54 protein-coding genes (1 of these 54 cut by a window edge) are annotated in these 56374 nt (G+C 65.9%); 20 read left to right on the forward strand and 34 right to left on the reverse strand.

The genetic code is table 11. The features are described 5' to 3' along the window. Positions 1 to 300, reverse strand: a 300-nt coding sequence (locus ACREE8_RS10305; RefSeq protein WP_431572902.1) for an ATP-binding cassette domain-containing protein, incomplete at its 3' end; no start/stop codon positions are given. An 88-nt stretch (positions 301 to 388) separates the two neighbouring features. Next, positions 389 to 1594, reverse strand: a complete 1206-nt coding sequence (locus ACREE8_RS10310) for an ABC transporter substrate-binding protein (RefSeq protein ID WP_431572903.1) — start codon at positions 1592 to 1594, stop codon at positions 389 to 391. 246 nt (positions 1595 to 1840) lie between these two features. Between ACREE8_RS10310 and ACREE8_RS10315 the strand changes: the two genes are divergently transcribed. From ACREE8_RS10315 to ACREE8_RS10330, 4 genes are all read left to right on the forward strand, one after another. Further along, on the forward strand, positions 1841 to 2608 hold the full coding sequence (locus tag ACREE8_RS10315; RefSeq protein ID WP_431572904.1) for a DeoR/GlpR family DNA-binding transcription regulator: 768 nt from the start codon (positions 1841 to 1843) through the stop codon (positions 2606 to 2608). A 66-nt stretch (positions 2609 to 2674) separates the two neighbouring features. Next, positions 2675 to 3337 (forward strand): class II aldolase/adducin family protein, encoded by a 663-nt coding sequence (locus ACREE8_RS10320; RefSeq protein ID WP_431572905.1) that lies wholly within the window; start codon positions 2675 to 2677, stop codon positions 3335 to 3337. A 7-nt stretch (positions 3338 to 3344) separates the two neighbouring features. Further along, entirely contained in the window at positions 3345 to 4808 is a 1464-nt protein-coding gene (locus ACREE8_RS10325; RefSeq protein ID WP_431572906.1) for a xylulokinase, read from the forward strand. A 22-nt stretch (positions 4809 to 4830) separates the two neighbouring features. Continuing rightward, on the forward strand, positions 4831 to 6132 hold the full coding sequence (locus ACREE8_RS10330; RefSeq protein WP_431572907.1) for a sn-glycerol-1-phosphate dehydrogenase: 1302 nt from the start codon (positions 4831 to 4833) through the stop codon (positions 6130 to 6132). Between the two features lie 116 nt (positions 6133 to 6248). On the opposite strand, the gene ACREE8_RS10335 is transcribed toward ACREE8_RS10330, so the two are convergent. The 3 genes from ACREE8_RS10335 to ACREE8_RS10345 all read right to left on the reverse strand — a co-directional run bounded on the left by ACREE8_RS10335 (position 6249) and on the right by ACREE8_RS10345 (position 10110). Beyond that, positions 6249 to 7169, reverse strand: a complete 921-nt coding sequence (locus tag ACREE8_RS10335; protein WP_431572908.1) for an NAD(P)-dependent oxidoreductase — start codon at positions 7167 to 7169, stop codon at positions 6249 to 6251. Positions 7170 to 7182: 13 nt separating this feature from the next. Further along, a complete protein-coding gene (locus ACREE8_RS10340; protein ID WP_431572909.1) occupies positions 7183 to 8400 on the reverse strand; it encodes a mandelate racemase/muconate lactonizing enzyme family protein in 1218 nt (405 codons plus the stop codon). Positions 8401 to 8526: 126 nt separating this feature from the next. Next, a complete protein-coding gene (locus tag ACREE8_RS10345; protein WP_431572910.1) occupies positions 8527 to 10110 on the reverse strand; it encodes an ABC transporter substrate-binding protein in 1584 nt (527 codons plus the stop codon). A 180-nt stretch (positions 10111 to 10290) separates the two neighbouring features. Here ACREE8_RS10345 and ACREE8_RS10350 point away from each other — a divergent pair, with 180 nt between their 5' ends. Continuing rightward, complete coding sequence (locus ACREE8_RS10350) at positions 10291 to 11169, forward strand: LysR substrate-binding domain-containing protein (protein ID WP_431572911.1); 879 nt, start codon at positions 10291 to 10293, stop codon at positions 11167 to 11169. Between the two features lie 37 nt (positions 11170 to 11206). On the opposite strand, the gene ACREE8_RS10355 is transcribed toward ACREE8_RS10350, so the two are convergent. Beyond that, a complete protein-coding gene (locus ACREE8_RS10355; RefSeq protein ID WP_431572912.1) occupies positions 11207 to 11515 on the reverse strand; it encodes a hypothetical protein in 309 nt (102 codons plus the stop codon). A gap of 259 nt (positions 11516 to 11774) precedes the next feature. Between ACREE8_RS10355 and ACREE8_RS10360 the strand changes: the two genes are divergently transcribed. Then, positions 11775 to 12896: a phosphatase PAP2 family protein gene (locus tag ACREE8_RS10360; protein ID WP_431572913.1), complete on the forward strand. Its 1122-nt coding sequence runs from the start codon at positions 11775 to 11777 to the stop codon at positions 12894 to 12896. 3 nt (positions 12897 to 12899) lie between these two features. Here ACREE8_RS10360 and ACREE8_RS10365 read toward each other — a convergent pair whose 3' ends face one another. From ACREE8_RS10365 to betI, 10 genes are all read right to left on the reverse strand, one after another. Continuing rightward, positions 12900 to 13778 carry a PfkB family carbohydrate kinase gene (locus ACREE8_RS10365; protein ID WP_431572914.1) on the reverse strand — a complete coding sequence of 293 codons (879 nt, stop codon included), beginning with the start codon at positions 13776 to 13778 and terminating at the stop codon, positions 12900 to 12902. Continuing rightward, a complete protein-coding gene (locus ACREE8_RS10370; protein ID WP_431572915.1) occupies positions 13775 to 14572 on the reverse strand; it encodes a BtpA/SgcQ family protein in 798 nt (265 codons plus the stop codon). The genes ACREE8_RS10365 and ACREE8_RS10370 overlap by 4 nt, the downstream gene beginning before the upstream one ends. After that, positions 14569 to 15576: an oligopeptide/dipeptide ABC transporter ATP-binding protein gene (locus tag ACREE8_RS10375; protein WP_431572916.1), complete on the reverse strand. Its 1008-nt coding sequence runs from the start codon at positions 15574 to 15576 to the stop codon at positions 14569 to 14571. The genes ACREE8_RS10370 and ACREE8_RS10375 overlap by 4 nt, the downstream gene beginning before the upstream one ends. Beyond that, positions 15569 to 16594: an ABC transporter ATP-binding protein gene (locus ACREE8_RS10380; protein WP_431572917.1), complete on the reverse strand. Its 1026-nt coding sequence runs from the start codon at positions 16592 to 16594 to the stop codon at positions 15569 to 15571. The genes ACREE8_RS10375 and ACREE8_RS10380 overlap by 8 nt, the downstream gene beginning before the upstream one ends. Before the next feature lie 2 nt (positions 16595 to 16596). After that, positions 16597 to 17448, reverse strand: a complete 852-nt coding sequence (locus ACREE8_RS10385; protein WP_431572918.1) for an ABC transporter permease — start codon at positions 17446 to 17448, stop codon at positions 16597 to 16599. A 22-nt stretch (positions 17449 to 17470) separates the two neighbouring features. Beyond that, positions 17471 to 18415, reverse strand: coding sequence for an ABC transporter permease (locus ACREE8_RS10390; RefSeq protein ID WP_431572919.1), 945 nt, complete (start codon positions 18413 to 18415; stop codon positions 17471 to 17473). A 165-nt stretch (positions 18416 to 18580) separates the two neighbouring features. Beyond that, complete coding sequence (locus ACREE8_RS10395; protein ID WP_431572920.1) at positions 18581 to 20137, reverse strand: ABC transporter substrate-binding protein; 1557 nt, start codon at positions 20135 to 20137, stop codon at positions 18581 to 18583. Between the two features lie 272 nt (positions 20138 to 20409). Further along, positions 20410 to 22440 carry a CocE/NonD family hydrolase gene (locus ACREE8_RS10400; protein ID WP_431572921.1) on the reverse strand — a complete coding sequence of 677 codons (2031 nt, stop codon included), beginning with the start codon at positions 22438 to 22440 and terminating at the stop codon, positions 20410 to 20412. A gap of 28 nt (positions 22441 to 22468) precedes the next feature. Then, positions 22469 to 24499 (reverse strand): CocE/NonD family hydrolase, encoded by a 2031-nt coding sequence (locus ACREE8_RS10405; RefSeq protein WP_431572922.1) that lies wholly within the window; start codon positions 24497 to 24499, stop codon positions 22469 to 22471. Then, a complete protein-coding gene (gene betI, locus ACREE8_RS10410; protein ID WP_431572923.1) occupies positions 24496 to 25158 on the reverse strand; it encodes a transcriptional regulator BetI in 663 nt (220 codons plus the stop codon). Before betI ends, ACREE8_RS10405 begins: the two co-directional genes overlap by 4 nt. Positions 25159 to 25293: 135 nt before the next feature. On the opposite strand from betI, the gene ACREE8_RS10415 reads away from it, so the two are divergent. The 6 genes from ACREE8_RS10415 to ACREE8_RS10440 all read left to right on the forward strand — a co-directional run bounded on the left by ACREE8_RS10415 (position 25294) and on the right by ACREE8_RS10440 (position 33159). Continuing rightward, positions 25294 to 26463 carry an iron-containing alcohol dehydrogenase gene (locus ACREE8_RS10415; protein ID WP_431572924.1) on the forward strand — a complete coding sequence of 390 codons (1170 nt, stop codon included), beginning with the start codon at positions 25294 to 25296 and terminating at the stop codon, positions 26461 to 26463. A 61-nt stretch (positions 26464 to 26524) separates the two neighbouring features. Next, positions 26525 to 28564 (forward strand): CocE/NonD family hydrolase, encoded by a 2040-nt coding sequence (locus ACREE8_RS10420; RefSeq protein ID WP_431572925.1) that lies wholly within the window; start codon positions 26525 to 26527, stop codon positions 28562 to 28564. Positions 28565 to 29032: 468 nt separating this feature from the next. Beyond that, complete coding sequence (locus ACREE8_RS10425) at positions 29033 to 29938, forward strand: ABC transporter permease (protein ID WP_431572926.1); 906 nt, start codon at positions 29033 to 29035, stop codon at positions 29936 to 29938. Next, entirely contained in the window at positions 29935 to 30783 is an 849-nt protein-coding gene (locus ACREE8_RS10430; protein ID WP_431572927.1) for an ABC transporter permease, read from the forward strand. The genes ACREE8_RS10425 and ACREE8_RS10430 overlap by 4 nt, the downstream gene beginning before the upstream one ends. Positions 30784 to 30823: 40 nt before the next feature. Next, positions 30824 to 31975 carry an ABC transporter ATP-binding protein gene (locus ACREE8_RS10435; protein ID WP_431572928.1) on the forward strand — a complete coding sequence of 384 codons (1152 nt, stop codon included), beginning with the start codon at positions 30824 to 30826 and terminating at the stop codon, positions 31973 to 31975. Beyond that, the gene (locus tag ACREE8_RS10440) at positions 31972 to 33159 is read left to right on the forward strand and encodes an ABC transporter substrate-binding protein (protein ID WP_431572929.1); all 1188 of its coding nucleotides are present in this window, start codon (positions 31972 to 31974) and stop codon (positions 33157 to 33159) included. Before ACREE8_RS10435 ends, ACREE8_RS10440 begins: the two co-directional genes overlap by 4 nt. Before the next feature lie 72 nt (positions 33160 to 33231). On the opposite strand, the gene ACREE8_RS10445 is transcribed toward ACREE8_RS10440, so the two are convergent. The 3 genes from ACREE8_RS10445 to ACREE8_RS10455 all read right to left on the reverse strand — a co-directional run bounded on the left by ACREE8_RS10445 (position 33232) and on the right by ACREE8_RS10455 (position 38070). After that, positions 33232 to 35016, reverse strand: a complete 1785-nt coding sequence (locus ACREE8_RS10445) for a hydantoinase B/oxoprolinase family protein (RefSeq protein ID WP_431572930.1) — start codon at positions 35014 to 35016, stop codon at positions 33232 to 33234. Then, positions 35013 to 37103 carry a hydantoinase/oxoprolinase family protein gene (locus tag ACREE8_RS10450; RefSeq protein WP_431572931.1) on the reverse strand — a complete coding sequence of 697 codons (2091 nt, stop codon included), beginning with the start codon at positions 37101 to 37103 and terminating at the stop codon, positions 35013 to 35015. The genes ACREE8_RS10445 and ACREE8_RS10450 overlap by 4 nt, the downstream gene beginning before the upstream one ends. An 82-nt stretch (positions 37104 to 37185) precedes the next feature. Beyond that, on the reverse strand, positions 37186 to 38070 hold the full coding sequence (locus ACREE8_RS10455) for a hypothetical protein (RefSeq protein ID WP_431572932.1): 885 nt from the start codon (positions 38068 to 38070) through the stop codon (positions 37186 to 37188). Positions 38071 to 38201: 131 nt separating this feature from the next. On the opposite strand from ACREE8_RS10455, the gene ACREE8_RS10460 reads away from it, so the two are divergent. Beyond that, entirely contained in the window at positions 38202 to 39131 is a 930-nt protein-coding gene (locus tag ACREE8_RS10460) for a LysR family transcriptional regulator (RefSeq protein ID WP_431572933.1), read from the forward strand. A 31-nt stretch (positions 39132 to 39162) separates the two neighbouring features. Here ACREE8_RS10460 and ACREE8_RS10465 read toward each other — a convergent pair whose 3' ends face one another. From ACREE8_RS10465 to ACREE8_RS10525, 13 genes are all read right to left on the reverse strand, one after another. Beyond that, on the reverse strand, positions 39163 to 39750 hold the full coding sequence (locus tag ACREE8_RS10465; protein ID WP_431572934.1) for a hypothetical protein: 588 nt from the start codon (positions 39748 to 39750) through the stop codon (positions 39163 to 39165). 28 nt (positions 39751 to 39778) lie between these two features. Further along, entirely contained in the window at positions 39779 to 40348 is a 570-nt protein-coding gene (locus ACREE8_RS10470; protein WP_431572935.1) for a hypothetical protein, read from the reverse strand. Positions 40349 to 40439: 91 nt separating this feature from the next. Further along, positions 40440 to 40865: a hypothetical protein gene (locus ACREE8_RS10475; RefSeq protein WP_431572936.1), complete on the reverse strand. Its 426-nt coding sequence runs from the start codon at positions 40863 to 40865 to the stop codon at positions 40440 to 40442. Between the two features lie 13 nt (positions 40866 to 40878). Continuing rightward, positions 40879 to 41079 carry a hypothetical protein gene (locus ACREE8_RS10480; RefSeq protein WP_431572937.1) on the reverse strand — a complete coding sequence of 67 codons (201 nt, stop codon included), beginning with the start codon at positions 41077 to 41079 and terminating at the stop codon, positions 40879 to 40881. A 16-nt stretch (positions 41080 to 41095) separates the two neighbouring features. Next, a complete protein-coding gene (locus ACREE8_RS10485) occupies positions 41096 to 42598 on the reverse strand; it encodes a geranylgeranyl reductase family protein (RefSeq protein WP_431572938.1) in 1503 nt (500 codons plus the stop codon). A 13-nt stretch (positions 42599 to 42611) separates the two neighbouring features. Then, the gene (locus ACREE8_RS10490; RefSeq protein WP_431572939.1) at positions 42612 to 43241 is read right to left on the reverse strand and encodes a hypothetical protein; all 630 of its coding nucleotides are present in this window, start codon (positions 43239 to 43241) and stop codon (positions 42612 to 42614) included. Positions 43242 to 43252: 11 nt separating this feature from the next. Continuing rightward, complete coding sequence (locus tag ACREE8_RS10495) at positions 43253 to 43492, reverse strand: hypothetical protein (protein ID WP_431572940.1); 240 nt, start codon at positions 43490 to 43492, stop codon at positions 43253 to 43255. A 3-nt stretch (positions 43493 to 43495) separates the two neighbouring features. Further along, positions 43496 to 44227, reverse strand: coding sequence for a hypothetical protein (locus tag ACREE8_RS10500; protein WP_431572941.1), 732 nt, complete (start codon positions 44225 to 44227; stop codon positions 43496 to 43498). A 21-nt stretch (positions 44228 to 44248) separates the two neighbouring features. After that, positions 44249 to 44962, reverse strand: a complete 714-nt coding sequence (locus ACREE8_RS10505) for a hypothetical protein (protein WP_431572942.1) — start codon at positions 44960 to 44962, stop codon at positions 44249 to 44251. 8 nt (positions 44963 to 44970) lie between these two features. After that, positions 44971 to 45387 carry a hypothetical protein gene (locus ACREE8_RS10510; RefSeq protein WP_431572943.1) on the reverse strand — a complete coding sequence of 139 codons (417 nt, stop codon included), beginning with the start codon at positions 45385 to 45387 and terminating at the stop codon, positions 44971 to 44973. Continuing rightward, positions 45384 to 45602, reverse strand: a complete 219-nt coding sequence (locus ACREE8_RS10515) for a hypothetical protein (protein ID WP_151175471.1) — start codon at positions 45600 to 45602, stop codon at positions 45384 to 45386. The genes ACREE8_RS10510 and ACREE8_RS10515 overlap by 4 nt, the downstream gene beginning before the upstream one ends. Positions 45603 to 45636: 34 nt before the next feature. Further along, the gene (locus ACREE8_RS10520) at positions 45637 to 46359 is read right to left on the reverse strand and encodes a hypothetical protein (RefSeq protein WP_431572944.1); all 723 of its coding nucleotides are present in this window, start codon (positions 46357 to 46359) and stop codon (positions 45637 to 45639) included. Further along, entirely contained in the window at positions 46352 to 47302 is a 951-nt protein-coding gene (locus ACREE8_RS10525; protein ID WP_431572945.1) for a hypothetical protein, read from the reverse strand. Before ACREE8_RS10525 ends, ACREE8_RS10520 begins: the two co-directional genes overlap by 8 nt. 614 nt (positions 47303 to 47916) lie before the next feature. Here ACREE8_RS10525 and ACREE8_RS10530 point away from each other — a divergent pair. After that, positions 47917 to 49215 (forward strand): LLM class flavin-dependent oxidoreductase, encoded by a 1299-nt coding sequence (locus tag ACREE8_RS10530; RefSeq protein WP_431572946.1) that lies wholly within the window; start codon positions 47917 to 47919, stop codon positions 49213 to 49215. A 132-nt stretch (positions 49216 to 49347) separates the two neighbouring features. Here ACREE8_RS10530 and ACREE8_RS10535 read toward each other — a convergent pair whose 3' ends face one another. Together ACREE8_RS10535 and ACREE8_RS10540 are read right to left on the reverse strand one after the other, a co-directional pair. Further along, positions 49348 to 49548, reverse strand: a complete 201-nt coding sequence (locus ACREE8_RS10535; protein ID WP_431572947.1) for a dodecin family protein — start codon at positions 49546 to 49548, stop codon at positions 49348 to 49350. A 237-nt stretch (positions 49549 to 49785) separates the two neighbouring features. Further along, on the reverse strand, positions 49786 to 50439 hold the full coding sequence (locus ACREE8_RS10540; RefSeq protein ID WP_431572948.1) for a helix-turn-helix domain-containing protein: 654 nt from the start codon (positions 50437 to 50439) through the stop codon (positions 49786 to 49788). Between the two features lie 264 nt (positions 50440 to 50703). On the opposite strand from ACREE8_RS10540, the gene ACREE8_RS10545 reads away from it, so the two are divergent. From ACREE8_RS10545 to ACREE8_RS10570, 6 genes are all read left to right on the forward strand, one after another. After that, complete coding sequence (locus ACREE8_RS10545) at positions 50704 to 52296, forward strand: sensor histidine kinase (protein WP_431572949.1); 1593 nt, start codon at positions 50704 to 50706, stop codon at positions 52294 to 52296. Continuing rightward, complete coding sequence (locus ACREE8_RS10550; protein ID WP_431572950.1) at positions 52293 to 52958, forward strand: response regulator transcription factor; 666 nt, start codon at positions 52293 to 52295, stop codon at positions 52956 to 52958. Before ACREE8_RS10545 ends, ACREE8_RS10550 begins: the two co-directional genes overlap by 4 nt. Positions 52959 to 53130: 172 nt before the next feature. After that, a complete protein-coding gene (locus ACREE8_RS10555) occupies positions 53131 to 53913 on the forward strand; it encodes an alpha/beta hydrolase (RefSeq protein WP_431572951.1) in 783 nt (260 codons plus the stop codon). Between the two features lie 137 nt (positions 53914 to 54050). After that, on the forward strand, positions 54051 to 54566 hold the full coding sequence (locus tag ACREE8_RS10560; RefSeq protein WP_431572952.1) for a hypothetical protein: 516 nt from the start codon (positions 54051 to 54053) through the stop codon (positions 54564 to 54566). Between the two features lie 108 nt (positions 54567 to 54674). Continuing rightward, positions 54675 to 56066, forward strand: a complete 1392-nt coding sequence (locus ACREE8_RS10565) for a phospholipase D-like domain-containing protein (protein WP_431572953.1) — start codon at positions 54675 to 54677, stop codon at positions 56064 to 56066. 32 nt (positions 56067 to 56098) lie between these two features. Further along, positions 56099 to 56374 carry the 5' portion of a DUF1348 family protein gene (locus ACREE8_RS10570; RefSeq protein ID WP_431572954.1) on the forward strand. 189 nt of this gene lie beyond the right edge of the window, so 276 of the gene's 465 nt are visible here — the first part of the coding sequence; its start codon is at positions 56099 to 56101; its stop codon lies off the right edge, out of view.

Here is a 56374-nt window from a genome sequence, read left to right on the forward strand (position 1 = left end):
GAAGACGATGTTCTCGGCGACGGTCTTGTGCGGGAACAGCAGGAAGTTCTGGAACACCATGCCGATATTGCGGCCATAGGGCGGCAGATCGGTCACATCGCGCCCGGCGATCAGCACGCGTCCGGTATCGGGCGGCTCGAGCCCGGCGATGATCCGCAGCAGCGTCGTCTTGCCCGAGCCGCTGGGCCCCAGCAGCGTGAAGAACTCGCCGCGATCGATCGTCAGGTCTATGCCGTCGACGGCCGTGATCGGGCCGAAGCGCTTGCCGACGGACTCAAGCTTCAGCGTTGCGTTTGGCACAGCTCTCCCACTCGCCTCGACTGACCGATCCAGAATATTGGAGCCGCCCCTTGGCGGGGCGGCCCGGCTCCGTGAACGTCCCCCGACGTTACGATGCCTCGACGTCGGACCAGATCCGCTCCCACTTCTCGGGCGAGGAGGGCTGATCGAACATATGCAGCTGGCTAGCCTCGCTGCTGCGATTCTGGAAGTAAAGTTCGATCTCGTTGGGCGAAAGCAGGTCGCGCAGATCGACGGTACCGCCATAGCCGGTGCTGCGCACCACGCGGACGTAATTGTCCTTCTTGAGGAAGCTGTCCATCCAGTGATGGGCGAGCTCCACCCGCTCGGAATCGGCGCCCGAGCTGATCATCCAGGTATCGACCCAGCCCAGCCCGCCCTCCTTCGGCTTCAGGACGTGCTGGATATCGAAATCGAGCTTGCCGTCCTGCTTCAGCACGGTCAGATGACGATAGGTCTCGGCGAACTCGGGCGCGGCCCAGACCGCTCCACCGCGCATCAGGCGGTCGAGCGCGTCATAGTCCTGATAGCGCGTGAGCAGCAGCTTCTTCTGCTGGATCAGGAGCTTCTTGGTCTCCTCCAGCTCGGCATCGGTGAGATTGTAGGGATTGAAGGGATTGCCGTCGGGCCGGGGCCCCGAGATGGTGCCGAGATTGGTCGCGGCGAGGATGCCGATCAGCGCGATGTTCTCCTCGAAGCGCGAGTTGGTCGACATCTTGCCTTTGTACTTCTCGTTCAGCAGCAGGCTGATCGAGCCGATATCGCCCGCGGCGACCTGGCTCGAATTGACCGTGATGCCGTAGCCGCCCCAGCAATTGGGCGCCGCCACCTTATGCTCGCCCGACGGGTCGGCGAGCAGCGGGAATTTCGGCGGCAGGAAATCGGGGAACACGTTCGCCATGCTCCCGATCTTGCCGTAATCGACCGCCTGGGTGAGACCCTGGCGGAAATAGAGCCGCGGCCAGAAGCCGTCGCCCTGGACGATGTCGAAATCCTTGGTGCCGCCAACCTTCATCTTGTTGAAGGCCTCGGAGTTGCCGTCGAAGAAGGTGGGCGCGAACTTCGCGCCGAACTTCGATTCGAACTCGGCGATGGTCTCGTTGATGGCGTAGGGCTGCCACATCAGCAGCCGCAAGGTCGGTGTCGCCGCCTCGGCATTGCTGATGAAAGGCGCCATCGGACGGAAAGCCAATCCCGCGCCGGCGATCGCGGCGCCTTTGAGCAGTGCCCGGCGGGTGGTGCCGGCGCGGCGCGCCGACGAAGCAATGCGCAGTCTCGTATGAGAAATCGACATGGCGTTCTCTCCCTGTGGGGTGCCGGCAGGCCGGCCGATGGCGTTCGCCATCTTCTTGACCGCCACAGATTGCAACACAATTGCTACTAAATGCAATATAGTGCTAAAAATGCCTCATCGAGGGGCGGCGGTGCCCATTCCCTGGGCGCCGGACCGGCAGAAATCCTCGAAGGGGCACGCACCCGAATCGCCGGCGCCGGCTATAGAGACAGGCGGGGGCGACGGGACGGACGAGAGGAAACAAGCGTGTTAGCCGAGGAACGGCAAAACCAGATTCTGTCGATGGTGAACTCGCGCGGGTCGGTCTCGATCACCGAGATCCAGCGCAAGCTCAAGGTGTCGCGCGAGACCGTGCGCCGCGACCTGCTGCTGCTCGCCGAGCGCAACCGGCTGCGCAAGACCCATGGCGGCGCGCTCTCGCTCGAGCGCAACGAGCCCGAGATCGAGGTGCGCCAGGTCACCAATGTCGAGGGCAAGCGCGCCATGGGACGACTCGCGGCCAGCCTCGTTCCCGACGGCGCCTCGGTGATCCTCGCCAGCGGGACCACCATGCAGAGCGTGGCCGATGCGCTGCTGACGCGCGAGGGCCTGACCATCTTCACGAACAACATTTCCAGCTGCAGCAAGCTCGTCGGACACAACAAGAACCGCGTCTATATGCTGGGCGGCGAGGTGCAGCCCGCCAACGGCGCCACGCTGGGCCGCGACGCCACCACCATGCTGACGCATTACTTCGCCGATTTCGTCTTCATCGGCGCCGGCGCCATCTCGCCCGCAGGCTGGCTCATGGACTACACCCGCGAGGAAGGCGAGCTGCACAGCCTGATGCTGCAATCCGCGCGCACGCCGGTCGTGGTCGCCGACCACACCAAGTTCAACCGCTACGCCCCGGTCCGCGTCGACAATTTCGACAAGGTCACGCATCTGGTGACCGACCGGCGGCCCGACCCCGCCACCGCCGCCACACTTGCCAATCTGCCGCTCGAGCTGCTCGTGGTCGGCAGCGAGGACTGATGAGACCCGCTGTCCGCGACCGGTTCCGGACCGCCACGCCACCGCTTTTCTGATTGGAGATGAACGATGAAGCATGAAGCCCTGCGGCGGGAGATCGTCGCCGCCTGCATCAACATGAACGCCCGCGGCATCAACCAGGGCACGTCCGGCAATATCAGCGTGCGCGTGCCCGAAGGTTTCCTGATCACGCCCTCGGGCATGACCTATGAGGAGACCAAGCCCGGCGACATCGTGGTGATGCATCTCGACGGCACCCATGAAGGCAAGCGCAAACCCTCCAGCGAATGGCGGTTCCATCGCGACCTGATGAAGACGCGGCCCGAGGTCGGCGCCGTGGTCCATACCCATTCGATGTTCGCGGCGACGCTCTCCTGCCTGCATCTCGACATCCCCGCGGTGCATTACATGATCGCCGCGACCGGCGGGAGCAAGATCCGCTGCGCGCCCTATGCGACCTATGGCACGCAGGAGACCGCGGACAATGCGCTGAAGGCGCTCAAAGGAAGCCTCGCCTGCCTGCTCGCCAATCATGGCATGATCGTGCTGGGGCCCAATCTCAAGAAGGCGATGTGGCTCGCGGTCGAGGTCGAGACCCTGGCGGCGCAATATTGGCGGGCACTGCAGATCGGCAAGCCGAAGATCTTGCCTGATGCCGAGATCCAGAGGGTGATCGAGAAATTCCGCGGCTACGGCCAGACGAAAGAGACTACCGTCACGGGATGCTGCTGAGAGCCTCATGATCGTCGGCGTCGATGTCGGCACGCAAAGCCTCAAGGCGGTGGTCGCTGACTCCGCATTGAAGCTCCGTGGCCGCGCCGCGGAGGCCTATAAGCCGAGCTTCCCGCAGCCCGGTTGGGCCGAGCAGCATCCGGGCTTGTGGGAACGCGCGCTGGGACCGGCGATCGCGGCCGCCCTGGCGCAGGCGGGCGTTGGACCGGGCCAGATCGAGGCGCTGGGCATCTGCGGCCAGCTCGACGGTTGCGTGCCGGTCAATGACAAGGGGCAGGCTGCCGGCAACTGTCTGATCTGGATCGACCGCCGCGCCGAGGCCCAAACCGCCTCGATCCCGGCCGGGACCGTGCGCGCCACCGGCGGGCTGGTGCTGGACGCCAGCCATATGGCGGCAAAGATCCGCTGGCTCAAGCAGCAGGGCGATCCTTCGATCTGCCGTTTCCACCAGCCGGTCTCCTATCTGGTCGAACGCTTGACCGGCCGCGCGGTCATGGATCACGCGCTGGCCTCGACCAGCATGGTCTATTCGCTGAAGGATCGCCGTTACGATCCCGCCCTGCTCGGCCTCTTCGGGATCGAGGAGCATGAATTGCCGCCGCTGGCCGAAGCCGCGGACGCTGCCGGCAGCTTGACGTCGCAAGGCGCGGCTCTCACCGGATTGCCCGCCGGCATTCCCGTGGCCGTCGGCACCGGCGACGATTTCTCGACGACGCTGGGTGCCGGTGTCGTCGATCCGGGTCCGGTCGTGGTGGTGCTGGGCACGGGCGAAGTGGTGGGTGCCATCCACCCTCAACCCACGATCGACCAGGAAAGCCTGGTCGAGACGCACGCCTATCCGGGTGGCGCCTATCTGATCGAGAATCCGGGCTGGCTCTGCGGCGGCGCCCTGGTCTGGCTCAAGGAGCTGTTGGGCACCGCCAGCTTCGCGGCGCTCGATGAGCTGGCGGCCGAAGCGCCGCCCGGTGCCGACGGATTGCTGTTCCTGCCGGCGCTCACCGGCGCCATGGCGCCCGAATGGGTTCCGGCGGCGCGCGGCTGCTTCTACGGGCTGACACCGTCGCATGGCCGCGCCCATTGGGCCCGTGCGGTTCTCGAAGGCTGCGCCTTCGCCATGCGCGACGTCACCGACCGGCTGGCGCAGATGGGGCTCCGGACCGATTCGCTGCTGCTGCTGGGCGGCGGCGCGCGAAGCCGCATCTGGGGCCAGATCCGCGCCGACCTGACGGGCCTGCCGGTGCAAGTGCCGCCGGAGATCGACGGCTCGCCGGTCGGCGCCGCGATGCTCGCGGCCGTCGCTGCCGGACGCATCGCCGATCTCCGGCAAGCGGCGGCGCTGGTCAGCGGCGCGCGCCAGACCTTGCAGCCCGTGCCCGGCCACAAGGCCGTCTATGACGACGCCTATGATCGCTATCGCCGCCTGTTCGCGGCGCTCAAACCCCTCTACGAACCGGCCCTGCCGGCGCGATGACTGGCTTCAGGAGTTGGACGCGGTGACACAGGATATCCTCGCGCAGATCGTCTCGGGTACTTATCCCGATCCCGATGGCGGCGCCCCGCTTCGGGTGGCGACGCGATCGGTCGTGATGGCGCGATCGCTCGCCGGCGTCGAGGGCGAGCTGGTGGCTCCGCTGGGGCTGGGGAATCGCCTGGCCGTCGTGAGCGACCGCACCACCCATGAGATCCTGGGCGCGCGGGTCGAGCGCGCGCTCGCCGCCAAGGGCGAGGTGGTGAGCGTGATCCTGCCGAACCGTCCCCATCCCGACGGCGAAACCGTCGCGACGATCCGCGAGGCGACGGCGAGCGCCGATGCGCTGGTCGCCGTGGGATCGGGCTCGATCAACGATCTCTGCAAATATGCGAGTGCCCAGGACCGCAAGCCCTATGTCGTGTTCGGCACCGCGCCCTCGATGAACGGCTATACCTCCGTCAATGCGGCGATCACCGTTCATGGCCACAAGAAATCCCTGACGGCCCAAGCGCCGGTCGGCGCCTTCATGGATCTCTCGGTCATGGCGGCGGCGCCCGTGCGCATGATCCGCTCGGGGCTCGGCGATTCGCTTTGCCGCCCGACCGCCCAGGCCGACTGGCTCCTGGCTCATCTGCTGTTCGACCAGCCCTATCGCAACATGCCCTTCGTCCTGCTGGCGGCGGACGAGCTGCCGATGCTGGAGGAGACCGACGCGCTGGTCGCGGGCGATATCGGCGCCATGGAGCGGCTGGTGCGCACACTCCTGCTCTCAGGCTTCGGCACCGCGATCCATGGCAACAGCCAGCCGGCGAGCCAGGGCGAGCATCTCATCAGCCATTACGCCGATATGCTGGGCGATCACGGCTGGCCCGCTTCGTTCCATGGCGAGCAGATCGGCGTCACCACCCTCAGCATGGCGCGGCTGCAGGAAGCGATGCTCGAAGGGCCGCCGCCCGAGCTGGCACCCGATCGCAACAGCGAGGCCGACTTCGTCGAACGCTTTGGCGAGGCCATCGGCAAATCCTGCTGGGCCGAGTTCGCGCAGAAGCGGCTCGACGCCCCCCGCGCGGCTGCCCTCAACCAGCGCATCGCCGAGCGCTGGCAGCGCATCCGCGCCACCATCGCCGAGGTGATCTATCCGGTGTCGCTGCTGGAAAAGGCGCTCGCCCGCGCCAAGGCGCCGATGAAGCCGCAGGATATCGGCTGGCCCGAGCCCTTCTATCGGACGGCGCTGCGCCACGCGCGCGAGATCCGCAACCGCTACACCTTCCTCGATCTCGCGGCCGACAGCGGCCGGCTTGAGAAGCTGGCCGACCGGATCTGAACCCGAGAGCTGATGAAAGTCTGTCCCCTCCCCCGGGAACGGGGGGCCAGGGAGGGGGAAGACGCGATACCGAGTCATCCCCCTCCCTAACCCTCCCCCACAAGGGGGAGGGGAATCTAAATGGTGCTCTCACCGAGCCGCGCGGGGAATCCGGGGGCGCGCAGATCGGTCTTGAGCGCGTCTTCCAGGAGCTTCACCACTTGCGTCGACCAGGCGTTGCCGCCATAGGTCTGCTGCGCCTGCTTGAAGAGCTGCTGGGTCAGGCCGGCGAGCGCCAGCGGCACGCGGAACTCCTCGCCGAACTTCATCGCGAAGCCCAGATCCTTCAGCGCCAGATCCATGGTGAAACCGATATCGTAGCTGCCATTGAGGATGAGCTGGCTCTCGGTCTCATGCACGAAGCTGTTGCCGGAGCTGGCCTTGATGGCATGAAACGCCTTCGCCAGATCGAGACCGCCGCGCTTCGCCAGCATCAACGCCTCGCCGGCCGCCACCAGATGGATGAAGGCCAGCATGTTGGTGATGACCTTGATGATCGAGGCCGATCCCAGCGGGCCCATATGGAAGATCTCGCCGCCCATCGCCTGCAGCGCCGGCCGGTGCTGCTCGAAGAGGTCCTTCTCGCCGCCGCCGAGGATGGTGATGTCGCCGGTCGCGGCGCGATGGACGCCGCCGGTCACGGGCGCCTCCAGCACCGAGATGCCGCGGGGTGCCGCCAGCGCCGCCAGGGTCATGATGTCGTCGCGGCAGAGCGTGCTCATCTCGATCCAGGTCCCGCCGGGCCGCAAGCCCTCGAGAATGCCGCCGGGGCCCGCCAGCACCTTGCGCGACTCCGCCGGCGAAGGCAGACAGGTCAAGACCGCATCGCAGCCGTCGGCCAGTTCGCGGGGGCTCTCGGCCCAGGCGGCACCCATGGCCAGATGGCGATGCCCTCGCGAGCGGTCGATGTCATAAACGGTGACCGCAAAGCCCGCCTTGAGCAGGCTCGCCGCCAGATGGCCACCCAGATGGCCGAGCCCGATATAGCCGTAACGCATGATGATGCTCCGCCTATTGCCGGCCGTAGCCGTCGATCGGCCGATAGGTCGGCACGAGATGAAGATCGGAGCCCTTCCAGGGATGGGCGAGCGCCACGGCCTCGTCGAGCTCGATGCCGAGGCCCGGCTCGGTCGGCGGGATCACATAGCCCTCCTCCCAGCGGATGCCCTTCTTCAGGATCTTCGCGTGGAAGCCGTCCCAGCGCTCGATGCTCTCGAGCACGAGGAAATTCGGGATCGCGGCGGAGAGATGGACGTTGGCGGCACCCTCGACCGGCCCGCAATAGAGATGCGGCGCCACCTGCGCGTAGAAGGTTTCGGCCATGCCGGCGATCTTCTTCGCTTCCAGCAGCCCGCCGACGCGACCCAGCGCCATCTGCAGGATCGAGGCAGCACCCAGCTCCAGCACGCGCTTGAACTCGTATTTGGTGGTGAGCCGTTCGCCGGTCGCGATGGGGATCGTCGTCTGGCGCGCGACCTTGGCCATCTCTTCCGGCATCTCCGGCGGCGTCGGCTCCTCGAACCACAAGGGATCGTAGGGCTCGATCGCGCGCGCCAGGCGGATGGCGCCCGAGCTGGTGAACTGCCCGTGGGTCCCGAACAGCAGATCGGCCTTGGTGCCGACCGCCTCGCGCAGCCGCTTGCAGAAGAGAGCCGAGCGCTCGATCGCCTCGAGGTTGGGCTGGCGCGGATCGAAGGTCGAATAGGCGCCGGCGGGATCGAACTTCAGCGCGGTGAAGCCCATCGCGAGGTATTCAAGGGCGCGCGCGGCGGCCGCATCCGGATCGCTATAGACCGGCGAGTTGGAATAGGCGCCGCCATCCTCGGGGCGCGGATAGATATAGGTGTAGCTCCGGAGCCGCTCATGCACCTTGCCGCCCAAGAGCTCATAGACCGGCTTGCCGAGCGCCTTGCCGTTGATGTCCCAGAGCGCCGTCTCGAGGCCCGACAGCACGCCCATCAGCGAGATGTCGGGGCGCATCGAATAGCCGCGGCCATGGACATTGCGCCAGAGCGTCTCGATCCGGAACGTGTCCATGCCCAGCACATGGCGCTCGAACACGTCCTTGATCATCTCGACGATGACCTCGGGCTTGAAGGTCGCGTTATAGACCTCGCCGATGCCTTCGATGCCGTTGTCGGTGACGAGCTTGACGAAGATGAAATAGCGGCCGCCCGCCAGCGGCGGCGGGTTGCCGACCACGAAAGTCTTCAGATCGGTGATCTTCATGACATGTCTCTTTCGGCGCAAGGATGGAGCGTTCGCCGCGATCCGATGACGCAGCGCCAGGGTGAGGGCCGGTTCCCAAAGGCGATCTTGCCGGGGAACCGGACCCCGATTGCGGTCAATCCGCGCCTAGGCGAACCACCAGCGTTGAGTGATCTTCAGACCGTCCACATCCCAATTGCGCGCGAGCTTGTCGGGATGAGCGACATTCTTCGCGTGGGCGCCGACATAGTTGTAGAACATCAGCACCATGGCGCCGCCGTCGTCATGCACGATCTGCTGCATCTCGCGATACATATCGGCACGCTTGGCCTGGTCGAGCTCGGAACGCGCCGTGCCCAGCAGCTCGTTGAAGCGGGCATTCTTCCAGAAGGTCTCGTTCCAGGCGGCGCCTTCCGCGTAAGCCGTCGTGAACATGAGATCCGCCGTCGGACGGCCGCTCCAGTAACCCAGGCACCAGGGCTTCTTCATCCAGACCGCATCCCAATAACCGTCGTTGGGCTCGCGGATCACGTTGATATCGATGCCGGCCTTGGCAGCGGATTCCCTCATGATCTGCGCCGCGTCGACCGCGCCGGCGAAAGCCGCGTCGGCTGCCGACAAATCGACCTTGAGCGAGCTCAAGCCCGCCTTCTTGAGGTATGACTTGGCCATGTCCGGGTCGTAGCCGTGCTTCGGCGACGGATCGGCATAGAAGGGCATGCCCGGTGCGATCGGGCTGTCATTGCCGACCGAGCCATGCCCCAGCAGCACCTTCTTCACGATCTGCTCGCGGTCGATCGCGTATTTGAGCGCGAGGCGCACATTGACGTCGTCGAACGGCGCCACGTTGGTGATCATCGGCGCGATGTAGTGCGCAAAACCGCTGACCTCGGCGATGCCGATCTTGTCGTTGCGCTGCAGCAGGCTCATCGTCTTGAGATCGACGCGGTCGATATAGTCGACCTCGCCGGTGACGAGCGCGTTGGTGCGCGCATTCACGTCGAGGATGGGCAGCACGACGATCTCGTCGAACCAGGTGTCGCGGAAGTAGTTCGGATTCCGGGCGCCCTCGGCGCGCACGCCGGGTTCGAACGTCTTCATCTTGTAGGGACCCGTGCCGTCCCCGGACTGCCAGTCGGCCTTGCCGTCCTTCGCCGGCATCAGCGGGATGTGATAGTCGGACGCGATATAGGGGAAGTCCGCATTGCCGGCCGAGAGCGTGATGATGACCGTGTCCTTGCCGTCTGCCTTGACGTCGGTGACCGACGTCAGCAGCGACTTGGCGGCGGATTTCGAATCGGCGCTGCGATGATGATTGATCGAGACGACAACGTCGTCGGCGTCGAGCGTCTTGCCGCCATGAAACTGAATGCCCTTGCGCAGCTTGAACACCCACTCCGTGGCGCCCTTCGACGCCTCGAACGTCTCCGCCGCGTCGCCGGTGATGCTGCCGTCCGCCTGGACCTCGGTCAGGCTCGAGCGGAGCGAGGCCCAGCCCCAGATGCCGTTGAAGGTGTCGGGATAGAGAGCCGGATCGAGCGTGTCGGTGGTGGCGCCGCTGCCGACCGCGATACGGAACCGGCCGCCCTTCTTGGGCTCGGCGCGGGCCGCGGAAACGAAGGCGGTGTTGGCGGCGGCAACGGTGAGGCCGGTCGCGACCGAGAGCTGAATGAAGTCGCGGCGCGACATGCGTCCCTGCGCGACGAGCCGCTTCATCAGGTTCAAATCCATGCTGATCCCCCTTGTCCGGTTCATTGCACCCGAGTTCAGGCGACGTCGGCCTCCGGGGGCCTAACGCCGCCATTTGGTCGATCTGAGCCTAAAGGGATGGGATTGCACAAATCAAATGAAGGTTTATCGTAATAAGACCCTGTTTTATTTTTGGATTTGTATGGCTACAGGAGTCGCTCGATGGCCTATCGGCTGCCTTCCATGGTCTGGCTCAGGGCTTTCGAGGCCGCGGCGCGCCATGCCAGCTTCACGGCGGCCGCGGAGGAGTTGGGGCTGACCCAGGCGGCCATCAGCCATCAGGTCCGCTCGCTGGAGAAGCAGCTGGGCTATCCGCTGTTCGAGCGGCTGCCGCGCCATCTGAAACTCACGGAGATGGGCCGCGCCTATCTGACACCGGTCCGCAAGGCCTTCGACGAGCTCTCCGCCTCGACCACGGGATTGTTCGGTCCGATCGGGGAGACGGTGCTGAACCTGCGCGTTCCCGTTTCCTTTGCGGTGCTCTGGCTGGCGCCCCGGCTGCCCGAATTCTGCCGCGCCTATCCGGACATCCGCCTGCGGCTCCACTCCGCCATCTGGGCGGATGCCTTGCCCGCGGACCGTATCGATGTCGATATCCGCTATGGCCATGGCAGCTGGGCGGGGTTCAGGTCAGAGCTGTTGTTTCGCGTTCCCTCGGTGCCGGTGAGCCCGATCGGATCGCGCGTCACGCGCCCCGCCGACATCCAGGAGGAGAACCTGATCCTCATCATGGGGCTCGAGGATTACTGGCTGCGGCTGTTCGAGCTGACGGGACTGGAAATCCCGATGCATCGTCAGCTGGTGACGGTCGATACCTCCATGGCGGCGCTCGAGCTGGTCGAGGCGGGGATGGGTCACACCATCGTGCTGCGCTGCTTCGCCGAACGCTTCATCACCGCCAATCGCGTGCAGCGCTCCTTCGACATGGAGCTGCCGCAGGACAATGCCCATTATTTCCTGTTTCGCGAGGACGAGAAGGCGCTGAAGCCCGAGGTGCGGCTGTTCCGCGACTGGATCATGGAGCAGGCGGCGAGCGCCTGATCGTTCCGGCAGGGGGGAAAGATGTTCCGCACGCAGATCAAAGCGAAGGTTCGCGCCTTCCGTTCTGGAAATCCTTGTCGATATCCTTGATCCAGCGCTCGAGATTTTCGGACAGACCGTCCCAATCGGCATGCAGACTGGCCTTGATGTCGTCCCAAGGCACCGATTTCGCCTCGATGAGTCGCTGGCGCAGCAGGCTGGATTTGAGCCGCAGCACTTCGACCTGGCGCTGATGATTCGCCGTCGCGGCACCGCCCTCCAGGATGCGATCGGCAGCCGCGGCCAGGTTCTGATCCAGGGCCGCCAGACGGCGATGCAGTTCATCCAACGTGAAACCGGCATTCATGGCTGGACCCTCTCCCGCATGAGTTCCGCCGGCGCCAGGGGCTGGCGCCCGCCTCCTTTGAGAACGAGTGACTTCCGCCGCCGGTTCCGACGTCGCCTCCGATGCCCGCGATCTAAAAATGCTATTTATATCAAATACCTAGAGAGATGTTGGGGGAAAGCATGGGCCGAAGCCCAAAGGGAAGCTAACCGCGGGTTGACGGGAAATTGACGATTTCCCGCCGATTCTCTGGTTTCGCAATCCAGGGAAAGCGTCGTCGATGAGCAGCATATTTCCGGCCAAGGTCGAGCTGTTGGCCCGTTCCTCCGCTTCGTCCTGGCTGGCGCGATTCACGCGCGAGCTTCCGCGCTCTTTTCGCAGCAGCGCTCCCATCCTCGCCCTGGTTTTCGCTTTCCTCATCGGCGGCATCGTCCTGGCGAATCTCGCGGGCATAGAAGGCTTCGCCTCGCTCTACTTCAATGTGCCGACCTATGTCGTGTTCGTGCCGAACATGATCGTCTATCTGATCATCTGCCATGTGATCCGCGTGATCGTGACCGAGCGCCCCAAACGACCTCTGGCCCGGTTCAAGCAGGATTTCCGCACCATCCTGGCGACACCGGAACGGATCGCCTCGGCTCTGCCGATCCTGCTCTGCCTCCCGCTCTTCGGCGGGACCTTCACCCTCGTCAAATCCACCATTCCCTTGCTCAATCCCTTCAGCTGGGATCGGACCTTCGAGCAATGGGATCGCTGGCTGCTGGGCGGCGTTGCCCCCTGGGAACTGCTGCATCCGGTACTGGGGCAACCCCTCATCACGGCGGCCATCTCCTGGGCCTATGCGCTGTGGTTCCTGATTCTCGCCTTCGTCATGGCGTGGCAGGCCTTCGCGTTGCAGGACCACCGTTTGCGCGTGCAGTATTTCTACGCAACCTTCCTCACCTGGATTCTTCTGGGCAGCGTCGGCGCGATTCTCCTCTCGTCGGCGGGTCCGTGTTATTTCGGACGCGTGGTCGAGGGCCCGGATCCCTATGGACCGCTCATGACCTATCTGCGTGAAGCGGACCAGCAGTTTTCCGTTCTGTCGGTCGCGACGCAGGAACTGCTGTGGATCGTCCATTCGCAGCGGGATCTGATGCTGGGCTCCGGCATCTCGGCGATGCCGAGCCTCCATGTCGCCATGGCAATGCTCTTCGCACTGGTCGGCTGGCGCCACTCCCGCCCGGTCGGGATCTTCTTTACCGGCTTCTTCATCCTGATCGCGCTCGGATCGGTGCATCTCGGCTGGCACTATGCTGTCGACGGGCTCGCGGCGATCGCCGGCGCCTTCTTGATCTGGAAGGCCAGCGGCTGGCTCGCCCGTCGCACCGTCGCTGCCGCGCCAAAACCCAAACCGGCTTGATCCCTATCGCGACCGCTTGAGCGCCGTCCATTCGGCGGGAGCATCCGCGGGCCAGGGCACGAGCGGGGCCGGAAAGGCACCGATCTGGCCGATCGTCCGCGCCGCGGCTTCCGCGCCGCGAGCGAGCGAGGCCTCCAGTTCCCGGCTGCGCGCATAATGACTGAGGAACCCGGCGGCGAAGCTGTCGCCGGCACCGGTGGTATCGACCACCTTGCGCACCGAAACGGCAGGCACTGCGATCCGCTGCTTCTCCCCGAGCGCGAGGCTGCCCTCGACCCCCAGGGTCACGATGAAGACGCGTCCCGCCCGCCGTGCGATCGCGTCGAGCTCGTCGATCAGCGCCCCTTGCGTCGCCGAGAGGCCGAAGAAGCCCAGATCGAAGCGCTCGGCATAGCGGTGCACATAGCGCAAGGGATCCTCGGGCGTGCCCAGATTGCAGTAATCGAGCGCGCGCAATCCGCCGGAGGGCGCATCCGCGACCGTCTCGAAGAAATCGGTGATCTGGGTGAAGACCGTGGCGATCATGACGTCGCCCTGGCGCAGGATCTCCCGCTCCGGACCGGTCAGGCGATGCTGCGCCAGGACGCCCGCCTCGTAGCGCACGAAGACGCGCTCGCCCGTCGCATCATGGTCGATATATTGAACCGGGGTGACGCCGGGACCCTTGGCGATGAAGGCGCCCACACCCAGCCTTGCGATCGTTCCCTCGACGACCGCCGCCTCGCGATCCTGGCCCAGCGCCGTTAGCACGCTGATGCGATCGCCGGCCTCGAACCAGATTTTGGCGTTGGCGGCGAAATTGAGCGAGATGCCGCCGGGCCGGTCCGCGCGCAGATCGACATAGCGGTCGATCCCGCAATCGCCGACCGCCGTGATCTTCACCGCGCCAGGCTCCGCGCCGCCGCGACCAGCGCCTTCACCTTGTCGAGCGAGATGTAGTCGCCCTGCTTCAGGCTGGTGCCGACGATGGCGCCGTCCGCGATCGACAACAGCTCGGCCGCGTTGGCGAGATCGGTGCCGCTGCCGAGCAGAATCGGCATGGCGCCGGCGCCGCGCTTGGCGAGCGCCACCTCGGCCGCACCCGGCGGCTCGGCCGTGGCATTGCCGCTGACGATAGCGGCCGCGGCATGATGCTGGCGCGCCAGTCGCGCCGATTCATCGAGACCCCGCGCCACCGTCATGCGCGCATATTTGACCTGGATGTCGGCCAGCACCAGCACGTCATCCGCGCCGATGCGGTGGCGATAGGCCATCACACCCTCGGGATCGATATGCATGGCGCCGCCATGCTCCGGCCGCTCCATCGGATCGACGAAGTAGTCGGTGCGGATGAATTTGGCGCCCGACGCCTTGGCGACGGCGAGCGAGGCCGCCGGGTCGTTCAGCAAAATCTCGATGCCGATGACGCAGCGCCGGGCGGCGGCCACCACCTCGCGCGTGATACGCGTCATCGCGGCCGTGGTCTCGGGCGCCGACAGGACCACATGCGGCCGGTCATCCTCGTTCTCGATAAGCACGCCGTCGGCGCCCCCCGCCTCCAGCGCCGCCAGGTCGGCCAGCGCCTTCGCGACCGCATGGTCGATGCCCTTGGATTGCGGATATCCCGGCAGCGCCGGCAGATGAATCACGCCGATGATCGGCTTGGGTCTGGGAAAGAGATCGGTGAACTGGGTCATGACAGCGGAAAATGGCAGCGATGGGTGTGATGGCTGCCCATGTCATGGACGGCGGGCCGTTCGCGGCGGCAGAGATCCTGGGCAAAGGGGCAGCGGGTATGGAACTCGCAGCCGACCGGGCGGCGCGCCAGGCTCGGCACCTCGCCCTTGAGCGCCACCTCGGCGCGCCGCTTGTCGGGATCGGGCTGCGGCTGGGCCGCGATCAGCCCGTCGGTATAGGGATGGGCGGCGCGGGCGAAGATCTCCTGCGTCGGGCCATATTCGACGAAGCGGCCCATATACATGATCGCCATCTCGTCGCTGATATGCCGGACCACCGCGAGATTATGGGTGATGACGAGATAGGTCAGCCCCAGCTCGCGCTGCAGGCGCGTCATCAGATTGAGGATCTCGCCCTGGACCGACACGTCGAGGCCGGCGGTCGGCTCGTCGGCGACGATAAGCTTGGGCGAGAGCGCCACGGCCCGCGCGACGCCGACGCGGCGAGCCTGGCCGCCCGAGAGCTGATGCGGATAGCGGTCGGCGAAATCCTTCGGCAACCCCACCAGCGCCAGCAGCCGCCTGGCCTCGGCGTGCAAATCGCGATCGCTCAAGCCATGGACGACAAAGGGCTCGGTGATCAGCGACTTGACCGAGCGGCGCGGGCTCAGACTCGAGATCGGGTCCTGGAACATCATCGCCACATGGCGCAGATAGCCCGAGGAGGGCTTGCCGGTCTTGAGCGGCTCCTCGCCCTCGAACCGCACCGTGCCGTTGGCGATCGGGACCAGACCCAGGATGGCGCGGCCGAGCGTACTCTTGCCCGAACCGCTCTCGCCCACCAGCGCCATGGTCGTGCCCGGCTGGACCCGGAAGGAGACATCCAGCACCGCGTCGAGGAAGCGGTTCTGGACCTGGAACACCGAGGCCTTGATCGGCCCCATCAGCGGAAAGCGGACATGCAGCCGCTCGATCTCGAGCAGCGGGGCCGTTTCGGTCGCCAGCCGGCGCGCCGCGTCAGCCATGGGCGGCTCCGTCCAGCAAATGGCAGCGCGTCACATGGCCATGGCTCACGGTCCAGTCGCCCGGCGCCTCGACCCGGCAGCGGTCGAACACCTTGGGACAGCGCGGCGCGAAGACGCAGCCCGGCGGCACATGCAGCAGGTTCGGCACGTCGCCCGGAATCGTCGGCAGGTCGCGGCTGATCAGGTCGATCCGCGCCGGATCGCATTCGAGCAGCGCCTGGGTATAGGGATGTTGGGGGCGATGGAAGATCTCCCTCACCGGCCCCTGCTCCACCACCTCGCCGGCATAGAGCACGACGACGATGTCGCAGAGCTCGGCGATGACGCCGAGATTGTGCGAGATGAACAGGATCGAGCCGCCGAATTCCTGCCGCAGCTCGCGCAGCAGATGGATGATCTGCGCCTCGAGCGTGACGTCGAGGGCCGTGGTCGGCTCGTCGGCGATGAGGAGTTCCGGCTTCTCCAGGAGGCCCATCGCGATGGCGATGCGCTGGCGCATGCCGCCGGAGAACTCATGCGGATGGCGCTTGAGCTGGCGCTCGGGATCGGGAATGCCGACGCGCTTCAGCATCTCGATCGCCTTGCGCCGGCGCTGGCCCATCCCGGCCGAGCGGTCGCGATACTGGATGTCCATCATCTGCAGGCCGATCGAGCGGACCGGATTGAGCGAGGTCATCGGATCCTGGAACACCATCGAGATCCGCTTGCCGCGAATGGCCCGCCAGGCGTCGGGCGTGAGCTTGCGCAGATTCATCCCGGAGAATTGCAGGCTGCCATTCGTGATCTGGGCATTGCCCTGCATCAACCCCATGGCCGCGAGCGCCAGGGTCGATTTGCCCGAGCCGCTTTCGCCGACCAGCCCGACGATGCTGCCGCGCGGCACCGCGAGGCTGACATGGCGCAGCGCATGAACCGAGCCCTTGGGCGTGCGGAAGTCGATGCTCAAATCGCGGATATCGAGAACGTTGTCGGCCTCGCCCACCGGCGCCAGGAAGGCCTGAACATTCGCGGAGGTCATGGTCAGACGATCCTCCGCAGCCGCGGATCGAGCAGATCGCGCAGCGACTCGCCGAGGAAGGTGAAGCCCAGCGTGGTGAGGATCAGCGGGAAGCCGCCGGCCACGACGATCCAGGGCGCGTCGCGAATGGCGGTGAAGCCCTCCTGCAGGATGCGGCCCCAGCTCGGCGCCGGTGGCGGGATGCCCATACCGAGATAGGTCAGCCCCGCCTCGAGCGCGATCACCGAGGGAATGTCCATGCTGGCGATGATGAAGAGCGGTCCGATGATGTTGGGCAGGATATGAACCACCAGGACGCGCACCGGCGAGGTGCCGAGCGAGCGGATCGCCAACACATATTCGGTGTTCTTGGCCGCGAGCGTCGCGGTGCGGATCAGGCGCGCATAGGCCGGCGTCTGGATCATCACCACGACGAACATCAGCGTCGCGATACTGGCGCCGAGCAGGGTCATGACCGTGAGGCCCAGGATCACGGTCGGGAAGGAATAGACCGAATCGAACAGCAGCAGGAGCGCATTGTCGAGCCAGCGCGGGCCGTAACCCGCGGTCAATCCCAGGCACAGCCCCAACACCAAGGCGATCAGGATCGAGGAGGCGCCGACCGAGAGCGCAATGCGCGTACCGGCGATGACCCGGCTCAGCACGTCACGGCCGATGCTGTCGGTACCGAACCAATGGATCAGAGAGGGGGCCTGGAAGCGGTCGGTCACATGGATCTTGAAAGGATCGTAAGGCGTGAGCCAGGGGCCGAAGATGGCGAAGAACACCATCGTCAGCACCAGGCAGAGACCGAGCAGGCCCAGCGGGTCCTGGCTCAAACGGCGCAGCACCCGCAGCAGCGAGCCTGCGGCCATGAACCCCTTCGGGACCGGAATTTCAGAGGGCTGAGCGGACACGGGGATCGAGCCAGGCGACGAGGAAGTCGGCGATGGGCATGGCGAAGGCGAACAGCGCCACGGTCATCATGACAGCGCCCTGCACCACGGGGTAATTCCGCACATTCGCGGAATCGACGATCAGCTTGCCGATGCCGGGGCGCGCGAAGATGTTCTCGGCGAAGACGGCGCTGGAGAGGAGCCCGCCGATCGCGAGCGCCAGCAGGGTCACGGTCGGCAGGATGGCGATGCGCAGGGCGTAATGGAGCACGATCTTGGGTTCGGGCAGGCCGAAGGCGCGCGCGGTGCGGACATGGTTCTCGCCCATCACCTCCAGCATCGAGGCGCGCACGATCCGCGCCAGGTAGCCGACCCATCCGAGCCCGACGGCGAGGCTCGGCAGCACGAGATGCCAGATCTGGTCCTTCGTGTCGCCATTCTCGCCGGCGCCGATCACCGGAAACAGTCCCAGCTGGATCGAGAAGAACAGCAGCGCGTAGATCGCCACGACAAAGGACGGAATCGAGATGGTTCCGACGGAGATCACGCCGGTGAACTTGTCGATGAAGCTGTTCCGCCGGATGGCCGAGTAACAGCCGAGCGGAATCCCCACCAGCGCCGACCAGCCCAGGCCCGTCAGGATCAGGATCAGCGTATAGGGCAGGTTCTCCATCACGATGGTGCTGACCGAGCGCTTGCTCCAGACGTCGATGCCGAGATTGCCGGTCGCGGCCCGGCCCAGGAACTTCACGAGCTGGACCGGCACGGGCTGATCGAGCCCCATCTCCTTTTCCAATCGCGCGCGCACTTCCGGCGTCGCGCGCGTGCCCAGCATGATGGTCGCAGGGTCGCCCGGGATCACGTGGATGGCCGCGAAGAGCAGCGTCATGGCGGTGACGCAGATCAGGATCGACAGGCCGATGCGTTGGATCAGATAGAGCAGCATGCCGTCTCCCGCAGCGGGCTCGATCGATGAGACCGGAAGCCCGAGCTTACCGGGCGATCGTCAGAATGCAATAAAAGCGGGCCTCCCCGGAGCCCGTCCCGCCGCGTCAAGAGGAAGCGGCGGGAGGATCGAGGGAGGCCCGTTGATCGATGTCTGTCCCGCGGCTCAGGCCTTGGTGCAGAGCTCGGCGCGAACTTCGCCGCCCGATTCGAAAGCGGGCGTCACGCTGTCGCTATGCGCGTAGAACAGCGGGTCGAAGGTCATCCAGACATAGGCGCCGGTGTCTTCCATGATCTCCTGCATGCGCAGATAGATCTGCTTGCGCTTTTCCGTGTCGGATTCCTGCAGACCCTTCTTCCACAGATCCTCGAACTCCGGATCGGACCAGCGCTCCCAGTTCCAGACGCCGACCTGGTCCTTGAGGAACCACTGGATCGGGTCGGAGGGATCGGGCGAGCAGCGATACTGCATGATCCAGAGCTGAAGGTTCTTCCAATCGTCGCCCTTGGATTCGAGGCCGAGATTCCAGAACGGACCGGAATCGACCGGCTTGATCGTGACCTCGATGCCGACATCGGCGAGGTTGGCCTGGATGATCTGGCAGGCCGCGATGCGCTCCGTCTGGTTCAGGGTAACGAACTCGAGCTTGAGCCCCGAGACGCCCGCTTCCTTGAGCAGCGCCTTGGCTTCCTCGGGATTGTAGTTGTATTTCGCCGCTTCGCGATGGCCGAGGATGCCGATCGGAATGCAGCCGAAGGCCTTCGGCGACACGCCGGCATAGGCGCCCTGCAAAATCGAATCGACGTCGATCGCGCGCTGGATCGCCTTGCGGACCTTGATGTCCTTGAGCAGCGGATGGTCGGTGTTCATGCCGATCCAGGAATAGAAGGGCCCCGGATTCTCGACCAGTTTCGCACCGGCCGGCATCGATTTCTTGTAGCGGGCCGCGGTCTCGGTGGTGACCGAGGTCACGTCCACCTCATGGCCTTCGAAGGCGAGCTCGGCGGCCTTGGTGTCCTCGACATCGATGAAATGCACCTCGGCGAAATAGGGCTTGTCGCCGACATAGTCCGGATTGGCCTTCAGCACCATTTTCTGCTTCGGCGTCCATTCCGTCATGGTGTAGGGACCGCATTGCGCCGGGAACTCGGTGGTGAATTTCCCGTCCTGCAGCTTCGAGGTCAGCGTCTTGGGCAGGATCGAGCCCGATTCCGACGCGATGCCCAGAAGCCAGGTCGCGACGAAGGGCGTCTTCAATACGATCACGCCGCTCTGCGCATCCTTGACCTCGACATGGTCGAGCGTGGGCCAGCGCGAGGACCAGTCGCTGGCGATCATCCGCTCGAAGGAGAACTTCACATCCTCGGCGGTGACGTCGCCGCCATTGTTGCTCCATTTCAACCCCTTCTTCAGGGTGAAGGAGATATGGGTGTCGTCGTCCTGCGCCACCTTCTCGACATAGGCGGAGGGCGCCCAGGTCCAATCGCCGTTCTTGTCATGCACCGGCACCGCCAGGCGCGGCATGCAGGCATAGAGCGCGCTGGTCTCGGCACCGCCGATCATGTAGCCGGGATCGAGCACCTGGATGTCGCCGACCATGCGAACCTTGAGAATGCCGCCCTCGGCGCCGAGCACATGCTCGGGCTTGATACCGATTGCCGCGATCGCCGCCATGGCGGCGGCACTCTGCAATACGGTGCGGCGGCTAACCTTGAATTCCATCTCCAGTCTCCCTGTTGAGTTTCGATTTCTTTCGTGATCGGCCTTGCCGGTCTCCCTGGACATACCGGCCGGCCCTACGATTGGCGCCGAGCATGACGCCTAATCCGTCTCTCGACAATCTCTCCTGTCATATTCCCAACATGGATGGCCATCACTGCCGGACCAGCCCCGGACCGGTTCCCCGTCGGGCGCCGGACCGGCCAAGCCATGCTTCTGGCAGCGATTATTCCAATATACCGGACTCCGCCCTGCCAGGTCCTGGGGACGGCGATTCACAGCCCGACACGCGGCAGGTCGCGGGTCACCTCGCGGCTGAAGATCCGAGTCTCCCCCTCGAACGCATCCATGGTGATGCTGACCCGGAACTGCCGGGCATCACCGGTGAGGAGGGTCCGGCTCGAGGTCCGGATCTCCCAGCCGCCGCGGCGCATCCGATAGTGCCAGTCGATCTCCGCCCGCGCGCTCAAGGGGTCGCCCTCGATCAGGCTGAAGCGCTCGACCGCCCGTCCGTCGAACTCGAGCCCATCCTGCTCCAGCCGATAGGCGCCCAAATCGCGATTGATGACGACGGTGGTCCTGCCGGTCGTCGCCTCCTCCTCGATCACGCGCTCGCGCCGCCCGCGGCGCAGTTGGGTGAAGGGAACATTGGGGGCCGCCTCGGGCGGCTCGAAGGGATCCTCATCTCGACCTTCTCCGGCCCCGGCGTCCCGCACCGGCAGCTCCAGCCGGCAATCGGCGGCATGGAGCGTCAAGGTCGCGGCCTCCGGTGCGGGCCAGAGGATCGGCCAATAGTTGGTCGAGAGCGCGAGGCGCAGCCTGTGACCGGGTTTGAGCCGCTGCCCCAGATCGTTGAGCGCGATGCGGACCGTCTCGGCCTGGCCCGGCAGCATCGCCTCGCTGCGATCGAACCCTTTGCGCCGCGTGAGATTGAGGACGCCATAGGAGATCAAGGTCGAGGCGCCATCGGGCGCCACATCGCAGAGCCGGGCGGTGACGATGCCGACCGGCTTGTCGATCGCCAGGCGAAGGATCAGGACCGGTGTGCCCAGCATCTCCAGCGGGGCCTCGAGCCGCGCGCTGTCGAAGACGAGCGAGCGGCCGTCATCGGCGCGCTGGTCGATCGGCAGCTCGCCGGGATTGCCATAGGGGCACCAGTCGCCGGTGGTGATGCCCGTGGTTTCGGGCGAGCGGTGCTGCAGGGGTGCCTCGCCAGGCAACGGCCGATCGGCGAGGCGTCCGTCGCCGAGATACCAGGTCTGGCGTGCCTCCGGTGACGGCGCGGTCGCCTCGCGCACCCAGCGTCCGTCGCGGGTTTCATAGTCGGAGGCCGGCGGCATCGAATCCTGGATGAAAGCGGTCAGCTTCGGCTCGCGCTCGATGCCGTTATCGATGTCCTTCAGCCAGCGATCGAACCAGCGCAAGGATTCCTGCAGGAACCCGATCTGCGGGCCCGGCCGCGCGTCATGCGGATAGGCATGGGCCCAGGGACCGATCATCGCCTTGACCGGCGCCTTCACCTTGGCCAGCAGGCGCAGCACGCAATTGGTATAGGGATCGGCCCAGCCGCCGACGGCATAGACCGGGGCGGTGATGGCGCTGTAATCCTCGGCCACCGAGCCGTGACGCCAATAAGCGTCGCGCAAGGGATGCGCCATCCATTCGAGCAACAAGGGCGGGCTCTGCGCGAGCCGTTCCAGCCAGATCGCGCGCCAGCGCTCGCCCACCATCGTCGGGTCGGGCGGCCTTGCGCTGAAGGTCGTCATGGTCGAGGCCCAGGAGAGATTCCCCAAGAGCAGGCCTCCACCCATGTAATGGCAGTCATCGCCATAGCGATCGTCGGTCGCATGAACCGGAATGATCGCCTTGAGAGCCGGCGGACGGCGTGCCGCCACCTGCAGCGCGTTGAAGCCGCCCCAGGAATAGCCGGTCATGCCGACCTTGCCGTTGCACCAGGGCTGGGCCGCGAGCCAGGCGATGACGGCGATCGCGTCGTCATGCTCCTGCTTCAGATATTCGTCGAGCAGGATGCCTTCGGAATCGCCGCTGCCGCGCAGATCGACGCGCACCGCGGCATAGCCATGACCGGCAAAATAAGCATGGCGCGGCGTGTCGCCCAGGAGCGTGCCGTCGCGCCGGCGATAGGGGATATATTCGAGAATCGCCGGCACGGGCTTGGATGGGGCCGAGCGCGGCAGCAGGATGCGCGCGGCGAGCTTCACGCCGTCGGGCATGGCGATCCAGACCGGGTCCAGGATATCGAAGGCCTCGGGCAGATCCTCCCGAATTTGTGGTGACGGTTTCATGCCGGCCCTTTCCGATGCGACCGCGGCATCATCGATGATCCCGAGAAATTTTCTGGTCGAAGCCGCGGCTGAAGAAGCGCACGCCGCCGTCATAGGCATCGACCGTGGAATGGAAGATGAAGTGGGTCTTGTCCGCCGTCATCTGGATGCGGGTCTCCAGCCGGGCGTCCCAATCGTCGCGCTTGTAATGAACCTCGGTCGAGACCGTGGCCCGCGCGGTCAGCGGATCGTTGCGCGCGATGGCGAACTCCTTGACCTTGCCGTAATGGATCACGGTGCCGATCTCGTCGATGCGCGCCAGCCCGTCATCGCGGCTGTTGCGCACGACGGTCTCGTTGCTGTCGGCATCGAAGATCACCTGGCGCTGCTCGCGGCCTGGATCCGAGACGGTGCGTTTCATCGCCGTTGCCTTCTCGACCGGCCCGAAACCGGGATAGCCGCGGATCTTGCCGGCCGGCAGCACCGGCAAAGCGAGCCGGCTCTCGCCGCTATGGACCGTCAGGGTCGCCGCTTCCGGCGAGGGCCACACCATCGGCCAATAGCAGCTCGAGACCGAGATGCGGATCCGCCGTCCGGCCGCGAACTGGTGCGCGGCTTCCGTCAGCGGCACGGTCACGCGGTAACGCTTGCCGGGGACGAGCGCCGTCGGGCTCTCGTGGCTTTCGCGCTGGGCGAGATTGAGCAGCCCATAGGAGACGCGCGTGGCGGCCCCGTCGGGGGCGACATCGCTGAGCCGCACCGCGACCAGCGCCTGCGGCTTGTCGGATTCGATCTCGAGCGTGACGAAGGCGGCGCCCACCGTCGCCAGCGGCTCGGTCAGCACGGCCGAATCGAAGGTCAGGGAGCCGGCATCGTCGATGCGCTGGTCGAGCGGCATCTCCGGCGCGACCTTGCCCAGCCCATAGGCGCACCATTCGCCGCCCGCGAGGCCCGTCGTCTCCGGCGAGCGCACCGACAAGGCGACGCCCGTGACCGGCTTCTCCTCGAGGCCATGGGGGTTGAGCGCCAGCATATGCCGCTCGATCTCGGCGGCCGGCCAGCGATCGATGCCGATCCATTGGCCCGGGCGGAAATCGTAATGGGACTGCGGCGGCACGCTGTCCTGCATATAGAGCCGCAAGGTCGGGTCCTTCTCGACGCCGTTCTGCTTGCCCTTGAGCCAGCGGTCCCACCAGCGCACCGCTTCCTGGAGGAAGCCGATGGCCGGGTCCGGCACGCCGCGCTGCGGGTAGAGATGCCCCCAGGGGCCGACGATGCCCTTGCAAGGCACGCTCAGATGCTCGGCCAGGCGGAACACGGCCGCGGTATAGCCGTCGGCCCAGCCGCTGACGCCCAGCACCGGCGTCTGGATCGCGGCATAATCCTCGCAGACCGAGCCATGTTTCCAGAATTCGTCGCGCCGCTGATGCTCGAGCCAGAGCGGCGGGAAGGGCTGCAGCACCTCGAGCCGCTCGAGCCACTGCGTCTTCCAGCCCGGCCCCACCATCTGCGGATCGCCGGGCAGGCCGGCATAGGTGAAGAAGGCGCCGCCCCAATCCATATTGTCGGCGAGGAGGCAGCCGCCCATGAAATGCACATCGTCATGATAGCGATCCACGGTCGCGCAGAGCGCGATCACGGCCTTGAGCGCCGGCGGACGCCGTGCGGCGACCTGCAGCCCGTTGAAGCCGCCCCAGGAGATGCCCATCATGCCGACGCTGCCGCTGCACCAGGGCTGGGCGGCGAGCCAGGCGATGATTTCCAGGGCGTCGTCCTGCTCCTGCTTCAGATATTCGTCGCGCAGCAGCCCGTCCGAATCGCCGCTGCCGGCGATATCGACGCGCGCGCAGACATAGCCCTGCGCGGCGACCCAGGGATGCATCTCCTCGTCGCGCGCGCGCGAACCGTCGCGGCGGCGATAGGGGATATATTCGAGGACGGCCGGCACAGGATTACGGAGCGCGTCCTTCGGCATCCAGAGCCGCGCGGCCAGGCGCCGCCCATCCGACATGGGGATCCAGGCGAGCTCGATCGCATCGACCTTGTCGGACACATCGCGGATGATCGGCTCGGCATTCATGATCTTGCTTTCTGTGATGGGGACGCCCGCGGTTTGCGTTTCGGACGCGCGATTGTCGAAGATTCGGCGCGCGATTGCGCGGTCGGCGGCAGGCGGCTGGCGAGATAATCGCGGCAGAGGCGGCGCGCCCGGGCCGGCTGGATCCGCTTGGCGTCGAGCGCATAGGCCCACCAGAAACCGTCGATGAGCGCGGTCAGGCCCAGGAAGATATCCGCCGCCAGCGGTTCCGCCACCATCTGGTGCAGCGCGAACATGATGTTCGATTCGAAGCGGTGATTGAGGATGCGCTGCAGCCGCGCGAAGCGCGGGTTGCGCCGCACCTCGAGCCAGAAGGTGAGCCAGGCGACCATCGATTCCGGCAGGAAATGCCGGCGCGAGAAGCAGCCATCGATGATCGCATGGAGACGGCCCAGCGGCGTCGGCTCATCCGGCAGGCGCGCGGCGATATCGTCGCCCAGGTTGCGCAGGAGACGGCGCATGGTCGCCTCGAGCAGCGCTTCCTTGCCGTCGAAATAATGATTGACCAGCGCCGGCGACAAACCGGCGCGCTTGCCAATGCCGGCCAGCGTCGTGTCCTTGAGGCCGTCCTCATAGATCGCCGTGATCGTCGCGTCGATCAGCTCCTCGCGACGGAAGCGGCGCCGGCTGGCCAGTGTCATCGATGAATCCCGGACGCGATGTTTCAACGGACATCGCTTGTTTTGTTGTTCGATTGAACAATCTGCTGTTTGCGCTGTCAATCGCCTTGCGCCATAGTGGCTGCCCGAATTTTCCCCAACAGCCGGCAGCAACCGATGAGCGAAGCCCAGCCAGCGACCTTGCCGTTGCGCGGCGACTGGTTGTTCCCGACCGAGATCCGCTTCGGCGCGGGCCGCATCGAGGAACTGGGCGCGCTTTGCGTTCGCTTCGGGATGAAGCGGCCGCTGATCGTGACCGATCGCGGACTGGCAGCGACGGCGCTGGCGGAGCGCGTGCTGACGGCGGCCGACGTCGCCGGCGTGGCACCGCGATTCTTCACCGGGCTCCAGGAAAATCCGACCGGCGGCAATGTCGAGGAGGGCGTCGCGGCCTTCCGCGCCTGGAATGCCGACGGGGTGATCGCGCTCGGCGGCGGCAGCGGCCTCGATGGCGGCAAGACCATAGCCCTCCTCGCCGGCTGCGGCGGCTCGCTCTGGCGCTTCGCCTGGCCCGATCATGAAACGGCGCAAGCCGAGCGCACGCGCGTTCCCATCATCGCGATCCCGACCACCGCCGGCACCGGTGCCGAGGTCGAGCCCAGCGCCATCATCACCGACGAGCGCCAGCCGGTGAAGCGCGCGGTGCTGCATCCCGGCATGCTGCCCAAAGTTGTCATCGCCGATCCGAGCCTGACCGTCTCGATGCCGCGCGGCCTCACCGCCGCGACCGGCATGGATGCGCTGAGCCACAGCCTCGAGGCGCTCTGCGTGCGGAGCTTCCATCCCATGGCCGACGCGATCGCGGCCTCCGGCATCGCCATGATCGGACGCTGGCTGCCGGTCGCCGTCGCCGAGCCGCAGAACCTGACGGCGCGCGGCTATATGATGGCGGCGGCCATCATGGGCGCCGCCGCTTTCGGCAAGGGCCTTGGTGCCATGCATGCCTTGAGCCATGCGATCGGCGCCCTCAAGGGCTATCACCATGGCCTGACCAACGCCGTGCTGATGCCCTTCGTCCTCGCCTATAACCGGCCGGCGATCGAGCCCGCCATGGCCGAGCTGGCGGCGGCGCTCCGGGTCGAAGGCGATCCCTTTGTCGCGGTAGAAGGCTGGATCCTCGATCTGCGCCGCAGGATCGAGATCCCCGCGACCGTCACTGCCCTCGGCCTGGCGCGCGCCGAGTTCGGGCGCATCGCCGATCTGGCCGCGACCGATATCTGCGCCGGCATGAACCCGGTGCCGGTCGATGCCGGGTCACTGCGATCCATCCTGGATGCGGCCGCCTGACGGACGCTTCCCTGCTCTCATTCTTTCGATTGCGCATGACATTCATCAAGGAGACGACCGCATGAATGACGCCTCGCCGAAATCCGCGGTCCGCCATATCGAGACGATGTGGATCCCGATGTCGGACGGCACCAGGCTCGCGGCGCGCGTCTGGATGCCGGAAGATGCCGAGCGCAAGCCGGTGCCGGCGATCCTCGAATACATCCCCTATCGCCGGCGCGACGGCACGCGCGACTGGGACGATCTCTCCCATCCCTATCTGGCGGCCCACGGCTATGTCTGCGTGCGCCTCGACATCCGCGGCACCGGCGATTCCGAAGGGGTGATGCTGGATGAATATCTGAAGCAGGAGCAGGACGACGCGGTCGAGGCGATCGCCTGGATCGCGAAGCAGCCCTGGTGCAGTGGCGCGGTCGGGATGATGGGCATCTCCTGGGGCGGCTTCAACTCGCTCCAGGTCGCGGCGCGGAGGCCACCGGCGCTCAAGGCGATCATCACCTATTGCTCGACCGACGATCGCTATGCCGACGACATGCATTACATGGGCGGCGCGCATCTCACCGGCAATCTGGAATGGGGCTCGACCTATTTCGCGATCATGGGCCGTGCGCCCGATCCGCTGATCGTCGGCGACGCCTGGCGAAAGATGTGGCTGCAGCGCCTCGAGGCGATGACGCCCGTCTTCGGTACCTGGCTCAAGCATCAGCGCCGCGACGAGTTCTGGAAGCATGGCTCGGTGGCTGAGGATATCGGCCAGATCCAGGCCGCGGTCATGGCGGTGGGCGGTTGGGCCGACGGCTATACCAACACCGTCTTCCGCCTGCTCAAGACATTGACGTCGCCGAAGCAGGGCATCGTCGGCCCCTGGGGCCATAAATACGGCCATGTCGGCGTGCCCGGCCCCGCGATCGGCTATCTCACCGAATCGCTGCGCTGGTGGGATCATTGGCTGAAGGACATCGACACCGGCATCATGAAGGAGCCGCAGCTGCGCGCTTATGTGCAGGATTCCGTCGAGCCCGCGAGCCATTACGAGGCGCGGCCCGGCCGCTGGGTGGCGGAGCCGTCATGGCCGGTACCCGGCATCGCGCCGCAGCGCTTCCATCTGAACGGTGCCGGTTTCCGCCAGATGGGAACGCTCGGATCGGAAGCCGGCCCCTCGGTGCCGCTCGCGATCAATTCGCCGCAGACCATGGGCAGCGCCGGCGGCGAATGGTGTCCCTATGGGCTGGGCGGGCTGGGACCCGAGCTGCCGCTGGACCAGCGCGGCGACGATGCCAACTCGCTGGTGTTCGACGGCGCGCCGCTGGCGGCCCCGCTCGAGATTCTGGGCGCGCCGGTCGTCGAGCTCGAGCTCACATCGGACCAGCCGGTCGCGACCGCGGTGGTCCGCCTGAACGATGTGGCGCCGGACGGGCGCGTGACGCGCGTCACCTATGGGCTGCTGAACCTCACCCATCGCGACAGCCATGCCGAGCCCAAGCCGCTCGAACCCGGCAAGAGCTACCGCATCAGGATCCAGCTCAACGATATCGGCCATCGTTTCGCGGCCGGCCATCGGGTGCGGGTCGCGATCTCGACCGCCTATTGGCCGATCCTCTGGCCGGCGCCGAAGGCGGCGACGCTGACGCTCACCGCCGGTCCCTCCACGCTGTCGCTGCCGGTGCGCCGGCCCCAGGCGGGCGACGCCAAGATCAAGTTCGGTCCGCCGGAGCCGCTGCCCCCGAGCAACCGCACTTCGCTGCGGCCGGGCGACGTCTATCGCAAGGTGACGCAGGATGTGGCGACCGGCGCGCTCTCGATCCATGTGCTGCGCGACGATGGCCGCTCCACCCACAACGAGACCGGCGTCACGACCGAGATGGTCAAGAACCTCCGCTACCGGATGCATCCCGACGACCCGGCGACCGCCTATGCCGAGGCCGACCATGACCTGGTCCATCGTCACGACCAGGGTTGGGAGACCCGCATCAAGACCCATTGCGCGATCGCCTGCTCGGCGACCGAGTTCATCGTCGAGGCCGACCTCCAGGCCTTTGAGGGCGAGACGCGCATCTTCTCGCGCAGCTGGACCCAGCGCATCCCGAGAGACTTGATGTAACGGGGAAAACGCGAAGAGGAACCGATCCCGGGGGTAGGGCGTTGTTCATATCGAGGGCGTCGTGTCCCCCGCGACGGCCCTCTTATTAAGGCCAACAGAGCCCGCGCCGCCTTCCCCCTCCCTGCGGCGCGGGCGACTGGCCGCTCAGGGGGCATTCTCCCCATCGCGGTGTAGCCCACGGCTTGACCCCAAGGGTCGGGCGCGGAAGACGTCGTTATGCGAGGCGGTCCCGGCTGCCAATCATTGGTAGATGCAGGCTCGGAGCTCTAAATTCTGCTCCATTCATTAACTGGATCAATGCAGCTCATTGGCGCTTTCACGGTTCCGAGCGTCGGAAACCACTGAAAAATAGCGGGATCGGAATTTGAGCTGCCCCCGCGCTGCAATTGCGCCTCGAGATGGATGCGATATGGCTTCGACCGAAGCGGCGTTGCGATCTGACGGCTCGATAATTCTGGGCCTCGGTCAGTGAACGGCAGCCGCCCTCCCTCCTGGTCATTCCGGTGGCGTCCGCCCACGGGGGATTGGATTCTCTTCAGCTTCGCCCTGATCTGGGCCGCCGGCGTCCTGGTGCCGATGGCGGGCGTGCTGCTGTTTTCGTTCATCCGGGCTCATGCCGAAGGCATCAATTTTGCCTTCACCCTCGACGCCTATCGGGAAATTTTCTCGACCGGGCGCTGGGAGGTGACGGCGCGGACCATTCGGATCGCGGCAACCGTCACGGCCATCCTCCTCCTCATCTCCTTTCCCTTCGCGCTCTGGCTCGCCAAGGGCCTGCGCTCGACCCTCGTCAAGCTCATCATCTGGACACTGCTGACGGCTCCGTTCTTCCTCAGCGACACGGCACGAACCGTCGTCTGGCGGCCGGTACTGGGTCTCATGGGACCGATCAACAGCGGTTTGATGCAGCTGGGGATCATCGATGGGCCCATCACCTGGCTGCTGTTCTCCGAACCTGCCGTACATTTCGGATTGCTGGGTCCGTTCCTGCCCAACATGGTCTGGCCGATCTTTCTATCCATCACCCTGATCGATGACGATCTGCTCGAGGCCAGCAAGGATATCGGCGCCTCTCATTGGCAAACGCTGCGCCATGTGATCCTGCCTCTGGCAATGCCCGGCATTCTGGCCGGTGTCATCTTCACCTTCGTGCCGATGCTGGGCGACGACGTCGTCGCCAAGATCATCGGCGGCCAGAAAGTAGTGATGCTGGGCGGCGCCATGCTCGATCTCATCACCGCACTGAATTACTCCGTCGCCGCGGCCATGTCGGCCTTCGTCATCCTTCTCGTGGCCGTGCTGCAATTGCTGTTCATCTGGATCGTCAGGCGCATCGGCGGCGGCGCGGCGATGGTGGAAGGGTTGCGGCGATGAGCGCCATCGCCGGCAATCAGGTGGCGATTGAGCGGATCGTCCGACGCGAGCGGAGCCTGTTTCGCCTCGCGACGGCCGTCGCTGTCGGCTTCGGTGCCATTGGTATCGGCCTGATCTATGGCCCTATCGCCTGGTTGGCGCTCATGTCGATCAGCGTCCGCCCGCTGACGGGAAAGCCAGGCCCCTTCACGCTCGACTGGTATCAGAAACTCTTCGGCGATCTGCGCTGGCTCGATCCGCTGGGAACGAGCCTGGGCGTCGCCACCATCGTCTGCGTGCTCTGCATGATCACGGCAACAGCCGTGGGCCGGACCCTGCCACATATCGGCCGAAGCGGCGCCTGGCTGCTCCTGATATTCCTGATCGTGCTGTTCGTGCCGGGCGTCATGCTCGGCGTCGACTTCATCATGTATTACCGGCTTTTCCTCGGCATCCGCACCGGCCTCTGGTCGCTCGTGCTGGGCAACTTCGTCTGGGCCTTTCCCTTTGCCCTGCTGAGCGTGCTCGTCGTCTCCACGCGGTTCGACATCCGCCTGCTGGAGGTGGCGGCCGACCTGGGCGCCAGCAAATGGCGCCGGTTTCGCGATGTCGAGATGCCCCTCCTCATGCCGGGCATCATGTCAGCCGGATTCTTCGGCTTCCTGCTGTCCTTCAACGAGCTGCCGCGCAGCATCTATTTGCGCGGCGGCATCACCACCTTGCCGCTCTTTCAATGGGCCGAGGCTTCGTCGCATTCGACCATGGTCCCGCTGATCTATGCGTTGAGCACGCTCATCACCCTGGCCAGCCTGGCCCTGACCGTTTTTGCGCTGCGCCTGTTGTTCCGGCGCGAGGAGCAAGCGTGATGAGCCCGACCGCCAACTACAAACCGGATTGCAGCCCCGAATGACGAGTGTCCCCGTGAGCGACGCCAACACCCCCATTCTCGTCGTGCGTGAGGCCACCCGCCGCTTTGGTCTGGTGACGGCGCTGGATCACGCGTCGCTGACAGTCCCTCAGGGTCAGTTCCTGACGCTGCTGGGTCCGAGCGGCTCCGGCAAAACCACGCTGCTGCGGATCATTGCTGGCCTGGAGGAACCGACCGAGATCGCCGAGCTCAGTATCGCCGGGCTCGATGTTCGCGGAATTCCCGCCAACCACCGCAACGTGGCGACCGTCTTTCAGCATTATGGCCTGTTCCCGCATATGTCGGTCGGGCAGAACATCGAATATGGCCTGCTGGTGCGCAAACGGCCGGCGGCCGAACGACGCCAGCGCGCCATGGAAGCGCTCGAGCTGGTGCGCCTTCCCGATAAATATGACCGCCGGGTGCATCAGCTCAGTGGTGGCGAACGCCAGCGCGTAGCGCTGGCGCGGGCACTGGTGACCGAGCCCGAGATTCTGCTGCTGGACGAGCCGCTGGGTGCGCTGGATGAAAGGCTCCGGCGCGACATGCAGGTCGAGCTGCTGCGGCTGCAGCGTGCGCTGGGAATGACCTTCATCCTGGTGACCCACAGCCAGGAAGAAGCGCTCACCATGAGCGACCGCATCGTCCTGCTGAACCGGGGCCGCATCGTCCAGGACGGCACGCCGCGCGAGCTGTTCGAATGCCCGGCCTCGCGCTTCGTCGCCGAGTTCATGGGCGCGGAGAATGTCTTCCAGGGCAAGGTCATTGCCAGCGCCGACGGCCTTGCCAGCATTCTGGTGGGAGAGACGGTGCTGCAGGGACGGGCCCTCCCCGGCAGCCGGCTCACACTGGGGATGGAGGCCTTTCTTGCCGTTCGCGCCGAGCATGTGCAGCTGGCCGCCGCGGTTGCGGATCGCGCAGGCGAGAACCTGCTGCCCTGTCAGGCGCGCCTCAACATCTACAAAGGCAATTATCACGATACCGAGCTCGACACGCCGATCGGCGTCGTCGTGTCCCGGCAATGGGACGACACGCAATCGCGGCAAGGGAAGTTTGCCGTCTGGCAGGCCAGCCATTGCGTGATCGGACCGACTGGCCCGAATTCACCGGCCGCTCAAGGGCCCGGCGTCACCATGGGAGGAAAAGCATGAAATCGTCAAACCGCCTGACAGGATCGCTGTCACGGCGCCGGCTCCTGACCCGCGCGGCGGTCGGGGCCACCGTTCTGTCCGCTCCGATGATCATCAAGGGATCACTCGGCCGAGCCCACGCGGCCGACAATGTCATCCGGATTATGGGCGTCACCACCGTTGCCCTGCCGGACTGGACTCAGTTCGAGAAGGACACCGGCCTGAAGGTCGAGTTCACGCCGATCGACGACGCCATCGGCACCTTCCTGCATGAGGTCGAGACCAACGATGCCGGCGCGCGCTACGACCTGTTCGCGGCCTTCAGCGGTCCCTGGAAGGGTCTCGCCGACAAAGGTTACCTCCTGCCGGTGGACGATTCGAAGATTCCGAACTGGAAGGGCGTCTCGGAGAGCGTTCGCACCAGCCCGTTGATCATGGGCGGCGAAGGTGCGCTCTGGAGCGTGCCGATGGTGATGAACGCCGATTCCTTCGCCTATTTCCCCGAACTTACCGGCGCTCCGAAGGCGCCCGAACCGGTCTCGTGGAATCTGCTGTTCGACAATGAGAAGACCAAGGGCATGGTGGCGCTGGACGACAGCTTCTTCACGCTCCAGCACTGCGCGGCTTATCTCAAATTCCACAAGCTCGCCGAGATCGGTAATCCGGGGAATCTCACCTCCAGCGAATGCCAGACGGTGTCGAATTTTCTGATCGAGCGGAAGAAGGCCGGCCAGTTCCGCACCTTCTGGGTCAGCTATGACGAGCAGGTGTCGTTGCTGGTGAATGGAGAGGTGGCGGCCGAGACGGCCTGGGAGCCCGCCGCGAAAGAGGCGCAAGCCCAGGGCGTCGCGGTCGAATATGCCTGGACGATCGAGGGCTACGACAAGTGGATGATCAACGCCTTCATTCCCAAGGAAGCCAAGGATCGCGGCAATCTGGAGCAGATCTACAAAGCGCTCAACTGGTTCATGGGCGGCGCCTATGCTGCGCAGATCGCCATCCTCCGCGGCTATGTCACGCCGCGTTCCGATCTCGGCAAGGAATATGCCGTGTCGGCCGGGTGGAAGGTGCAGGATGTGGCTCAGATCGAAGAGACGATGGTCAAGCTCGACAAGAAGTTTGCGCACGAGCTGTTCTGGAACTCGGGCTGGCCCGACGATATCGAATCTTATGAACGCGAGATGTCGCGCTTCAAGAACGCCTGATCGATCGACCCAATCTGCCGCCGCTGGCCGCCGCGGGCTTCAAGCTCGCGGCACCGGCGGCGACCAGATCTCTCAGCGGGTCGTCGAACCCGAACGCAAGCGTACGGTCGCATCGGCATCGAGCTTGCCGTCGCTTCCGATCTCCACGGCGTAGACGTCGCGCGCCCGTGCCCGGGTGACATAACCCTCGGCGACGTCGGCCTGGACAAGAGCGGGTTCCCGCTCACGAGCCGGGCCATAACCGCCGCCACCGGGCGAGATGCCAGTAACGCGATCGCCCGGCCGCAGCGACACGGTCGCCCAGCCATCGGCCGGCTCCACCAAGCCGTTCTGTCGCGTCACGAAGTTATGAGCGCCCCCGCCCTGGCCACCGCCGCGGGCTCCTTGCGGCGGATAAACGGTACCGTCGCTCTGATAGAGCACCTCGACCTCGGAATGGCGTGGCCCGAACTCGACCAGCGACGCGGGCGCGCCCCGATGCCGTCCGGCACCTTCGCTATCCGGCACAAGGCGGCGCTGATGCACCAGGATGGGGTGGCGAATCTCGTCCACCTCCACGCTGTCGAAGAAGGACATGCCGGCGGTGCCGGCTGTGATCATCGCCAGCCAGCCATCGGCACGCGGTCCAGCAGCACCCAGCGTGTCGCCCAGAATCAACTGATCCACGAAGGCGCGTCCCTGGCGTTTCGGGTCCCGGCCCGAGATTACCGCCTGGGCTGCGCTCTGCACCGCGCCGACCTCCGCCAGCCCATAGCCCTCCGCCAGGTCCGCGAAGGCGAGTTGCACCGCACAGGTCAGGCGATCGGCCACGTTCTGGGTCGCGACCGAGCAGCTTGTGGGATGAAGGGGAATACCGACGGCGCAATTCTCGCGCAGATCGACCTTCAGGCACCGGAAACTGCCTTCATTGGTCGGTACCGTCAGCCCAAGGCTGTTGAAGGTCCCCACCATGGCTGCCGTCAGGGCACAGGCCTCGCTCAGATTGAGGCCATTCGGCATGCAGTCGATATTGTCGCGCAGATCGATCTCGATCCGGCCTTTGGCGGGATCGACGGCAACAGTGACAGTGATCGGAATTCCCTCGGCCGGTGTTCCTGGAAAGGGGTCATGCATGGTCTGCCCCTTCGCCGACCCTGCCGGGAGGCTGGCGATAGCAGCCCGCATCCGACGCTCGCTGTAATCGAACCAGGCTTCCACCAGCGCCTCGAGGCGATCCCATCCGAGCTCGCGCGCCAGCGCCAATATCTCGCGCTCGCCCACGCGCGCCGCGCCCAAGCTGGCGAGATAGTCGCCCCGCCACTGCTCTGGCACGCGGATACGCATCTCGCAAAGACGGATGATATCCGGAATATCCTCATACCCCGACTGCACCTGGGTCGCCGGAAAGATCAGCGCCCCTTCCTCGTAGAGGTCGCGGGCCGCGGCGTGATAGGTCGTCGGAATCGAGTTGCCGATATCAGCCTGATGGGCCTTGGCCAGAAGCGTGAAGCGATGAACGCCGGCTTCGTCGATCACCGGCACCAGCACCGACAGATCTGCGGCATGCGAGCAACCGTGATAGGGCGAGTTGTGAAGAAAGGCGTCACCCCGCGCCAGGTTGGGATGAAAGCGCTTCATCCATCTAGCCATGATATCGGGGCCGGCCATCACATGGATGGGCAGGCTCTCCGCAACCGAGACCAGCCGGCAGTCGCCGGTCAGTATGCAGCAGGAGAAATCGCGGCCGGTATTGATCACGCCCGAGCGCGCAGTGCGCAACAGGGTGTTCTGCATCTTACCGGCGATACCCTCGATCCGCTTGCTGAAGACGGCGAGATCGAGGGCGTCAATCTTCAACAGCTTTCGGTTGCCGCTCATGACGACACCTCCTCGCTTGCGGATTCCAGCTCGGCAATCAGGCCCCCCGATCGATCGACCCAGAACTCGGTCTGCGGCTCCATGACGATCGTCGTGAAGGGCGTCTCGACGATGGCAGGCCCGGCATGGCGCCGGCCCACGGGCAGAGTGTCGAACTCATGAACAGGCACTTCGCGAGCCTGGCCGGCAAACCAGGCCCGCCGCCCCGTCGCTGGTGATTTGGCGCTATGCCCGTTCGTGCCGATCCGGCCCAGGGGCTGCCGGCGCAGTTCGCACGCCACCAGCGCCCGCCAATTGACGAACTCGATTTCGCCATGCGGGTCGTCGAAGGCGAATATCTCGCGATGCAGTTTATGGAAATCGTCCACCAGGGCGCTAAGATCCTCGCCGGACCGTACCGGCACGCGGCGGAGTGGAACCTTGATCTCCCAGATCTGCTGGGCGTAACGCGCCTCGACGCTGAACTCCACCTGGCTGGCGACATCGGTGCCGACGCCGGTGAGAAATTTATCGACCCGCGATTGGAGGCGGCCCAATCCGGCATTCACCGCAGCAAAATCGAACTGCCGCGACGTCGCCATCCGGAACTCCGAGAAGTCCTCGCTCAAGGCGCAAAGCAGGCCACCGGCAGCACTCAAGGCTGCACCCGCATCGGGGAACAGCACGCGGCTGCAATGAAGGCGCCGGGCGATGGCGACGCTGTTGAGGCCCGCGGCTCCGCCACCGCCAACGAGCACGGCATCGCGCGGATCGATACCCTGATTGACGGTGATGTCTTCAATGGCGCCGGCCATGGTCTCGGTGACCAGAACCAGGATCGCCGCGGCGGCGGCTTCAACACTCAGATCCAATGGTTTTGCCACATGGCAGTCGATCGCGCGGCGAGCTAGATCCAGATCGAGTTTCATGCGCCCGCCCAGAAAAAAACCCGGATCGATGTGGCCTAGCGTCAAAGCCGCGTCGGTGACGGTCGGTTTGTCGCCACCCCGGCCATAGCAGGCCGGTCCCGGTACGGCGCCGGCGCTGTCCGGCCCGACATGCAGCAGGCCCGCCTCGTCGACGCGCGCGATGCTGCCGCCGCCAGCACCCACACTGCGGATGTCGATCGACGGGAAGCCTGTCATATGGCCGAGATAGGGACGACCGATCCAGGTCTCACGCGTCTCGGGGATCCGTCCATGCCGGACCAGCGCGACGTCGTAAGTCGTTCCCCCGGTATCGGCGACGATGGCGACGTCGCCGAGACCGGCGATCGTGGCGAAATGCCGGCCCGCAACCGGCGCCATGGCGGGCCCCGATTTGAGGGCGTGGATCGGCGCGGCCGCGACCTCGGCCGCATCCTTCATCATGCCCTGCGACGTCACCACTAAGAGACGTCCGTTATAGCCTTCCTGCCGCAGCCGGCTCTCCAACCCACCGAGATAGCGCCCCATGATCGGCTTGAGCGAGGCATCGATCGCCGTCGCCGAGGCGCGGCGGTATTCCCGCAAGGAGGGGTTCACGCGATGAGAAAGACTGACTGCGACCTCAGGCAACCGCTCCTTGATGAGGGCTTCGAGCCGCAATTCATGGTCGGGATTGACGATCGACCAAAGCAGACAGACCGCGATCGCCTCGACGCCCGTACTGGCGATCCGCTCCATCACCTTTCGAGCAACGACTTCATTCAACGCGAGCAGGACTTGGCCATCCGGCCCCACCCGCTCTGGAATCTCGAACGTCAGGGCGCGTGGCAAATAGGGCTTCGGATATTCAATCGAATAGTCGAACAGCGGCAGACCGATCCGACCGCCCTCGCGCAGCACCAGGATGTCCGGATGTCCCGCCGTGGTGAGGAAAGCCGTCTTGGCGGTGCGCCCGGTCACAACCGCATTGGTGGCGGTCGTCGTGCCATGCACGAACAGATCGGTTCGTTGCAGCAGCACCTGCCGCGACAAAGACAAGCCATTCGCGGCGACATCGATGACGTCGATGATGCCGTCGATGGGATTGGCCGGCGTGGTCGGCGCCTTGAACAGATGCAAACGATCACCGTCCTCGATGACGAGATCGGTGAAGGTGCCTCCAGTATCGACCGCAAGACGCATCAAGAGCTCCGAGAGTCGAGTGCAAGAACGGCCGCGAAAGGCGGAAGGCGTCCGCCCTGCCTTCTGCCGGCCGGGAGAGGTTTCATTCGTTGATCAAGCGCACCAGGTCGTGACCTGGAAGCGTCGATTCAATCAGGCGCCAGTGGCAGTGACCGCCCTCGCTCTCCTGGATCACCCAATGACCATCGTCGGACAGCCGGGCGGAGCCCTGGCCCCAGAGCCGTGCGCTTTCCCTGAAGGGCAGCGTGGATCTGGCGATGGTCCAGGGCCGATAGGACCCCGCGATACCACCGAGCGAGATTTCGCAATCGAGATAGGCGTGAATCAGAGCGCGATCATTGCCGGCGGCTTCGACCAGTTCGCGCAAGGTCTGCGCGGGCGGCAACGATTGCTGACGCGGTCGCGCGAACAGAAATCGATCGTCGATCATGATCAGGATGGCGCCGGTCGCGTCGGGGGTCGCCGAGGCTGGTTGGTGCTCGACCAATCGCAGCGCGGCGCAGAGCCGGGTCGCATGACGCTCGCGGTGATAGATCTCCTGATAAGCACTGGCGAGAATCGAGGTCGGATCGCCTTCCTCGTAAAGTGTGTCCCCCTCGATCCGAAGCCGCCCGGCGTCAGACCGCCCCGTGTCCGGCCGGTAGTCGATATAGCGAACCCAGGAACAGAGTCCGTCGGCCATCGTGATGTGACCGGCGAACCCCTTCTGTTCGGCCAGTCGGTGAAGCTCGGTCAGGCTGAAATCGTCAAAGGAACGCCGGCCTTCTGCTTGCGGTCGATCTTGGGGAATTCGGAGATCGACATAGAGCCGGCGGGTCTGCCCCCAGCAAACGCGGGTGGTGTCGTCCTTGGAGCCGTCCGGAAACCGGATCGATTCCCGGCACCAAAGCCCGACCAGCCACTCCGGAGCGGCAGGAGGATCGTCCGAAAGAGCGAATGGCGATGCGGATTCCGAGGGCGAACGCATGACGCAATTCTGGGAATCGGCCGGCCTGCGCCAATCGAGGAACGGTCAATACCGATCATTGACTGAATTAATGGAGTAAGCCAGAAACAGGCCTGCACCCCTGGTTTTCCCCAATTCAGGACCCTAGGCCCATGGCACGGTCGGCCGCCCCTTCGATCCAGGATCGATTCCTGCGCAATCTGGACTGGAACCTGCTGCACACATTTCATGTGATCGTCCAATCGGGGAACCTGACGCGCGCCGCCCAGAAACTGGGCCGCAAGCAACCCGCCGTCAGCCTGGCCTTGCGGCGGCTGGAAGGACATCTCGGCGCTGCACTATGCACGCGGGCCTCGAATCACTTCGAGCTCACGCCAGAGGGCATGGTTGTCGCCAATGCCTGTGAGGAGCTGTTTCAGCGTGTCGGTGGATTGCCGGATCGCCTCGCCAACCTGCCTGGCGAAGTGATCGGGCATCTGCGCATCGCCGCCATTACCAGCATCACCAGTCCGCGATATGACCGGGTCATCGCCGCCTATCACCAGCGCTATCCGAAGGTGCAGATCGGCGTCGACATCGTGCCGTGGGCGGATGTGACGCGTCGGTTGACGCGTCAGCTCGCCGATATCGGCATCGGGCCTGCCAGATTTCTCGATGCGGATTTCGAGTACAGCCTGCTCTATGCCGAGCCGGTCCAGCTCTATTGTGGCCGCCCCCACCCATCCTTCGGCAAGACGGCAGCGACCCCTGATGAGATCGCAGACGAAGGTCTCATCATGACAGGCGGCGACGAACCGGATGTCATCAGCCGCTATCGGCTTCAATATGGATTGGGACGGGTCGTCGCCGGACAGTCCGAACATCTCGACGAAGCCAAGCGGCTGACCATCCAAGGCGTCGGCTTATGCTTTCTGCCCGAGGCGTTCGTGCAGGTCGAGGTTGCACAAGGCCTGCTGTGGCCGGTCCTGCGCGAGGCGGAGCGGTTCACGTCAGATATCCATGTCATCTCGCTGCCGCGCGAACGCATTCAGCTCCCAACCCGGTTGCTTCTCGACCTGCTGCAAGAAATGCAGGACGACTAGGTCGCACACCCGCGAGCGCGCCGACGCCGCCTCAGCAACAATTCCCGACGCTGGGCCGGCAGCAACCGCCAACCCCCATGACATCGCAGCAGTTGGGGCCGCAGCAGTCGGAGCCGCAGGAATCGCACCCGCCGCAGCCGCAACCGCCGCCACAACCGCATCCGCAGCCTTGACCATGACCGCCGCCATGGCCGCCCCAGGCCGCGGGCGCGTAGCCGTAACCGGCGCCGGCCAATCCCTGCAGCAGCCGGAGGCTGCCCGCGAGGAGCTGGTTCACCACATTCATGCCGAGGCCCAGGGTCGAGCCGACCTGGTCGCCGATTCCGGGGCCGCCGGTCGGCAGGGTCGGCAGCGACGGAAATCCCGGCATCGACGGCATCCCCGGATAGGGCATGACCGAGGGCGGCAGGGCCCAGCCGGGCGCGCCGCCGGGGCCCGCCGGCATCATCCAGGGCATCATCGTCGGGAAGGGTGACGGCGCTGCGGCGCCTGGTGCCGCTGTGGCGGCCGAGCGCGCGCGGAAGCGGTCGAGCTCCTCCTGTGCCTTGGTCTTGCCCTGCGGCGGTGCCGCCGGCTTGTTGTCCTTGCGGCTGCCGCCGGGCTTGGTGGCTCTGGCCATGTGACGCCTCCCTCGATCGGTTTTCGGATCAGCAGCTGAACACTTCGCACCAGCGCAACCGCGCCGTCATATTGACGACGAGGATGGTGACGGTGGCGCCGGGCTTGGTCGTGATGATGCATTCCTTGATCTGGTAGCCCACGCCGGGTTTCTCGGTCTTGCCCCAGGCGAGCAGCGTGCCGTCGCTGTCCTGCACCAGCACCGCGATCAGGGACTGCGCCGTCGGCGTGGTCGGCATGTATTCGACCGAGAGATGGACGCAGCAGCTGCCGCCGATGAAGGCGGTGCCGAGCCCCGCCGTCAGCGCCGCCGCGGCCGCGTCGAGCGCCACGGTCTCGCGGCCGCCGACATTGACTTGCGTGAAACCGGCGGGCGCCATGTTCATCACGATGGGCGCGCTCGCATGGCTCTGCATCATCGCGGTGAAGGCTGCGGTGCCGCGCAGATCGCCGATCTTGGTGTCGGCCTTGACCAGCACCTCCTTCGATTCCTTGCGGCATTCGCGGCAGCCGCAGACGCATTTCGATTTCGGATGGCCGCAGCCGTGACAGAAGCCATGGCCCATCTGGCCCGGATAGATCGGAATCCCCGGCATCATGGGACCCTGATGACCCCCAGGAAACCCCGGTTGGCCGGTATAGTGCGGATGTGCGGGATGCATTGGCCTCTACTCCTTCTGTCGGATGGGTTCAGCAGCAGATCCGTTCGCACCAGCGCAACCGCGCCACCGCGTCGGTGACCGAGATCGTGACCTTCGTGCCGGCGTCGGCGGCGAGGAACGCCTCCTCGCTGTGATAGCCCTCGGCCAAGTCGGTCGCGGTCCAGGTCTGGGTGGTGCCGCCCGATTCGAGCGTGATCTCGACCTGGGGCGCCGGCGCGCCGGCATCGACCAGATACTCCAGCGTCAGATGCGTGTCGCTATGACCACCGACGAAGCCCTGCTTGGGCGAGCCCGCCGGATCGACCTCGACCTCGCGCGGCACGACCATCTCGGCGCAGGCGGGCTTGCAATCGACCGGCGCGCAAGGCACCGGCACCGCGAAGAACGCGATGTAATAGGGACCGCTCCAGCTCTGGCAGCCGCCGCCATGATATCCGCTCGGTGAGTGATGCATCGCTGATCCTCCTTCAGGGTCCGCCATTGGGCGGTGTGTCGTCCGCGGGTTTCGTCACGTCCTGAACCACCTTCAGGCTGTCCTTGATCACGTCGAAGCCCGATTTCACGGCGGTGTTGATCGCGTCGGCGAGCTTGTCCGTGACCTGATTGTCGATGAGCGACGTCGCGGTCCCGTGAACCAGCTTTCCGATCGAGTCCAAGATCGATGCCATGCTGCCGACTCCTCTTTCAGGCGGGTGCCGCGATGCGACCCTGCCGCTGCAATGACGTGTGATGGATTCCGGCCGGCTGCGTCAGGCCCGGCGTCTCCGCCACGCCGCGCTGGACCAGCCGCACCGCCTTGGTCGCGACCTCGATGCCCCAATCGAGGTTGGCCAGCGGATCGCGCACCATTTCCGCACCGGCGAGCCCCAGGCTCTGCGCCGCACCCCGCGCGATGCGCATCGGCCCCAGGATCGAGCCGCCCTCGGCCGCGAACATCGTCTGCCAGACGCGCGGGTCCTTGGGGAAGGCGTGATAGAGCGCGCGCGGCGAGAGGCAGATGCTCTGCGAGATGGCGCCGCTGAAGACGCCGCTGCAGAATTCCTGGAACTGCCGGTCGGCATCGGTGAGCCGTCCGATCTGCGTCAGGGTGAAGAGGCAGAAATCGCGTAAGTGCGGATTCTTGGCGATGGAGAGGAAGAGCTCGGCCGTCTGCCAGTCGAATCCCACATGCCGGCCCCAGCGCCGCTCATAGGCGCGCAAGCCCCGCGCCGAGCAATCGCCAGCGGCGAGTGCCGCCACCGCCGTCTCGGCGGCGAAGAAGGCGCTTTCCATCGCCTTGTGGATGCCGCCGCCATTGAGCGGGTCGGCATGGTTGGCGGCATCGCCCACCAGCATGATCCGGTCGGCCAGGATCGCGTTGGGCTTGAAGAAAGCGGCCGATCCGCCCGAGGGCGCGCCGCAGCGCGTGGCATGGCGCAGCATCGTCCCCAGCTCGCGGTCGAGGAAGCGGCGGAAATCCTCGGCGAGCTTGCCCGGCATCGAGAAATTGCGGTCGACCGCGTAGCCGAGCCCGACATTGGCGAAACCCTTGTCGTCGACGAACAGCCAGCCATAGCCAGGAAAGTAATCGCGGTCGAAATAGACCTTGATCTGCGCGCCCTCGCATTCGACGTCGCGGTAATAAGCCCGCAAGGAAAGCGCCATGGCGCCGGTCTTGAGCGTGTTGCCGATGGCGCGGGAGACGGTCGAGGAGACGCCGTCGGCACCGATCACGATCCGGCCCTTGAAGCTCCGGGTTCCTTCGCGGGTCTGGCAGGTGAGCTCGACAGCGTCACGCCCGACCTGGACCTCGCGCAGGATCCGCCCACCCTCGAACGTTGCGCCCTTGACGATCGCGTTGCGCCGCAGCGTGTCGTCGAAGCGCTTGCGGTCCAGCAGGATCGCGAAATCCGGATAGGCGGTGCCGACCGGGAAGCCGCCGGTCAGGAGATGCTTGCCATTGATGAAGAGGTCGCAATCGCGGATACAGGCTTCGGTCTGCGCCATCACCTCGTCGGCGCAGCCCAGCTGGTCCAGCCAATAGACCGCCTGGGGCGTCAGCCCATCGCCGCAGACCTTGTCGCGCGGAAATTCCGAACGATCGAGCAGCAGCACGTCCAGCCCCTCGCGCGCGAGGAAGGCCGCGGCACTGCTGCCGCCGGGACCGGCGCCCACCACCACCACGTCATGGATGTGCTCGCCACTCACGAGACGAGGGCCCTCATGACGACACCACGAGCCGGACCGGAATCCGCAGCTCGTCCTCGGACGAAACCAGGATCCAGCCGAAATAGACATCGGGCGGCGTCTCCGCCGGCACCGCGCCGCGCAGCACGAATTTCTCGAAATCGACCGGGGCGATCGCCTTGGTCTCGGGCTTGATCGACATGGTGGCCGCCGGCAGCGAGGCACCGGTGGTCTCGCCCTGAAAGCCTTCGATCCGCAGGCTCACCTTCTTCGGCGCCACCATCGAATCATTGTTGATCGAGAAGGAGACCTTGACCGTGCCGCCCGGTGCCAGCGGCAGGCGGTTGGTGATGAAGAAGGCGGCGGCTTCCGCCGGCGGCGGCTCGGCCGCTTCGGGCATCGGCGGCGGTGCCGCTTCGGGCTCGCCCTCGCGCTGCATCGCGGCCGCCATCCGCTCCATCACCTGCTGCTGCGCGGCGCTGCCGATGCGGTTGACGATGGTGACGCCGAGGCTGACGCCGGCTTCGGCCAGATCCAGCCCCTTGGCCAGGATCATGCCCATCTGGTCGACCTTCTCGCGCAAATCGAGCCCGCCCTCGGGTTTCGGCGGCGGCTTCTCCGCGGTCCGTGGGCCGGAGCCCTCCGCGTCGTTGGTGGCAGCCATGGCAGCCTCTCTCAGCAGATATCGCCGCCCGGGAGCGGCGGGATGCAGCTATAGCGATAACGATGGATCATCGGGCCGGCTTGCGCCGGTGCCGGCGGCCAGGGACGATCCCAGATCATGCGATGGATCAGATGCCGGACGGCGGCGGCGTTGGCGGCACCGGCGTAAAAGGCGGCGGCGGGCAACGCCATCATGTTCTCTCGCAGCGCGGCGGCACGGCATTGCGGGCAGGTACAGGGGTTCGCGGCCATGGCCTAGCTCCCCGAACTGACGGAGCTGCCACCGGTCGCATCGAACGGGCGATGCGGATCGGGGCTGGGTGCGGCTTGCGCCGGGAACTGGAAGCGCGGCGCGCCGGCATGCATGGCCGGGCGGCGCTGCGCCGCCAAGTGCGGCGGGGGTCCGCGATCGAGGCGGTGCGCATGGTCGCGATGGGGCGCCGGCGGGCGCGGTGCTGCGACCTGGGAGACCGTGCAGCTCTCCGAGATCCGTACCGGGATGCCGGGATTGCCGGCGGCCGCGACATCGGTATAGCTGCGATCGTCGCTCTTCGACTGCTCGCGCCGATGCTTGTCCTTCGGCACCAGCTTGGTCGTGCCATGCAGGGTCATGCGCAGGATCTCGAAGCCGAAGAAGCGCGTATGCACGGTGTAGTTCGAGCAGAGATCGATGTTCTGCTGGAGCGCGATCGCCACCGGCGGCACGCGCTTCACATTGAGATCGACCGAGGGCAGCCGGCTCAGCGACAGATTGACGGTCGGAATGCTGGTGACATTGAAGCGTTCGACCTGGAGCGGGTCGAGGTTATGGACCCGGTCGATCCGCAGGGATTCGATCGAGAATGGATCGATATTGTTGAGTTCCTTGATATGGACCGCGGCCGGCGCGATCTTCTGCACCTTCGCGATCGTCACCGGATCGATGTTGCGGACCTCCGAGATCCGCACCGGATCTATGTTTTTGACTTTATTGACATCGACATCCATGGCGCTCTCCTGCGACCCGGCTCAGAGCAGGCCGGGCCAGACATAGTTCAGCTGCAGCACTTTCGCGTCGTCGGACACGCCCGGCTGCGCCTGGACGCGCGCGCGGACCGTCGCCAGATGCGTGCCGCCGAGATTGGGCATTTTGTAGAGAAAGGTCGGCGCGGTGCCGGCCTGCAGCACCCCATCGACGAGCCATTCGATGGCGGTGCCGGCCGTGTGGCTCAACCGCGCCTCGAACAGCTGCATCTTGTTGGAATCGTCGATATAGGCGTTGTGATCGCCCTGCGCGTAATAGAGCGTGGCGCGCTTGGGCCAGATCTCGATCACGGGGGTCGGCGCTGGCTCGGGACCGATGCCGATGACCGTGACCCAGGCGAAGGCCTTGCGCAGCGGATCCTCGAGCGCGGTCGCGACCACGAGATCGGTGAAGGGGCTGGCGAGCCCGCCCTTGTTGGGCGCCCGGTAGAGGCCCTGCGGGTCGATGCTGCCGGCACCGGGCCCGCCCGCCGGGCTCAGCACCTCCCAGCTCGCGCCGCGGCGCGAGTTATAGACCTTCGCCTCGAAGCGGACCTGCGTGTTGATCGGGTTGACGAAGCGCTCGTCGCGGAAGGCCAGCTCCACGCGCGGCGGCGAGATCTCGATCTCGACCTGATGGCGCGCGACCACATGATGCGTCACCTCGGTGATCGCCGGGGGCGGATGATGGCCGTGGGTTCCGTGCTGATGGGGGCGCATCGCGGGGCTCAGCTCTCCTCGCCGCTCTCGAGCGCGCTCTTGAGCGCGGCGCCCAGGACCTTCTTGGGCAGTTCCGCGCTGAGCTCCACATCGAGCTTGCAGGCACCGATGCCGGCGAGGTCGACCTGCAGCCCATCCTTGCCGATCTTGGCCCTGGCCCAGCATTCGACCATCTTGAGCTTGGCGTCGAAGGGATCGATCTGGACGTCGAAGGGGCCGACCGTCATCGCCTGGACATTGCCATGCGCCCGCGCCAGGAACGGGATCCGCACCGTGACCGGGATCTTGTCGATCCGCGCGCGGATCGGGCCGGTCGAGAGCTTGAAGGCACCCTCGCAGCGCAGATCGAGCTCGATCGGGTCGGTCTTGGCCCGCAGCTTGAGGTCGGGATGGCCGTGCAGCTCGATCTTGGATTTCAGCGTCATGACGCGCTCTCTCCGGACTCGCGGGGCTTGCCGGCCTCGGCCGCCTTCTCGAGATCGGGATAAACCCGCTCGGCCAGATCGCTGAACATGGTGCCGACCGTCTTGTTCAGATGCTCGAAGCCATGGAGCGCGCGGCTGATCTCCTCGCAGGAATCGCCGACCACCTCGAAATGAACCAGCGGCCCGAGCCGGATGGACAAGGTGATGTTGGCCATCAGTTCTCCTCCTTGGATCCGGGCGCCTTGCCGATCATTCGTGCGTCTCCCTGCCGTGGGATGCGGCCCCGCTCTTGTCGTGCCCGTTGGCAGCATGTCCATTCGCTTTGGCGGCGCCGTTCAAGTCCTGGTCGAGATCGCGGATCTTGCGTGTCATCTCGTCGAGTGAGAGCAGGGTCATGAGCACGAGACCCTTCTCGCGCTCGCCCAGCTTGGCGTAGAAACCCTCGATCTCGGATTTGATCCGGCCGCCATCGCCGCCCTTGCGGAACTCCTTGCCGCGCTCGCGCAGCACGCCGCTGAACTGGTTGACGATCGACAGCACGCCATAGAGCAGGTCGGCGACGTCGCCCTGGGGGGCCTTGCCGTTCTTCTCGGGACCGGCACGCTCCGATTCCGACGTGCCCGCCGCCGTCTTCTTTTCCGGTTCCGGCTTCTCCGCGCTGTTCTTCTCCGCCCCGTTCTTCTCGGCAGCCCCGGCTGGATTGCAGCGCGGGCAGGCGAAGCGGCTTTCGACCGGGGAGATCTTCCAGACGCCGTAGAGCGCGGTGCGGGCGCCCTCGGGAATCGCCTTGCAGTCGCGGCGATGGAGCAGGCCCGCCGCCGGATCGAACTGGAACGGCGCCTGCGCCGCCTCCTCGCGATTGTCGATCTTCAGCAGCGCCTCGCGGGCGTCGATCTTGCTCTCCTTGTAGAGCTCCTGGATCTTCAGGGCGACGAAGTCGCCGATCGAGCCGCCGGGGCTGGGCTTATTCATAGACGGCCCAGGCCGGCCCTCGCAGGCGGCGCTGTTCCCGATGCTTCTGCAGGCGCGTCACGTAGTAGCGAGTCAGAAAAGCGATCAGCAGGTCGCGGCCGGCGGCCGGGCGCAGGCCCTGCATCAGTTTCTGGATGTGGGAGGAGAAGATCCGCCGCAGCGCCTGCTCCGGCCGGCCCAGCGCGTTCATGTAAGTGACGCGGCGGTCGGCGCGATCGGCATAGCAGTCGCCGTGATCGTCGATGAACATGATGAGCGCGCCCGCGACGAAGATGTGCCGGATGTAATCCAGCGACAGGTTCGGCAGCAGGAACGCCGACAACAGGATGATGGCGTGTCCGCTGCGGTCGCGGGCCAGACGCTTCAGCCGCGCCAGCCGCCGGGCGCGGGGCAGCGCCTTCATCTCGGCTTCGAGGCCGCGCATCTCGACGTCGCGTCGCTGGGCCTCGAACAGCCGCAGGATCGCCTGGCGCAGGGTCGGCTCGAGGATGTCGCGCTCGGCGAAGAGCCGCGAGACCACGACATAGAAAAGCGTCTCGCGCTCGTTCCTGACCTCGAACCAGCCGGTGGTGAAGAGCAGCTCCAGCCGCGTCACATAGGCCCGGGTCGCCTCCTCGCCGAAATCGTCGAGGAAACTGTCGGCCAGGAAACAGCAGCAGCCATAGAGGCAGGTGATGCGCTGCCGGCGCTCGTCATAGGGATAGTCGGCGATCTCGGTGCAGGCATGGCCGACCAGCATCATCTTGGTGCTGAGCTCGACCATCTTCCGGTATTCGTTGCCGGCATTCTCCAGCAGCGCGGGGTAATAGGCTTTGACGATGGGCTCGAGCGTACCGGTGACGAAGCGGCGATAGACCGGCATCAGGGAATCCACCCGCTCGCGCGCAGCGGCCGGCGGCTGCCAGCCCAATGTCTTCCGCGCTGCGTGCGGCTCCCAGGCCATGCGCACCCCACCCTTCCCCAGCGCACCTGTCGATGCGCAGGGTCACCTTGCCGCCATCAGCTTGCCTTCATTCGCGGGACGGCGCGCCTTTCATGCCAATGAAGTTTCGGTGGGATAGTCGGCAGGCGACCTTTCTGGCCTCGACTCGACCTATGTCACAACGAACTCACAGCGCCGGAAATTGGATGGCGCGCCAACCGGCAGCGGTGGGAAGGGCTAAGACTTCTGTCATATCCCCTGCCGCGGGCGTCCCCCGGCGCGGGGGCGGTGGAAGAATATTTTCTTGCCTTCTTCCTAAAGCTTTTCTTGCGCCCGGACGGGCCCCCATCCGACCCCGATCGATCCGGACGACGGCTCCTGCTCCTGAAAGGCGCCGCCGCGCGGTTTGTTACCGGGGCGATACCAGGTCGGCCGCCGGTGCCCGGCGCCGCTCTGCCTGTCGGGCGCTTCACAAATCACCGCGGCTGCCGCGGCGGCGGGACAAGCCGTCACTTGCCGATGCCGCCGTTCGTGAACATGTTTTTGGCGCCGGGGCCACCCTCGACCGCGTTCCGCCGGCAAACACAAGGATCGGATCATTGGCAAGCTCACGACAGTTGCGTCTAGGCGCCTTCATGCGCCCTGTCAGCATCCACACCGCCGCCTGGCGCTATCCGGGTGCCTTTCCGGACGCCAATTTCAACTTCGCGCATCTGAAGCGCTTCGCCCAGACGCTGGAGCGCGGGCGTTTCGATGCCTTCTTCATGGCCGATCATCTGGCGCTGCTCAACATGCCGATGCAGGCGCTGAAGCGCAGCGCCACCGTGACCTCGTTCGATCCCTTGACCTTGCTGCCGGCCCTGGCGGTGGTGACGGAACGGCTCGGGCTGATCGCGACCGCCTCCACCACCTATAACGAGCCCTATCATGTCGCGCGCAAATTCGCGTCGCTGGACCATCTCAGCGGCGGGCGCGCCGGCTGGAACCTCGTCACCTCCGGCAACCCGCATGAGGCCATGAATTTCGGGCTGGACGAGCATGTCGAGCATTCGACGCGCTACCGCCGCGCCCGCGAATTCTTCGACGTGGTCACCGGCTTGTGGGACAGCTGGGCCGACGACGCCTTCATCCGCGATGTCGAGACCGGCATCTATTTCGACCCCGACCGGCTGCATGTCCTGAACCACAAGGGCCGCGATCTCTCGGTGCGCGGGCCCCTGAATATCGCGCGGCCGATCCAGGGTTGGCCGGTGATCGTGCAGGCAGGCTCCTCCGAGGCCGGCCGCCAGATCGCGGCCGAAACGGCGGAGGTGGTCTTCACCGGCCAGAACAACCTCGCCGACGGCCAACGCTTCTATGCCGATGTGAAGGGCCGCATGGAGAAGGTCGGGCGTTCACGCGACCATCTGAAGATCATGCCGGGCGCCTTCGTCGTGGTGGGCGACAGCCTGGACGAGGCGCGCGAGAAGAAGGTCCGGCTCGACGCGCTGGTCCATCCGGACAGCGGCATGGCCTCGCTCTCGGTCCAGCTCGGCCATGACGCCTCGAAATTCGATCTCGACGGGCCTCTGCCCGAGATTCCGGAGAGCAATGCCAGCAAGAGCGCACGCGAGAAGCTGATCCTGAAGGCGAAGAGGGAGAACCTCACCGTCCGGCAGCTCGCGCAGTATGTCGGCGGCAGCTATGGCACGCTGGAGATGATCGGAACGCCCGCCATGATCGCCGACCAGATGGAGGAATGGCTCGTCACGGAGGGCGCCGACGGCTTCAACGTGATGTTCCCCTATCTGCCCGGCGGGCTCGACGAGTTCGTCGATCGCGTCGTGCCGGAGCTGCAGCGCCGCGGCCTGTTCCGGAAGGACTATGAGGGCCGGACCTTGCGCGAGAATCTGGGGCTGCCGCGACCGGCAAACCGTTTCTTCCCCAAGCCTTGAGGGCACCGGATCCGGCGCGAGCGCGGGACGGGCGCCTGAGCCGGGATGCCGCCACACCGCAAAACGGCCCCGGGATTTCGCCTGGGGCCGCTTCTTGCAGGGTCGCTGGCACCGGCCGCGCCGGCGCGATCTCTATTCGAGAATGAACGTCACCTCGAGCGTGACGCGATATTCCTCGATCTTGCCCTTCGAGACCTTGGCCTTCTGCTTGATCACCTCGACGCCGGTGATCCCGCGCAACGTCTTGGCGGCGCGCTTGACGGCGGCATCCACGGCATCTTGAAAGCCCTTCGACGAACTGGCGGTCAATTTTGTGACACGGGCGACAGACATGCTGCTTCTCCCCATCGAGGTTGGAGAAGCGATGCTACTCCCCTTGATCGGGGGCCGGCCAGGGACTGGAGGGAGGGGGAGAGACACAGGGCCCGCAGCCGGGGGGAAGACTGCGGGCCCTGCCAGTAATGGGAGCCAGGCTAGACTAGGCCTGACGCCCCGCCCGCTGGCTGGGGGGAAAGCCAGCGGGAGCTCGTGATGAAACCGGGCCGGGCGGCCCGGCCTCCGGCCGTCGCCTCAGGCGCCGGCCTGCATCGGTTCGGATCCGGCAGTCCGGCGGGCCACCGATACCGTCGATTTCAGGGTCTCGGGCTTGGCGCCATGCGCCCGGCGCCAGGCGCTCGGGCTGGAGCCTTCCTGCCGGCGGAACAGCCGCGAGAAATGGGACTGATCGGCGAAGCCGCAATCCAGCGCCACCTGGCTCAGGGGCTCCTCGGTCGCGAGCATCATCTCCCGGGCGCGTGCGATCCGCCGGCGCACCACATAACCATGCGGCGGCTCACCGAAGCTGATCTTGAAGGCCCGCGCGAAGTGGCTGACGCTCAAGCGGCAGAGGTCGGCCATCTCTTCCAGGGTAATCGCCGAGGCCAGCTGACTTTCCACCAGCGCCTTCAGGCGGTTGATCTGCCAGGGGGCCAGCCCGCCGCGGGCCAGATAGGCGGGGCCGTCCTCGGCTTCGACATCGTTCGCCGGCTTGAGCGATTCCAGGAGGCTTGTGGCACGGTTGAGGCAACGCCGTGCCGCGCCCTGGTCGCGCTCGAGATAACCGCTGGCGCTGGTCAGGAGCTGGACCACCGTGGCCTGGACGTCGCCCAGGCCGACCGGCGCCGCCGGGAAGAAGGCTGCGTTCGGGGTCTGGCTCTTGGCGGCGCTCGATGTCTCTCGGAACATGACGGATCCCTTCTGATGGTGCCCGCTTCGGCCGCGCCCTTCGCGACCCGGAAGCTCTTGTTGACACCCTGAAGATCGGATCAATCGCCGCTACGAACAATTCTACGGAGGGAGGGGTGGCTAGGACGCTAGTGTCACCCGCTCATACCAAGGTATGGCGTGCCGCAAAGGGGCATTTCGCCGCCGATTTCCGGCTGCGAGGCGGGCGCGGGCATGGGTTATGATCGGCTCTTCCCCAGCCCATAACCCGCGAGACGAAAGCCCGTGGCACTGCAGTCAGCGGCCGACAGCGGCCCCACCACCCCGCCCCCGCGCCGCCGGTTCCTGACGATACCGGCCGGCGTCTCCAAGGTCCGGATCGCGTTCGCATTCGCGCTCGCCGCCGCCATCTTCCTCTTCGACACGATCAGCCCCGCCGGCATCGCGGTCGCGGTGCTCTACGCCGTCGTCATCATGATGTCGGTCGATTTCTGCGACCGTCGGGGCATCATCCTGGTGTCGTTCGGCTGCGCCGCGCTGACGATGATCGCGTTCCTGATCGGCCATGGATTGAATTTCGACGGCGATCCGATGCTTCGCTGCATGGTCAGCTTGTCGGCGATCGCCATCACCAGCCTGCTGGCGCTACGCAGCCAGCGCGCGACGGCGATCTTGCGCGAAAGCGAGCGGCGCTATCGAAACATCTTCCAGACGGCGGGCGTTTCGATCTTCGAGGAGGATTACAGCGCGGTCCGCTCCGCCCTGCGCACCCTGAAGCAGCGCGGCATCACCGATATCCGCGGCTATCTCGCGGATCATCCGTCCTTCGTGCAGAACTGCGTCGCCATGGTGCAGATCCTGGATGTGAACGAAGCGGCGGTCCGGCTGTTCGGCGCGCGCGACAAGGCGCAGGCGATCTCCTCGCTGCGCCACTACTTCCTGCCCGAGACCACCGACTCCTTCCGCGAGCAGCTCTGCGCCATGTTCGACGGCGCGCATTCATTCGAGTATGAGACGGCGATCCAGACCGCCGACGGCGACCGCCGCGCGATCCTGATGGCGGCGATCTTTCCGCCGGAAAGCGACTCCTATCGCAACGTGCTGATCAGCGTGCTCGACATTACGGAGCGCGAGCGGGCGCAGCGCGCGCTGGAGCAGGCGCAATCGGCGCTCGCCCATGTCTCCCGCATCTCGACGTTGGGCGAGCTGACGGCCTCGATCGCGCATGAGGTCAATCAGCCCTTGGCTGCGATCGTGACCAATGGCGAAGCCTCCCTGCGCTGGCTCAATCGCGAGCCGCCCGAGTTGGGCGAGGTGCGGGCCTGCATCGAGCACAGCATCGCCGAGGGCCGGCGCGCCGGGGCCGTGGTCCAGCGGCTGCGCGATCTGGCGCGCCGCGCCGATCCCCAGATCGTGGCGCTCGATGTCAACGAGGTGATCGAGGAAGTCGCCCTGCTGGTGGAGCGCGAGGCCACCGAGCATGGTGTCGCCTTGCGGCTCGAGCTGGGATCGTCCCTGCCGCTCCTGCACATCGACCGGATTCAACTGCAGCAGATGCTGATCAATCTCACGATCAACGCCATGCATGCGATGGAAACCGTCATCGACCGGCCGCGACAGGTGATGGTCGAATCGCAGGCTGATGCGCCGGGCTCGATCCGGATCTCCGTGCGCGACTATGGCGCCGGAATCGCGGCCGACGCGATGCCGCGGTTGTTCGACGCCTTCTTCACCACGCGGCAGGAAGGCATCGGGCTGGGGCTTTCCATCTGTCGCTCGATCGTCGAATCGCATGGCGGCCGGATCTGGGCGGAAAACAACGCCGACCATGGCGCGACATTTCATATTCTGCTGGCGGTGGCGAAGGACAAGGAATGAGCACGAACACGATACCGAATCTGGAGAATCCGGACGAAGCGACCCTGGTCGTCATCGTCGATGACGATGGCGCCGTGCGCAGCGCCTTGAACAGCCTGCTGCGGTCGGTGGGCTACAAGGTCGAGGCCTTCGGCGCGCCGAAGGAGCTCATGCAGAAAGGCATCCCGGAGACCGCCAGCTGCCTCGTGCTCGATGTGCGGCTGCCGCTGATCAGCGGCCTCGATTTCCAGAGACAGCTCGCCGAGGCCAACCATCGGATTCCGATCGTCTTCATGACCGGCCATGGCGACATTCCGATGTCGGTGAAGGCGATGAAGGCCGGCGCCATCGATTTCCTGCCCAAGCCGTTTCGCGACCAGGACATGCTCGACGCGGTGGCGATGGCGATCGAGCGCGATCGGACCCGGCGCCTCAACGAGGCCGGGCTCGAGGAGCTGCGCCGGCGCCTCGAGAGCCTCAGCAAGCGCGAGCGGGAGATCATGGCCTTCGCGACCGCCGGGCTGATGAACAAGCAGATCGCCGGCGAGCTCAGCCTCAGCGAGGTCACGGTGAAGATCCATCGCGGCCATGTCATGCAGAAGATGGGCGCGCGATCCTTTGCCGAGCTGGTGCGCATCGCGGAAGCCCTCGGCGTTCGTCCTCCGGCCTCGTCCTCCTCATAGCCGTTCCCGAACCGATTCGCGCCAGGGCGACAATTCGTCCGCGGCAGCGCGGGCCGGCCGGCGCAGGAACAGTCTTATTTCCGCAAGCCCGTTCAAGCCTGATGACGGCTGATGGCGGCCCATGGAGGCGACGCGCCGGTCTGTCCCGGAGCGTTGAACGCACGGGCTTGCCATGTCGACTTCCGTCATCCTCATCCACGGCGAGTTTCTGTCGCCGGACTGCTGGCAGGGATGGCAGCAACGCTTCGAGAAGGCCGGCTATCCCTGCCTCTCGCCCGCCTGGCCATGCCACGACCGGCCGGTCGGCGAGCTGCGGCTGGAACCCGATCCGCGGCTGACGTCGCTCGGCGTCGGCGATCTCGTCGAACATTATGCGCGCCTCATCGAGGACCTGCCGGCGGCGCCGATTCTCATCGGCCATTCCATCGGCGGGCTGGTGATGCAGATGCTGCTCGACCGCGGGCTCGGTGCCGCCGGGGTCGGCCTCGCCGCCCTGCCCCCGCGTGGCGCCCTGCCCGGTCTGTCGATGAAGGGGCCGCTGCTCGCATCGTTGATGGTGCTGGGCGGATGGCAACGGATGCCGGCCCTGAGCCCGGGACGCTTCGCCAAGCGCGTGGCGCACACCTTGCCGGCCGAGGAACAGGCGGTGGCTTATCGGCGCCTTCTGGTGCCGACCGCGGGGCGCATCGTCTTCGAAGCCGCGCTGGGAATCGGCACCGGCATCGATTTCGCCAATCCCGCCCGTGCGCCTTTGCTGCTGGTCGGCGGCGAGGAAGACCGCATCCTCGAGCCCTCCGCGCTCCGCGCCCTTTATCGCGCCCATCTTCGCTCGCCGGCCGAGACCGCCCTGCGGCTCCTGCCGCGCCGCTCTCACTGGCTCCTGACCGAACCGGGATGGGAAACGCTGGCGGATTTCTGCCTGGCCTGGGCGGCCACTCATGCGGCCGCGACCTGAATTCCAGGACATCCGCGGGAGCAGACCCGCGGGAACGCGCGAAACGTTCAAGCCCCGCGAGCGGGGCGCAATCCCTTCGCGGCTCTCTCGCTTAGCGTGGCGACAGCATCGATCACCCGCGCGAGAGAGACAGCACCATGAACATCCAACAGCAGCTTGCGGAGGCCCCGTTCTTCGCCGTCCCGTCGGATCGCAGCGGTGCCGAGCCGATCGTCGTGACCACAGCCACGCTCAACGCGCTGCTCGAGGATCTCTCCACGCTCTATGCCCGGGCGAAAACCGTTCATTGGCATCTGTCGGGTCCCTATTTCCGCGACCATCGCCTGCCGCAGGACGAGCGGACCTTGCGGATCCTCGCCGCGATGGATGCGATCGCGGACCGGACCCGGAAGCTCGGCGGCGCCGTGCTGGGCTGTCTCGATCATATCGACCGCCTGCGCCATCTCGTCGGCGACGACGCCGATCTGGTGTTGCCGCATCGCATGCTGACCGAGCTGCATGAGGACATGGTGGCGCTGGCGGTCTATATGCATGACGTCGATGCGCTCCAGGCTGCTCCCTCGGGTCGGGCCGCCGCCAGCCCGCTCGAGATCTGGATGGACGGCGCTGAAGCGCGCGGCCGCCGGCTGGTCGAAGCCGCCCGCCTGGGCTGAAGGATTCGGGGAGGGGGTGCCTGGCATCCCCCTTTCCCAACCTTCCCCCTCGAGGGGTGAAGGGATAAAGATGCGAGGCTGCTTCCCTCGTTCTGCTACCCGGTACCCATGACTTCCGCCGCCGCCGCCATCGACACCACGTCCTACATTCCCTTCGTCGCGACCGGCTCCTACCCCGTGCGGACAGGGAACCGGCTGCGGCCGCTGGTGGATGGCGTCCCCGCCTTCCGGCGGATCGGCGAGGCGGTCGAAGCCGCGCGTCGCCGTGTCTGGGTGACGGTCACCTTCATCGCGCCGGATTTCCGCCTGCCTGACGGTCGCGGCTCCTTCTTCGATCTGCTCGATCGCGCGGTCGCGCGCGGCCTCGATGTGCGCGTGATCTTCTGGCGCCCCAATCCCGAGAGCAGCGACTATGGGCGCGTCTTCGCCGGCGCGCCGGCCGATCGCGACATGCTGCGTGCACGCGGCTCGCGCTTCCTCGCCCGCTGGGACCGGGCGCCGGGGGGCTTCTGCCAGCATCAGAAAAGCTGGCTCATCGACGCCGGCGAGCCGACCGAGACGGCCTTCGTCGGCGGCATCAACCTGACCGGCAAGGCCATCGGCGCGCCCGGCCATGAGGGCGAAGGCGGCCGCCACGATCTCTATCTGGAGCTGGGCGGTCCTTCCGCGACCGACATCCATCACAATTTCGTCCAGCGCTGGAACGAAGCCAGCGAGCGCCAGGCGGAAGACGGACGCTGGGGTCACGGCGAAGCCGATGCTCTGCCCTTCCCCGCCTTGATCTCCGCGCCGCAAGGCGGGAGCCGGGTGCAGATCCAGCGCAATCTGCATCCCGGTTGCTATCGCGACGGTCATGCGGCGCCCGGCGGCAAGGTCTATGACATCGCCGGCGGCGAACGGACCATCTTCGAGCAATATCGCCAGGCCATCGATGCCGCCCGCGATACGATCTATGTCGAGAACCAGGCGGTCCCGACTCCGGCGGTCGCGGCGAATTTCGAGGCGGCCCTGAAGCGCGGCGTCGATATCGTCATGCTGGTCCCCGCCGATCCGGAAGAGCGCGTGCGGGAGGCCCGGCGGAATCCCGAATGGAAGCCGTTCTTCGAGCAACTCGCCGTCTTCCGCCGCTATGGGAATTTCATGCTGGCCGGGATCGCCGCCCGCGACAATCAGGGTGGGCGGAGCAACATCTATGTCCATGGCAAGGCCATGTTGATCGACGATCGCTGGGCCACGGTCGGCTCCTGCAATCTCCATTGGAATTCGATGAACGGCAATGCCGAGATGAACGCGTCCTTCTGGGACCCGCCGGTCGTGCGGGCGCTGCGCTGCCAGTTGCTGGCGGAGCATCTCGGGCGCGATACCGTGGCATTCGACGACCGCGCGGCGCTTCATCTCTATCGCCAGATCGCGCAAGACAATCGCCGCAGGCGGGACGCGGGCGACCTCGACTGGCAAGGCCTTGCTTTCCGGCTCGACCCCGCCGCCTATGGCGAATAGACGACGATCATTGGATATCAAAGGAGATCGACATGGCTCGTCCACCTCTCCCGCCCTTCACCGCCGAGACCGCCGCACAGAAGGCGAGGCTGGCCGAGGACGCCTGGAACACCCGCGATCCGCAGCGCGTGGCCCAGGCCTATACGCCCGACAGCCGCTGGCGCAACCGCGCGGAGTTCCTCCAGGGCCGCGAGGCGATCGAGGCGTTCCTGACGCGCAAATGGCAGCGCGAGCTCGATTACCGCCTGATCAAGGAGCTCTGGGCCTTCACCGGCAACCGCATCGCCGTGCGCTTCGTCTATGAATGG

Origin of the sequence: Hypericibacter sp., from assembly GCF_050729195.1 — a bacterium.
In the GTDB taxonomy this organism is placed as follows: Bacteria; Pseudomonadota; Alphaproteobacteria; order Dongiales; family Dongiaceae; genus Hypericibacter.

Coding starts and splice junctions, on each gene's coding strand:
- ACREE8_RS10310 (WP_431572903.1), bottom strand. CDS start 1,594: ATGTCGATTTCTCATACGAGACTGCGCATTGCTTCGTCGGCGCGCCGC.
- ACREE8_RS10320 (WP_431572905.1), top strand. CDS start 2,675: ATGAAGCATGAAGCCCTGCGGCGGGAGATCGTCGCCGCCTGCATCAAC.
- ACREE8_RS10325 (WP_431572906.1), top strand. CDS start 3,345: ATGATCGTCGGCGTCGATGTCGGCACGCAAAGCCTCAAGGCGGTGGTC.
- ACREE8_RS10335 (WP_431572908.1), bottom strand. CDS start 7,169: ATGCGTTACGGCTATATCGGGCTCGGCCATCTGGGTGGCCATCTGGCG.
- ACREE8_RS10340 (WP_431572909.1), bottom strand. CDS start 8,400: ATGAAGATCACCGATCTGAAGACTTTCGTGGTCGGCAACCCGCCGCCG.
- ACREE8_RS10345 (WP_431572910.1), bottom strand. CDS start 10,110: ATGGATTTGAACCTGATGAAGCGGCTCGTCGCGCAGGGACGCATGTCG.
- ACREE8_RS10350 (WP_431572911.1), top strand. CDS start 10,291: ATGGCCTATCGGCTGCCTTCCATGGTCTGGCTCAGGGCTTTCGAGGCC.
- ACREE8_RS10355 (WP_431572912.1), bottom strand. CDS start 11,515: ATGAATGCCGGTTTCACGTTGGATGAACTGCATCGCCGTCTGGCGGCC.
- ACREE8_RS10360 (WP_431572913.1), top strand. CDS start 11,775: ATGAGCAGCATATTTCCGGCCAAGGTCGAGCTGTTGGCCCGTTCCTCC.
- ACREE8_RS10370 (WP_431572915.1), bottom strand. CDS start 14,572: ATGACCCAGTTCACCGATCTCTTTCCCAGACCCAAGCCGATCATCGGC.
- ACREE8_RS10375 (WP_431572916.1), bottom strand. CDS start 15,576: ATGGCTGACGCGGCGCGCCGGCTGGCGACCGAAACGGCCCCGCTGCTC.
- ACREE8_RS10380 (WP_431572917.1), bottom strand. CDS start 16,594: ATGACCTCCGCGAATGTTCAGGCCTTCCTGGCGCCGGTGGGCGAGGCC.
- ACREE8_RS10385 (WP_431572918.1), bottom strand. CDS start 17,448: ATGGCCGCAGGCTCGCTGCTGCGGGTGCTGCGCCGTTTGAGCCAGGAC.
- ACREE8_RS10390 (WP_431572919.1), bottom strand. CDS start 18,415: ATGCTGCTCTATCTGATCCAACGCATCGGCCTGTCGATCCTGATCTGC.
- ACREE8_RS10395 (WP_431572920.1), bottom strand. CDS start 20,137: ATGGAATTCAAGGTTAGCCGCCGCACCGTATTGCAGAGTGCCGCCGCC.
- ACREE8_RS10400 (WP_431572921.1), bottom strand. CDS start 22,440: ATGAAACCGTCACCACAAATTCGGGAGGATCTGCCCGAGGCCTTCGAT.
- ACREE8_RS10405 (WP_431572922.1), bottom strand. CDS start 24,499: ATGAATGCCGAGCCGATCATCCGCGATGTGTCCGACAAGGTCGATGCG.
- betI (WP_431572923.1), bottom strand. CDS start 25,158: ATGACACTGGCCAGCCGGCGCCGCTTCCGTCGCGAGGAGCTGATCGAC.
- ACREE8_RS10415 (WP_431572924.1), top strand. CDS start 25,294: ATGAGCGAAGCCCAGCCAGCGACCTTGCCGTTGCGCGGCGACTGGTTG.
- ACREE8_RS10420 (WP_431572925.1), top strand. CDS start 26,525: ATGAATGACGCCTCGCCGAAATCCGCGGTCCGCCATATCGAGACGATG.
- ACREE8_RS10430 (WP_431572927.1), top strand. CDS start 29,935: ATGAGCGCCATCGCCGGCAATCAGGTGGCGATTGAGCGGATCGTCCGA.
- ACREE8_RS10435 (WP_431572928.1), top strand. CDS start 30,824: ATGACGAGTGTCCCCGTGAGCGACGCCAACACCCCCATTCTCGTCGTG.
- ACREE8_RS10440 (WP_431572929.1), top strand. CDS start 31,972: ATGAAATCGTCAAACCGCCTGACAGGATCGCTGTCACGGCGCCGGCTC.
- ACREE8_RS10445 (WP_431572930.1), bottom strand. CDS start 35,016: ATGAGCGGCAACCGAAAGCTGTTGAAGATTGACGCCCTCGATCTCGCC.
- ACREE8_RS10450 (WP_431572931.1), bottom strand. CDS start 37,103: ATGCGTCTTGCGGTCGATACTGGAGGCACCTTCACCGATCTCGTCATC.
- ACREE8_RS10455 (WP_431572932.1), bottom strand. CDS start 38,070: ATGCGTTCGCCCTCGGAATCCGCATCGCCATTCGCTCTTTCGGACGAT.
- ACREE8_RS10460 (WP_431572933.1), top strand. CDS start 38,202: ATGGCACGGTCGGCCGCCCCTTCGATCCAGGATCGATTCCTGCGCAAT.
- ACREE8_RS10465 (WP_431572934.1), bottom strand. CDS start 39,750: ATGGCCAGAGCCACCAAGCCCGGCGGCAGCCGCAAGGACAACAAGCCG.
- ACREE8_RS10470 (WP_431572935.1), bottom strand. CDS start 40,348: ATGATGCCGGGGATTCCGATCTATCCGGGCCAGATGGGCCATGGCTTC.
- ACREE8_RS10475 (WP_431572936.1), bottom strand. CDS start 40,865: ATGCATCACTCACCGAGCGGATATCATGGCGGCGGCTGCCAGAGCTGG.
- ACREE8_RS10480 (WP_431572937.1), bottom strand. CDS start 41,079: ATGGCATCGATCTTGGACTCGATCGGAAAGCTGGTTCACGGGACCGCG.
- ACREE8_RS10490 (WP_431572939.1), bottom strand. CDS start 43,241: ATGGCTGCCACCAACGACGCGGAGGGCTCCGGCCCACGGACCGCGGAG.
- ACREE8_RS10495 (WP_431572940.1), bottom strand. CDS start 43,492: ATGGCCGCGAACCCCTGTACCTGCCCGCAATGCCGTGCCGCCGCGCTG.
- ACREE8_RS10500 (WP_431572941.1), bottom strand. CDS start 44,227: ATGGATGTCGATGTCAATAAAGTCAAAAACATAGATCCGGTGCGGATC.
- ACREE8_RS10505 (WP_431572942.1), bottom strand. CDS start 44,962: ATGCGCCCCCATCAGCACGGAACCCACGGCCATCATCCGCCCCCGGCG.
- ACREE8_RS10510 (WP_431572943.1), bottom strand. CDS start 45,387: ATGACGCTGAAATCCAAGATCGAGCTGCACGGCCATCCCGACCTCAAG.
- ACREE8_RS10515 (WP_151175471.1), bottom strand. CDS start 45,602: ATGGCCAACATCACCTTGTCCATCCGGCTCGGGCCGCTGGTTCATTTC.
- ACREE8_RS10520 (WP_431572944.1), bottom strand. CDS start 46,359: ATGAATAAGCCCAGCCCCGGCGGCTCGATCGGCGACTTCGTCGCCCTG.
- ACREE8_RS10525 (WP_431572945.1), bottom strand. CDS start 47,302: ATGGCCTGGGAGCCGCACGCAGCGCGGAAGACATTGGGCTGGCAGCCG.
- ACREE8_RS10530 (WP_431572946.1), top strand. CDS start 47,917: ATGCGCCCTGTCAGCATCCACACCGCCGCCTGGCGCTATCCGGGTGCC.
- ACREE8_RS10535 (WP_431572947.1), bottom strand. CDS start 49,548: ATGTCTGTCGCCCGTGTCACAAAATTGACCGCCAGTTCGTCGAAGGGC.
- ACREE8_RS10540 (WP_431572948.1), bottom strand. CDS start 50,439: ATGTTCCGAGAGACATCGAGCGCCGCCAAGAGCCAGACCCCGAACGCA.
- ACREE8_RS10550 (WP_431572950.1), top strand. CDS start 52,293: ATGAGCACGAACACGATACCGAATCTGGAGAATCCGGACGAAGCGACC.
- ACREE8_RS10555 (WP_431572951.1), top strand. CDS start 53,131: ATGTCGACTTCCGTCATCCTCATCCACGGCGAGTTTCTGTCGCCGGAC.
- ACREE8_RS10560 (WP_431572952.1), top strand. CDS start 54,051: ATGAACATCCAACAGCAGCTTGCGGAGGCCCCGTTCTTCGCCGTCCCG.
- ACREE8_RS10565 (WP_431572953.1), top strand. CDS start 54,675: ATGACTTCCGCCGCCGCCGCCATCGACACCACGTCCTACATTCCCTTC.